Below are 55,936 nucleotides of genomic sequence, written 5' to 3'. Positions count from 1 at the left end.
GTTACTCTTCCTCCCCTGTTTTTATATTCGTTCACAAAAGTCATCCATAATTGATAGTTTTTTCTCCAGTTCGTTTCTTGTTCTGTTCCCCAATAATGCCAGTAAGACCCATGGGATATTTTACTAGGTTGGTAGAATTCCCAAAGCGATGGCATGGTATAGTCTTCGTGCCATTCTGCCCGTCTGGTTCGCATTAGGTCACGACTCGCTTCATAAATATTGAAGGTAGGATCTATAGTGAAATCAAGCTCGATCAATTCATTCATCACTTCATTCCACCTCTCGGAATAAGGAGGAGCTGCCTGTTCCCATAATTTTCCGGCTTCAGAAAATCGATCCTGCTCATTGTTGTAATTGTAGTCTAATTTGTAGTGTTGAACCGTTCTGTCGGTAAAAAGGGCTTCTGGCAGTCCATACCAATGTTCCATGCTCGTTAACCCTGCTCTTGCAGAATTCACTACATTCCATCTGGCTACGTCCATTTGAGCATGGTGCATAGCAGAACCTAAGCCTAGTTTTTTATTTTCCTCTAAAGCGGCTTGCATGATTTCTGGCGTTGCTCCAAAAAATTTAATGCCATCAGCCCCTTTTTCAGCGTTATTTTGAACCCATTTCTTAGCGGCTTCTACTGAACTTATCTTTGATTTACTGCCTTGACCAAAAGCAGTATATGCTAAAATTCTTGGAGCTGTGATTTTATTTCTAGCAGATTTTGCTTTGTGTTCCAATACCCAGTCCAGCCCATTACCAGCTGCTGGATCTCGAATGGTCGTAATCCCATGGCCCATCCACAATTTGAAAACATATTCTGCAGTAACGCCCTGAGCTTCTCCTCCAATGTGTCCGTGCATATCGATAAAACCAGGCATAAGGTACATTCCAGAGGCATCCAATTCCTTTCCGCCAGTTTTAAGCTTCGGTCTATTGCCATCCTGTATCTCTACACCAGGATATCCCACTGTTTTAATTTCCGCAATTTTATTCTCCTCCACTACGATGTCTACCGGACCTGTTGGAGGCGCTCCATTGCCGTTGATTAAGGTGACTCCCCGAATAATCAATTGTGACCAAGGCCCTTCGCCTTCTGTTCTTTCTGGAGCACTTTCAATTTGTGCCCAGGCTGTGAGCTGAATACATAAAACAAATACCGACAGTAATAGCTTTTTCATAAGTTTCGTTTTCTAAAAAAGGAAAGGTAAGAAAGTTTGCCAAAAAGGACTTAACTTTCAATAAGCCTGTTTTTTAGTTTGTAGTGTTTATTTCCTATTGAATTTATCACTGCTATATTTTTTATTTTGAGACAAGTTTTAAGATTTTTAAGTTAAGTTAAGAGGTTTAGTTAAGGCTTAAAGTTAACTTTGCTTTTGAAAAGAAGAATAAAAACGAATGGCGAAAAGAAAAAAAGAATCTGACCTTCCTAAGGTTAAACTCAATAAACAAAATTTAAAAAAATCTCTCCGTTTATTCTCTTACATCGGCCCACACAAATGGAAGTTGATTATTGGAATAATTTTCCTTGGCTTTACGGGGGTTACAGCATTGCTATTTCCTAAGTTAATGGGAGATTTAATTGAGACTGCAGATTTCACGTCAGAGGATATTAATAGAATGGGGCTTATACTTTTAGGGCTGTTTACGGCTCAGGCTATTTTCTCTTTTTTTCGTGTTGTTCTTTTTGTGAATGTGACAGAAAATATGCTTTCTGCCATACGCCAGGACACCTACGATACCTTGGTCAAAATGCCGATGCAGTTTTTTTCTTCTAGACGTGTTAGTGAACTCAATAGCCGAGTGGCTGCAGATATTTCTCAAATTCAAGATACGTTTACCACCGGTATTGCGGAATTCTTAAGGCAGATGATCATCGTTATTGGGGGTATTGCAGCCTTATTTTTCACTTCTGTAAAGCTCTCCTTATTGATGCTAGCGACCATACCTATTTTTGCAATAGTAGCTGTGATTTTCGGAAAATTCATAAAAAAATTATCCAAAGAAGCCCAAGATAAAGTAGCCGATTCCAATACTATTGTTGGAGAAAGCTTGCAAGGGATTGCCAATGTGAAAGCATTTACGAATGAGGCTTTCGAGATGTTGAGGTATAAATTTGCTGTCAACGATATCAAGAAAATTGCTATCAAAGGCGGTCTTGCTCGTGGAGCGTTCTCCTCGTTTATTATTTTTTGCATTTTTGGAGCTATCGTACTTTTGGTCTGGTATGCCGTCAAGCTTCAAAACATTGGAGAGCTCACTCAATCCGAATTAATCACTTTTATACTTTATACCATTTTTGTGGGAGCCTCTATAGGAGGTTTACCTATACAGTATGCTCAAATTCAAAAAGCTATTGGCGCTACAGAACGAGTATTTGATATCATAGATGAGGAACCAGAAGTAATTGAAGAAGACCAATCGCCTAAACTAATTAAAGGTGAATTGAGTTTTGAAAACCTTAAGTTCGCTTATCCTACACGTCAAGAAATAACAGTTTTAAAAGGCATTAGTTTTAAAGCCCAACAGGGAGAGTCCATTGCTATTGTGGGGCCTAGTGGTGCAGGAAAATCGACTATTGCTTCTCTTATTTTGAGATTTTACGAACCCCAAGAAGGCCAAATGCTATTGGATGGTATTCCAGCTTCCAACTTTACGCTGCACGATTTACGGAGTCAAATGGCGATTGTACCACAGGATATTTTACTATTCGGAGGAAGTATTAAGGAAAACATAGCTTATGGTAAGCCTGAGGCTACTAATGAAGAAATTATGGAAGCTGCCAAAAAAGCAAATGCTCATGATTTTATCATGTCTTTTCCAGAACAGTATGAAACTATTGTTGGGGAAAGAGGCGTTCAGCTTTCTGGAGGACAGCGTCAACGGGTCGCTATAGCTCGAGCAGTCCTCAAAAACCCTGTCATTTTAATTTTGGACGAAGCGACGAGTTCTTTGGATTCTGAATCTGAAAGACTGGTACAAGATGCTTTAGAAAAACTTATGGTAGGCAGAACCTCTTTCGTTATCGCCCACCGACTTTCTACTATCAAAAATGCCGATCAAATCTTGGTTCTAGAAAACGGAGAAATTATTGAAAAAGGAACACATCTGGATTTAATTGAAAAGGAAAATGGACTCTACCATAAACTGATTCAGTTGCAGATGGAATTGAACTAACAGCAACCTTAATTTCAACATAAAAATAAAAAACAAAGTAATCCAGCTTCACCGTAATTTTATACTTTAGGGGCTTAATTTTTTTTAAAGCCAGATTATGTCACCACTCAAAACGTCGTTTCCAAAGGACAAAATGAAAATAGTCCTTTTAGAAAATATCAGTCAGTCCGCTGTAGAAAGCTTTAAAAAAGAGGGTTATACACAAATAGAACAGCATACAGGCGCTTTATCTGGAGAAGAACTGGATGCCGTTTTAAAAGATGCCAAAGTGGTTTGTGTGAGATCCAAAACCCAATTGACGGAAGAGGTGATTACAAAAGCTAAAAAACTGGTGGCAATAGGTTGTTTTTGTATAGGCACAAACCAAGTAGATCTTGAAGCAGCCAACAAAGTGGGGGTGTGTGTGTTTAATGCTCCGTTTAGCAATACTCGCTCTGTAGCAGAATTGGTTATTGCATCTGCAATTATGCTTATTAGGAGAATACCAGATAAAAATAAAGCAGCTCACGCTGGAGAATGGGACAAAGATTCTACCAATGCGCATGAGATTCGAGGAAAGCGCTTAGGTGTTGTAGGCTACGGGCATATTGGGTCTCAGGTTTCTATTCTAGCTGAAGCCATGGGATTACGAGTATTTTATTATGATGTAGAAAACAAGTTGCCACTTGGCAATGCTGAAGGAATAAGCGATCTAAAGTCTCTAATAGATCATTGCGATATCATTACACTTCATGTTCCTGGGACAAAACAGACCGAAAATTTATTTGATAAGCAGGTGCTAGATTGGTTTCAAAAAGGACAATTATTGGTCAACATGAGTCGCGGCGATGTGGTTGATATTTCAGCTTTAAAAGAGGCTTTGGAGGAAAAACGCATCGGTGGAGCGGCTGTAGATGTGTTCCCAGAAGAACCTAAGAATAAAGCTGAAAAATTCACCTCTCCCTTACAAAATATCTCTAATGTGATTTTAACGCCACATATTGGTGGGTCTACGGAAGAAGCGCAATGGAATATTGGGCTAGACGTTTCATCCAAATTGATAAAGTATATAGAGAGTGGAGCAAGTCTTGGGAGCCATTCTATCCCAGAATTATCATTGCCAAAAATGGAAGATACACATAGGATTTTGCATATTCACAAAAATGTCTCCGGTGTACTTTCAGAAATAAACTCTAAAATTTCTAAACTAGACGTCAACATTTTAGGGCAGTATCTAAGCACTAATCTTGAAGTAGGTTATGTTGTGCTTGATATTTCAAAAAATGACTCTTTAGACACCTTAAAAGAGCTCAAACGCATCGACCACACCATTAAAGTAAGGATTCTTTACTAAGTGATAAATGTGATGCATTTAGAATTGAATATTTCCTTCTGAATGCCTTGGCAAATAATTAGCGGATGGATTTTATGTGGCCCAAGTTGTTTAAAATAACCTTTAGAAATACGGGCCTATTACACTAGCGTATGAATGTGAATTTCATGATTATCTTGTTTTTAACCATCCCGTAATACTTAGTCGCATGTCATTAAAAACGGGTCTTACTTCATGCTCTAAAAGTTGACTTTCAAAAATAACTACTCGCCCTAGTAGAGGGTGAATAATCACCTCGTTAGAATTCTCCGGATAAATAACAAGTTCACCTCCATTGGTTTTGTCCCACGAATCATCATTAAGGTAACAAACCATAGATAATTTTCGTCTATCATCGTTTTGAAATGTATCCAAATGCCTTTTGTAAAAGGTACCCTTAGGATAGACTGCATAATGGAACTCTTGGTGCAGAATTCCCATAAAACACGTCATATTTAAATAGGTCTTGAAGGTATTGATGGCTTCAAAAAACAGACGTTCTTCAGGATTGGCTAGTCGCTCATCGATCCATTGAATATAATCTCCCCTAATAGCCTTGCTGATGGATTCATTTACCTTATTTCCAATCGCTGCTTTTTTTAGTTCACTATGGTTATGCAGAATTTTAAGCCGATCTCTTAAGTTATCGATAAGTTGAAGCTCAAAGAAATTGTCACATACGGAATAGTTTTGCTTTAGCAAGTCTTGAATGATTTTTTCAAAAAGAGGATTTTCTTTAAAAGAAAGATCTCCAGTAAGAAGAGTTTGAGCCATTAAAAAGGAATTATATCAATTTAAATTTATAATGTCGTACAAATAAATTGAATTATTTTTTGGTTGATTGAAGTTAAAAATAATTAGCATAGCCTTAGTTACGGTAATTATTTTTGATAAAAAGCAGGCGAATAAGAAACGATTTATTGCGACATTATAGGTTTAAATTGGTATTAATCTATTGGTGTAAAATTAGCAGAAAAGGAGATCACTTGTTGTTTATATTTTTAAATCTGATTCTACTAGTAAATTTCTTAAATCCAGTATATTTGCAGTAATTTATAGACCATGGCAAAAATTAGAATCACCAAGCAATTTACTTTTGAAACCGCTCATGCTTTGTACGGATATGATGGCAAATGCAGAAACATTCACGGTCATAGTTATAAACTAGATGTAACCGTGATTGGAGAACCTATCACAGATATGGATAATGTAAAATGCGGGATGGTCATAGACTTTGGAGATTTAAAACAGATTGTAAAATCTCAAGTGGTCGATAAAATGGACCATGCTATCATTCTTAATAAAGAAACGCCACATATAGAGCTAGCACAGACTTTGAAATCTTCTGGACACGATGTTATTCTTGTAGATTATCAACCCACAAGTGAAAATATGGTGATAGATTTTGCTAAAAGTATACAGAGTAGATTGGATCCTAAAATTAAATTACACTCTTTAAAACTTAGAGAAACAGGGACGGCATTTGCGGAATGGTTTGCTAGCGACAATGCTTAGAAATCAATTTCAAATTCTGTAGTCTCTTTATTTTCTCCCTCTCCATTTTCGAGTTCATCGCTAGCCTCATCACAATCGATCAGGATACTTAAATTTTCAGGCCTTTCAAATTCAGCTTTAGAAATATCCAAAGTGTCATCATTATAGATGTCTGTCATGTACATTCCCCAAATAGGTAAGGCTAAGGTGGCGCCTTGTCCGTAAGTAATTGTTGGGAACCTTACACTTCGATCTTCACCTCCTACCCAAACTCCAGTAGCAAGATTGGGTACCATACCAATAAACCAGCCATCACTCTGATTCTGAGTCGTTCCCGTTTTACCAGCAATATCATTTTCTAGAGCATAGGGATAGCCAGTAACCGCTCTTTTATAAACTTCGGTTCCTTTGGCATAATCTGAATTGAGTCTTAACCTCTTGCCAGAACCAAACCGAGTGACACCTTCCAAAAGTTTAATAGTTACAAAAGCAGATTCTTCGCTCAAGACATCTCTACTTTCGGGTTGATGTTGATATAGAATAGTTCCATTTTTATCCTCTATACGTTGGATGGCATAAGGTTTTACGTAAACCCCTTTATTGGCAAAAGTGCTGTAGGCAGAAACCATATCATAAACACTTATATCTGCGGTGCCCAAAGCTATAGCTGCTACTGGATCTATTCTGGAAACATCTATACCTAATTTATCAATGAGGTTGATTACACTTTCAGGGCCTGTTTTATTAATAACACGAGCTGTAATGGTATTGATAGACTCTGCCAGAGCTTGTTTAAGAGTTTTCATCCCACCGTAGTCTCCGCCACTGTTGTCTGGTGTCCAATCTTCGGTAACGCCATGTCTTCCTTTTGGTATAGTAAAAGGTGTATTTGGATATTCATCACATGGTGATAAGTGCAATTGATCTATGGCAGTAGCGTAGACAAAAGGTTTAAAGGTAGACCCTACTTGACGCTTCGCTTGCTTAACGTGTTCATATTTAAAAAATTTATAGTTAACCCCTCCTACCCAAGCTTTTATTTCTCCTGTTTGTGGAGTCATAGACATCATACCCGTGTTCAAAAAGGATTTGTAATACCTTATGGAATCTTTGGGAGTCATTATAGTATCTATAGGGCCTTCCCAAGAAAATAAACGCATTTCACGTTTTCTATTAAAAGTCGCCATAATGGAGTCTTCATTAATTCCTTTTCGACGCATGGTTTTATAGCGATCAGAATTTTTGATTCCTCTATTCAGGATACTCTCTATTTCTGAAGAACTTATACTTCTGAAGGGTGCTGTTTTGTTCTGTTTATTTTGAGAGTCAAACTCTTTTTGAAGATTCTTGAGGTGCTTTTCTACGGCAGTTTCTGCATAGCCTTGCATTTTGAAATCCAGAGTCGTATAGATCTTCAGACCGTCTCTATACATACTATAAGAAGTTCCGTCTGGTTTAGGATTATCGTCTACCCAAGACCTCATAAAATCTTGAACATAAGCCCTAAAATAAGTAGCCATCCCATCATCGTGTTCTTCTGGAGAAAAGTACGTTAACAAGGGAAGTTCTTGCAAGGAGTCCTTAATTTTTGTGGTTAAAAACCCGTTTTTCTCCATCTGTTTTAGAACTTGATTTCGTCTTCTTAACGAATTATCCTTAAATTGATCTTTTACAGGATTGTATAGGCTTGGATTTTTAAGCATAGCTACTAAAGTAGCAGATTCTTCGATAGAAAGATCTATAGGCTCTTTCCCAAAATAGATTCTTGAAGCAGAACGAATACCAATGGCATTATATAAAAAATCCATTTTGTTGAGGTACATAGTGATAATTTCGTTCTTAGCATATTGCTCTTCCAGTCTTACGGCGATAACCCATTCTTTCACCTTTTGTGTAATCCTATTGAAGGTTCCACTTTTATTAGGATCTGTAAACAAAAGCTTAGAGAGTTGTTGAGTAATGGTACTCGCCCCGCCTTTGGAGCCTAGATAAATAGCAGCTCTTAAGGTTCCACGAGCATCGATACCCGAATGACTGTAGAATCTTTCGTCTTCAGTAGAGACTAAAGCGTTGATGAGGTGATCTGGAAGATCCTCATAATTGATAGGCGTTCTATTTTCCTTAAAATACTTTCCTAGGGTTTCTCCGTCTATGGAGATGACCTCTGTAGCTAAGTTGGTTTCTGGATTTTCCAGCTCTTCAAAGGTTGGCATGGTTCCCAAAGCACCCCAACTGGCTAATAAAAAGATAAAAGCAATCCCTAAAACACCAGATATAAATAAAATCCAGAAGCCTAGAATGTACTTTTTGAAACTCGGTTTTGATGATGTGTTCTCTCCCATAATTTTTTTGAAAGAATTAATTTTCTTGTTTTGGTATGGTTTCTATATGAATCCCAAAATCCATGATTCCTTTCAGGGTATCTAAGGCTTCAACCTTTCCAAATTTTCTCATGACTTGGTTAATCTTTACAGTGTAAGTTCCTTCTTCTGAAAAAGTGACGCCAGATTTATACCACAATTTACTCTCTTTAACGCTTCCAAACCCCTCACCCATTAATTCACCGTCTGGATAAGCCATCTCATATTCTAGCGTGTCTCCAATTTGCATACCATTAGGAAATTGAATATAAGCAATGAGAAACAGGTTATTAAATTCATAGTCTTGATTTACCCTCGTGTTAAAAAACAAGTGGTAAGGATTAACAGTATCTGGCGCTTCAAATGAATACTCCAAAGTATCTGTGTTCTCCCAGCCTTTAGTAAAACTCCTGTAGTCTGAAAACGCTAGCTGGTTATCACAAGCTACAAAGCTAAAAAAAAGGATAAAAAGAAGTAATAAATTACGAGTTGGCATTATTTCTTTTGGACTTCTTATGTTTACTAGATTTTCTTTTGTTGCGAGGATTCTTTTGTTTTGGTTTATCAAAACGGGTTAAACTATCTTGACCTACAGTATTCTCAAATGCTGTTTTTTCTGGAACAATTTCACTGGTAAATTCTTCTAAACTAGCTACCGGGGTTTTATCCCGTTGAGCTTTCAAAATAATCTTTATCGCATCAGTATCTAGCTCAATCCAGTTGTTGTACTCTTTTTCATAAGCGTACCAAAGTTTCCCTTTAAAAATGTCTATTTTTTGGCAAACGGCATCCCCTTTTTGAGTGGTTAATTTTTGATCTTGTCGTGGGAAGTCCTTCAGCGCTTCAAGGTAAGTATCCAATTCGTAGTTAAGACAACATTTCAATTTTCCACACTGCCCTGCAAGCTTTAGAGGATTAAGAGAGAGTTGTTGATATCTAGCGGCAGAAGTTTTTACAGTTCTAAAATCTGTTAACCAAGTCGAACAACATAGCTCACGACCACAAGAACCAATACCCCCAAGCCTAGCAGCCTCTTGTCTAAAGCCAATTTGGCGCATTTCTATTCTTGTCTTGAACTCATAAGCGAATTCCTTGATGAGTTGTCTAAAATCAACCCGTTCCTCTGCTGTATAATAAAAAACAGCTTTGGAGCCGTCTCCTTGAAATTCAATATCGCTTATTTTCATTTTAAGCTTCAATCGAATTGCAATTTGCCTGGCTTTTACCTTCATAGCATCCTCTCGCTCTCTGGCAGTTTGCCAAACATCAATATCTTTTTGAGAAGCTTTTCTATAAATTTTAGCGATTTCGTCGGACTCAGGGTCGGTTTTTTTCTTTTTCATCTGCACTCTTACAAGCTCACCTGTAAGGGTAACAATACCTATATCATGACCTGGAGAAGATTCTGTAGCTACAATATCTCCTATAGAGAGCGTTAACTTTTCAGTGTTTCTAAAAAACTCTTTCCTGCTATTTTTAAATCTTACCTCCGCGCAATCGAAAGCTTCTTGGCCTCCAGGAAGTTCTACATCCGATAACCAATCAAAAACGGTAAGTTTATTACATCCATCTGTTCCGCAAGTTCCGTTGTTTTGACAACCTTTAGGTTGGCCATCTTTTCCGGTCGAGCAACTGCTACATCCCATAAATCATATATATTGAAGCATTCCTAAGTGAGAACGCTGAAGATTAAAATTTCTTGTTTTGAAAATCAAATATACCAAATAATTACTAGAGCCCTTCTATTACCTCTTTGGAGTTATAATATTGAATTTAATAGCACCAAACTTTAGTTTTTTCGATCTTTGCTAAAAAATTATAGACTTGAAACACCCTATATACATCAATGGTTTTGGCGCAATATCTGCTTTAGGTCATGATCAGAATTCAATTAATAAAAATTATGAAAATGGATCTACTCATTTTTCAAATCTGAATCTGGATCCAACTTCAGTGATGGCAGCAAGCATTTCTTTAGATTCACTTGAAGAATTGACCAAATTATCTCAAGAAAATTCAAAATATAAAGATTTAGATAAGTCGGTGTTAATGGCAATATATACAGCTAGACAGGCAATGTCTGGTCTCGACTTCAATGCTGAATCTACAGGAATCAATATTGGTTCTTCAAGAGGAGCAACAGGCCTATTTGAAAAATACCACAAAGCATTTCTCCAAGGTGAGCCCTTGTCTCCATTGTCTTCTCCTACTACTACTTTAGGAAATATTTCGTCTTGGGTAGCTCAAGATTTGGGCGTCGATGGCCCCAATATAAGCCATTCGATTACCTGTTCTACAGCTTTGCATGCAATGCTTAATGCGAAAGCATGGTTGGAAGCAGGGATGAGTGACCTGTTTATTGTAGGTGGCGCAGAAGCTCCACTTACAGAATTTACTATTGCCCAAATGCAAGCTTTAAAATTATATTCCAGACTAAATACATCCAAGCCTTGTGAAAGTTTAAAAATGGATAAAACGCAAAACTCTCTAGTCCTTGGGGAAGGATCGGCTACTGCTGTTATGTCTCGATCTAGTGAAAATGCTATAGCCGAAATTACTGGATTTGGTTATGCTACGGAACAAATTAGACATAATATTTCTATTTCTTCTGATGCTGAATGCTTTCAGAAATCTATGAAAATGGCCCTAGTTGAGGCACAACGCATAGAGGTTGATGCTATAGTTCTCCATGCACCTGGCACTTTAAAAGGAGACCAAGCAGAATTAGCTGCTATCGAAAAAACTTTTACTAAAACGCCTTTATTAACCACCAATAAATGGAAGCTTGGCCACACGTTTGGTGCTTCAGGAATGCTCAGTATTGAAATGGCTCTACAAATGCTTAACCTCCAAAAATTCTATGAAAATCCATTTTATAAGCATCAAGACCCATCCAAGCCTGTTACTTCTGTTTTAGTAAATGCTGTTGGTTTTGGTGGGAATGCAGTGAGCATTTTGCTAGAAAAGCCTAAACAATAGAAATAAATTTGACTCAAACTTCATTCAAAATAGAATATGCTCAGAGTTTTTTCTATTTTTGAATCACTAAATATACTACCATGACAAGAAACGATTGGACCAAAGAAGAAATACTAGCAATTTACAATAAGCCTTTAATGGAGTTGCTTTATGAAGCAGCAACTGTACATAGAAAACATCATGATCCTAACAAGGTTCAGGTTTCTACTTTGCTTTCTATTAAAACTGGAGGTTGCCCAGAAGATTGCGGGTATTGTCCTCAAGCGGCTAGATACCACACCGATATTGAAGGGAATGATTTAATGAGCGTTTCGCAAGTGAAAGCACAAGCTTTAAGAGCAAAGTCCTCAGGAAGCTCTAGAGTTTGTATGGGAGCAGCTTGGAGAAATGTAAAAGATGGTGAAGAGTTTGATAAGGTTTTGGAAATGGTAAGAACCATCAATAAACTGGATATGGAAGTCTGTTGTACCTTAGGGATGGTTACAGAAAACCAAGCCAAACGTTTAGCTGAAGCAGGACTTTATGCGTACAACCATAATCTGGATTCTTCTGAAGAATATTATAAAGAGGTAATTTCTACACGGGGTTACCAAGACAGACTAGACACGATAAGTAATGTTCGTAAAAGCAAGGTTACGGTGTGTAGTGGTGGAATTATAGGAATGGGAGAATCTCTAGAAGACAGAGCTGGCATGCTAGTAGCCCTAGCAACATTAAATCCACAACCAGAATCTACGCCTATCAATGCCTTAGTCCCTGTAGAAGGAACTCCTCTAGAAGAACAACAGAAAATATCTATTTGGGAAATGCTGCGTATGGTGGCTACCACAAGAATTGTTATGCCAGAAACTCAGGTAAGGCTTTCTGCTGGACGAACAGACATGAGTAGAGAAGGACAAGCCATGTGCTTTTTTGCAGGGGCTAATTCTATTTTTGCAGGAGATAAATTATTAACCACTCCCAATCCAAATGTGGATGACGACATGGAGATGTTTAAATTATTGGGTCTAGAACCACAGAAGGCCTTCGAGAAAAAGTCTCAACCTCAATCTGTTTCTGCCGAAGAGTCTAAATACAAACCTCTAAATGAAAAGCCAAAATGGTCTCGTCCAGGGCATACCATAGAGCGTAATGTAGAAGCCAAAGCTAAAGCAAAAACTAAGGTATAAGGATTTCACTTTTTTTATAAAATGTAAAAGCATAAGCTTCATTTTGGTATCTTCCAGAATGAAGCTTATTTTTATTTATGATAGACTCCACCAAAAATCTAAGCTTAAAGCGTGTAGAAAGAGTTAAAACAATTTCGCCCAAAGACTTTGTAGAGAATTATGTCAAGCCTCAAAAGCCATTAGTTATAGAGCAACTTTCTCACGACTGGCAAGCGTATCACAAGTGGTCGCTAGCCTACCTCAAAGGCATAGCTGGAGATACAGAAGTTCCCTTATACGATAACAGACCTGCTTCTGCCAAGGATAAATTCAATCAGGCACATGCTACCATGAAACTCAAAGATTATGTAGATCTTTTGCAAAAAGGGCCGACCAACTTTAGAATTTTCCTTTTCAATTTAATAAAAGAAGTTCCAGAGCTTAAGAGTCATTTTACAATGCCCAATCTAGGCTTAAAGTTTCTGGACCGCCTTCCATTTTTGTTCTTTGGAGCCCAAAATACTTCGGTATTTATGCATTACGATATAGACTTTGCCAACATACTTCATATCCATTTTGAAGGGAAAAAGCGTTGTATTATCTATCCGCCTTCACAGACAAAATACTTGTATAAAGTTCCTAATGCTCTCATAAGTCTCAATGAAATCGATTTCAATAATCCAGATTTAGACAAATTCCCAGCGCTTACTTTAGCCCAAGGTTATGAAGCTTATTTGGAGCATGGAGAAGCTTTGTATATGCCAGAAGGCTATTGGCATAATATGACGTATCTCACCCCAGGATTTTCCATGAGTTTAAGAACCTTACCTCGAGGGGTCAAAAACATGAGTAGAGCACTTTATAATCTTACTATTATGCGTGGCGTAGAAAATCTTATGCGCAAATTTAAAGGAGATCAATGGATAAGCTATAAAAATAAGTTTGCCTATAAGCGACAAAGCAGGCGTTTGGAAAGCGAATTACATCGGAAGTAAGTCGTTAATAACATCGTAAATCAATTCTGTTTCGTAGCCTTTATAAGCTAGATGTTGATAGATTTTTTGTCGCTTTTTATAAGCATTACTTTCTTTGGTGGTGTTTAATTTATGCTGAGCAAGGTCTCGCAACGTATTGACATAATCGTCCTCATCAATTTCAGAAAGTCCAGCCTTTAGATTATACGCAGAAATAGCTCTAGATTTTAACTCTCGAGTAATTCGTATACGGCCGTATTTTTTTATTCTGAATTTGCCCCTAGCATAGCTTCTGGCAAAGCGTTCTTCATTAAGAAAATCCTCTTCAAGTAGCTTTATAATGATATGGTTTTTTGCATCTTCATACATGCCTAAGGCATCCAGTTTTTTCTCAACTTCTTGGTGGCATCTGTCTTGATACACACAATAGTTCATCATTCTTAGTAAAGCTTGGTCTACTGTAAGCGATTTTTTAGAATGAGAAGAGTTCTTAGCCATGGATTGAAGAAGAATATTGAGACTGCTAAAGTATAAAAACAAAAAACCCCATGCTCTATTTTAGAGTATGGGGTTTTAAAAATTTTTGATAATAACTAAACTTTAATAAGAGTGCCATTATGATCATAAAAATGATACTCTAAGTAATTGTAAGCATCTCGTGGTTGGATTTTAACCCACTTTTTGGAATCAAAAAACCACTTGCTTCTCGGGGAAGGGAAGCCTTTCATGAGATAGGCAGCAATAAAAGGATGCGCAGTAAGCGTAATTTTTTTGGTGCCCTTCTTTAAGATCTTTTGCAGATCTACATTAATTTTGTTTACAATTACAATAGGAGCCTCTATTTCACCATCCACATTGGGATCTTTTTCACGAGTTTTGATGTTCATTTCTGGTCGAACACGTTGTCTTGTGATTTGGATTAATCCAAATTTACTTGGGGGTAAAATTTTATGTTTGGCTCTATCATCGCTCATCTCATCTTTAAGATGTTCGTAAAGTTTTCTTCTGTTATCTGGGTTGTTCATGTCGATAAAATCTACGACTATGATTCCTCCCATGTCTCTTAATCTCAACTGACGTGCTATCTCTGTAGCGCTTATCATGTTGACTTCGAGTGCTGTATCTTCTTGATTTTTGGCCTTATTACTTCTGTTTCCACTGTTTACGTCTATAACGTGCATAGCTTCTGTATGCTCAATGACTAGATAAGCTCCTTTTTTCATAGTTACGGTTTTTCCAAAAGACGTTTTTATTTGTCTTTCAATGCCGTATTTTTCAAAAATCGGAACGTTAGAGTCGTAATTGGAAACTATAGATTCTTTATCTGGAGAAATTTTTCCGACATAATCTTTTATCTGTGTGTAAATAACATCATCGTCTATACAAATTGAGGTAAACGAATCGTTGAAAATATCTCTTAATATTGATGAAGCTTTATTAAGCTCACCCAAAACTTTCGAGGGTTGATGTGCTTTACTAAGTTTTCTGCACATATTTTCCCATCGTTTCATCAAATTTTGAAGGTCTTTGTCAATATCAGCTACTTTTTTGCCTTCGGCAACTGTTCTAATAATGACACTAAAACCTTTGGGTTTAATACTTTTAACTAGTCGTTTTAGCCTGCTTTTTTCTTCTTTACTTTCAATTTTTTGTGAAACTGAAACTCTATCCGAAAATGGAACTAAAACAATATAGCGACCTGCAAGAGAAAGCTCACTGCTCAATCTTGGGCCTTTTGTAGAGATGGGTTCTTTTACAACTTGTACGAGAATTGATTGATTGGAATGCAGCGTATCTGCTATGGATCCATTTTTATCTATTTCTTGTTCAAATGGGAAATCTCTCAATGAGAAATTTTTCATTTGGTTGGATGTTGCTTTTTTAACAAACTTCAACATGGTCTTGACGTTTGGTCCTAGGTCATGATAGTGTAAAAAACCATCTTTTTCGTAGCCAACATTTACAAATGCAGCGTTGAGTCCAGGCAAAGCTTTTCTAATCTTAGCTAGAAAAATATCTCCAACAGAAAAATCAAATCCTTCTGTTTCTTTATGAAGCTCTATGAGTCTTCCATCTTTTAATAAGGCAAAATCTACAGCGTCGGAACTAGAACGTACTATTAATTCCTTATTCACGCGTATTAGATTTTAGAGTCTGTAATTTTATTACAGACGAAATTATACATAAGTAACCACAGCCTTACTAAGGTTAGGTTACAATTTTAAGGTGCAGAAATTTAAGTTATAAATTTCGAAGTCAAAGAACATTTTTAATAAGAAAAAGTAGTCTTGAACTACTTTTTCTTGTGACGGTTAGCTCTACTTCTTTTCTTTCTTTTGTGAGTAGCTACCTTATGTCTTTTTCTTTTTTTACCGCTTGGCATAGGCTTTATTTTTATTGATTATTAAAATTTATTTTACTTCAACATTATATTTAACTCCTTCAACAAATATTTTGGCAGGTTTAAATGCTGGAATATTATGCGCAGGAATCTTAATTGTTGTGTTTTTTGAGATATTTCTACCTGTCTTTTCTGCTCTAGTCTTTACGATAAAACTTCCAAAACCCCTTAGATACACGTTATCTCCACCTTCTAAAGAATTCTTAACTTCATCCATAAAGGTTTCTACAGTAGCTTGGACCTCGCCTTTTTCCAATCCGAGTTTGTCTGAAATGTTAGCTACGATATCTGCTTTCGTCATAATTTAAAAATATTTATTCAGGATTAATCTTATATTTTTTTGAGGTTGCAAATATAAGTAATTAATCCGCAATAATTAAACACAATGGCCTAAATAGTAGGCGGATATGAATTATACTTGCATAAAAGCAAATAATGGATTTCTCTAAGCGTTTACTAGATTGGTATGAAACCGAAAAAAGGGATTTGCCTTGGCGACATACGAAAGATCCTTATGTGATATGGCTAAGTGAAATTATCTTGCAACAAACTCAGGTCAAGCAAGGCTTGCCCTACTTTCAAAAATTTATAAAACGTTTTCCTACAGTTCACAATCTCGCCAAAGCGGAAGAGGATGAGGTGATGAAATTGTGGCAAGGTTTAGGGTATTATTCCAGAGCAAGAAATCTTCATTTTACCGCAAAGTATGTTAGTGAAACCTTAAAAGGGAAATTCCCGGATAATTTTAAACAACTTAAAATCTTAAAGGGAATTGGCGATTATACCGCAGCCGCCATCGCTTCTTTTGCTTTTGATGAACCTGTAGCGGTAGTCGACGGGAATGTACAACGTGTTGTTTCAAGGTTTTTGGGAATCCACACGCCGATTAATTCACCGGAAGGCGTCAAGGAATTTAAAACCAAAGCTCAGCAACTTATGGATGTCTCTCAACCCGCAGCTTACAATCAAGCTGTTATGGAGTTTGGCGCTTTACATTGCCGACCCAAATCTCCAAAATGTATGTTTTGTGTATTTCAGCAGGATTGTGCCGCTTATCAACTAGGGAAAGTAGAGGAGCTGCCCGTAAAACTCAAGAAGACAGTCGTTAAGAAACGCTATTTTAATTATTTGATTTTTAAAGATCAAGATAACCTAACCCTTGTTCAAAAAAGAAGTGGGGCAGGAATATGGAAAGGGCTTTATCAATTTCCTCTATTAGAATCTGAAGAGCCTTTAGAAACCCCTTCTTCAGAAGACATAAAAACGCTCCTAGATACAGGTGATTTCCATATAGATCGTATTGAAAAATTAAATGATACCCCTGTAGTTCATTTGCTTTCTCATCGAAAAATTATGGCGACGTTTATTCAAGTTTCTGCTGGTGATAGCCTATCTAGGCTAAAGCTTACAAAAGGAATAGAAACCTATAATTTAAAGGAGTTACAGAAGCTTCCGGTTCCTGTTCTTATTCAAAATTTTATAGAATCTGAATTTTCTTTAGCATAATTCTTTTTCTTACATTTACATTAAATTAAAGATCATGGCAGGAACACTCAATAAAGTTATGCTCATAGGCCATACTGGCGATGAGGTGAAGATGCATTATTTTGAAGGTGGAAATTGTATTGGGCGCTTTCCTTTGGCCACAAATGAAGAGTACATCAATAAAGCTACCAACGAAAAAGTAAGCAATACAGAATGGCACAATATTGTTGTTAGAAATAAGGCTGCTGAAGTTTGTGAAAAATACCTCAAAAAAGGAGATAAAGTCTATATTGAAGGGCGTATTAAAACCAGAAAATGGCAGGACGAGAAAGGAATGGATAGATATTCTACGGAGATACAGTGTCTAGAATTTACATTTTTGACGCCTAAAGATGGAAGCAATTCTCCTTCATCTACGGAAAGTTCTACAGCTCCGCAACAGCAAACTGCTTCAAAACCTTCTTCAAAGCCTCAGGCTACGGAAGAGGAAGAAGATGATCTACCCTTTTAAACAAAAATCAATTCAATTTTGGAACCCGGTCCCTCGAGTCTCATCTTTTTTTCAGCAATAGAAATTATTGATGTAGTCAAAATCACATTTTTCTTCATACTCCTCATTGCTTCCGCCCTTATTTCTGGGTCAGAAGTGGCTTTATTTTCATTAAAGCCATCAGATTTTGATGTAAAAGAAGGTAATGTGTCTAAACAAGAACAGATTATCATCAATTTGTTGGATAAACCCAAAAAATTGTTGGCTACAATTCTTATTGCTAATAATTTTATAAACATCGCTATAGTCTTGCTGTATGCTTCTATAAGTGATACGTTTTATGGAGAATCAACTACTTTGTTTTTTGGAATTAGCCTCAAATTCATCATAGATGTAGGCTTAGTGACTTTCCTTATTTTGATGTTTGGAGAGATTTTACCAAAGGTATATGCCAATCGAAATAATGTTGAATTCGCTCATTTTATGGCTTTGCCGCTAAGTATTCTAGACCGCTTGCTTACTCCGCTTAGTCTCCCCATGCGTTCAATTACCAATACCATACAAAGCAAGTTTGGCAAGCAGAAGACCAACCTTAGTGTAGACCAGTTATCTCAAGCTTTAGAATTGACGAATGAAGAGGACACCTCTAAAGATGAAAAGAAAATCTTGCAGGGAATTGTTTCTTTCGGAAATACAGATACAAAGCAAGTCATGAAGCCAAGACTGGACATTTTTGCATTGAATGTAGAACAGCCTTTTTCTGAAGTTGTTGCTGAAATTATGGAACATGGTTACTCCAGAATTCCCGTGTATGAGGATAATGTGGATAATATTACAGGAATTCTATATATTAAAGATTTGTTGCCTCACCTTCAGCAAAAAGATTTCAAATGGCAGTCTTTGGTTAGAGAACCTTACTTTGTCCCAGAGAATAAAAAACTAGATGATTTATTAGCAGATTTCCAAGAGCAAAAAAATCACTTAGCCATTGTTGTAGATGAATATGGCGGAACCAGTGGATTGATCTCTTTGGAAGATATTATAGAGGAAATTGTTGGAGACATCAGTGATGAGTTTGATGATGAGGACGTTATTTATTCTAAAATAAACGATTCAACCTACGTTTTTGAAGGTAAAACACCACTAAAAGATCTTTATAAAATCTTGAAGTTAAGCGATCCTAAAATTGATGAATTCGAATCTAATAAGGGAGAGGCAGAAACATTGGCCGGTTTTGTACTGGAATCGGCAAAAGGCTTTCCAAAGAAAGGACAGCTTATTAAGTTCCATAACTTCGACTTTACTGTAGAAGCTTTAGATAGCAAGAGAATTGTGCAACTTAAGCTCAAAATTAACCCAGAAGAAATCGAGTAAGATGAGAAAGTCTATTTTAGTTTTACTCCTTATCTTGACCGTATCTTGTGGGGAATCACCACAACCAAAACCCTCTGGGTTTCTAGCCTTAAATTACGACACCTCTAGTTTTAAACACCTAGAAATTGATTGCCCTTTCTCTTTTGAGAAGAATTTGAAGGCAGAGGTAGATATTGAAAATCCAAACCGGCCTTGTTGGGTAAACTTAACTTATCCAGAAATGAATGCAAAAATCTACTTGACGTATTCTCCAGTCAATAACAATTTAAGAGAATTGCTCATAGACGCTCAAAAACTACCAGAAAAACACACCATAAAAGCAGATCTCATTGAAGCAAGTATTTATGAAAATGAGAAAAATAACACCTTCGGTAACTTTTATGAAGTAGAAGGTGACGCCGCCTCACAAGCTCAGTTTTATTTAACAGACAGTACGTCTCATTTTCTCACAGGAGCTATTTATTTTGAAGCTAAACCCAATTACGACTCTATTCTTCCTGCTGCAGATTATCTTAAAAAAGATATAAGGCATTTGATGGAAACCTTAAAATGGGAATAAGAAGCTTCACCGCTTTTAAGGTATTCTCTATTTTTTAAAGAATATACAAAGCTCCTTTTTTATAATTTCACTTATATTAAGTTTATAGCAAAAGTTTAAATTCAATTTTATGAAGAAGTTAATAGGACTCGTTGTATTCGGTTTAGGGGCTTTAGTCGGTTGTAAAAACGAGACAAGCCAACAGGAAAATACTGCTAAAAACGAAGAACAAGCTGTTTCTGTAGAAAGGCAAACACCTGATTTTAATATTACGCCAATCTCACATGCAACAGCCGTCTTTACATTGGACTCTACGGTTTTTTATACAGATCCTGTGGGAGGAAAAGAGGCTTTTGAGAACCAGCCAGAGCCTAGTATTATTTTGGTGACCGATATTCACGGAGACCACTTCAATCTAGAGACTTTAAAAGCGGTTTCAACTTCAGCAACAAAAATAGTTGTTCCAAAAGCAGTTGCAGATCTGATCGGGGACGAGCTTTCTAGTCAACTGCTTATTTTAAGTAATGAAGAAACTATAGACGTGAATGGGTTTACTATTGAAGGAATAGCAATGTATAATCAAGGGGATGCAAGTGAAGTTTACCATGTTAAGGGGAGAGGAAATGGATATGTGATCGAGAAACAAGGCTTTAGAGTCTATCTTTCTGGAGATACTGAAGATGTTGAAGAAATGCGCAATTTAAAAAAGATCGACATAGCTTTTATGTGTATGAATTTGCCTTATACTATGGATGTAGAGTCAGCTTCAGAAGGGGTTCTAGCTTTTGAGCCTAAAGAAGTATATCCTTACCATTATCGTGGACAAGGTGGGCTATCTAATGTTGAAAAGTTTAAGGCTTTGGTCAATGCAAAAAATCCATCTATCAAAGTAGAACTATTGGATTGGTATCCAAAAATCGACTAATAGGCGTTAGAAATTTTTGAAAAACCAGCTTTCTAAAGCTGGTTTTTTGATACAACATATTGTCAATCTTTTAACCCGAATTTATTAATTGGATTCATTTATAAAATTCACTTTTGCAAAAAAAATATAGGATTTGAATTCAAATTATTTGAAGTGGATTTTTCTTTTCTCTTTAGCCTTACTTTGGGGGAGTTCGTTTATACTTATAAAGAAAGGTTTAGACGGTTTTTCTCCACTTCAGCTCACAGCTTTAAGGGTTTTAATTACGGGGATATTTCTTGTAATTATCGGTTTCCAAAAAGTTAAGCAAATCAAGAAAAGTCAGTGGAAATGGATTATTATTTCAGGGTTTATCGGCACGATGTTTCCGACTTTATTATTTTCTTATGCTGAAACGGAGATCGATAGCACCATTGCTTCTATTTTGAATTCAACCGTTCCTTTGCTAGCTCTTATTACAGGTGTTTTATTTTTCAGCAAGCAATTTTTTAAAAAACAATTTACTGGAGTGGTAGTGGGTTTGGTAGGGTCTGTCCTTTTGATTTTGGCAGGGGCATCTTTAAACCCGAATCAAAATTACTGGTTTGCAGTCTTACCCGTGATTGCTTCTTTGATGTATGCCTTCAACGCAAATATTTTGAAGTCTTACTTAGAAGACATTTCTGCTCTTGGCATAGCAACGGGATCCTTTTTAGTATTGATTCCACCAGCGTTTGTGATTCTGATCTTTACTGGATTTTTCGATGTAGAGTTTTTAGCTCAAGAGACGGTACAGACTTCCTTAGGCTATATTGTTTTATTAGCTCTATTTGGAACAGCACTAGCCAAGATACTTTTCAATAGGTTAATTCAGCTTTCAGATCCTGTTTTTTCTACATCAGTGACTTATCTTATTCCCGTCGTTGCTTTGTTTTGGGGATTTTTGGATGGAGAGAAATTCAACTTGTATCAGTTAGCAGCGGGAGGAGTTATCTTGTTTGGAGTTTATATTTCCAATCGCAAGAAAAAGCTGAAAAAGGATAAAGCTAAACCTGTAGAAGCTTAGGTTATTTCTATTACTTAAATTTCAAAACTGGCGATCGCCCTTTCTTAAATTTTCTGTTCCCGGCGGGTCTACCAGATCTCATTCTCTTTTGCTCTTCATAGGGTAAGTGAACAATATCTTGGCAAACATCGGAACAACATCCATCCATTTTCTTGGCACATTCCTCGCACTGTATAAATAGCAGATGGCAACCATCATTAGCACAATTTACATGGATATCACATGTTTTTCCACATTGGTGGCACTTTGAAATCACATCTTCAGAAATCTTCTCACTTCGGCGATCGTCAAACACAAAGTTTTTTCCAAAAAACTTATTGTCTAGGCTTTTTTCTTTTATCTGTCTTGCATACTCTATAATCCCACCTTCTAGTTGATAGACTTTCTTGAAGCCTTTATGCTTGTAGTAAGCACTAGCTTTTTCGCAACGTATACCACCAGTACAATACATCACCAGATTTTTATCTTCTTTGTGATCTTTTAAGTCATCCTCTATAATATCGAGAGATTGCCTAAAGGTATCCACATCTGGAGTTATAGCATTTTTAAAATGGCCGATTTCGCTTTCGTAGTGATTTCTCATGTCTACCAAAACGGTATTTGGATCTTCAATTAATTCATTGAATTTTTTGGCATCTACGTGGATGCCTTTGTCAGTGACATCAAAGCTTGAGTCGTTAAGTCCATCTGCCACTATTTTAGGCCTTACCTTGATTTTAAGTTTTAGGAAGGATTTATCGTAATGTTCTATGGCAATATTAAGACGAACGTCTTTTAAGAAATCTATGCCATCTAGAAAGTGTTTAAATTGATCGAATTTCTTGGCAGGCACAGAAAGTTGAGCATTTATACCCTCCTTTGCGATATTGATTCTGCCTAAAACATCTAATGTATTCCAATTAATAAATAAATAATCTCGGAAATTCTTAGGCTTATCGAGGTGATAATACTTGTAGAAAGAAAGGGTGAGACGTTCTTCGCCAGCTTGTTCAATAAGCTCCTCTCTTTCTTTTGAACTCAGTTTATTGTACAGTTGCATGCTATACTAATGTTTTGGGTTAAAAGAAATGATTCTAAGCGCAAAAGTAATTGTTTTGGATTTACAAAAAAAGCGGTCTTAAATCTAAGTCTTGTTTCCCTTATACCAAATTGGACCTATAATGTCGCAATAAATCGTTTTACCGATACGAATTCGGCACAGGCTTTTTTCGCCTGCTTTTTATCAAAACTAATTACCGTAGCTAAGGCTATGCTAATTAGTTTTAATTTCAATCAATCAAAAAACCTGTACTGAGCTACGTCGTTGTATAATTCAATTTATTCATATGGCATTATAAATATAATTTGGTATTACTTGTTTTTGGGTCTGTATTTAAACTTATTTTCCTTCGATTTATTGTTCTGAACCTACCTGTCTGCTCGATGCATTCAGGCAGGTTCAGAACAACACTTGGCAGCTTTCCAAATCTAAATATCTTATGCATAAGAAAAGTAAATTAATCAGGAAACACAGCAACAAAGAGTTCAGACGACAGATCGGCAGTTTGTTGTTTTAAGCTTTTAACTGATATTTTCCCAATTTTATACTGAAGGTGTTTCTGAGTTCCACAAAGAATTTCCGTTTCAAATTTTATAGGTTTCAGGTCTTTGCGATCGTATGAAGACATATAGACCTTGATAAGCTTTTCGTCATTGAATTCAGCAGACTGTTGTCTAGCCTTAGAATAGCCGTAGCAGTAATCGTCAAACAGTGAAACTAAGTCGGAAAGGACTGCGCTTGCTGTAGGAATACTACCAGCACCTTTCCCCTTTAAAAGATGTTGATGAGCAAATTCAGCATCGATTTCAACAGCATTATTTTCGAAATCTATCGAAGTTAAGGCTTCGGTTTTTGGAATAAATTGAGGGGCAACGTATGCCGTTAAACCTTCTTCATCTAGGTTGGAATGGCCAATTAATTTTATACTGAAATTCTTCTCTTTCGCAAATTCAATATCCTCTGGTTTTACATGTCTTATGCCAAGATTTAAGATTTCTTCAGGGGTATTCAACACTCCAAAAGCATGGTAATTATTTATGATTAGCTTGAACTTGGAGTCCCATCCGTCGATATCCAAGGTAGGATCCGATTCTGCAAATCCATGTTTTTGAGCATCTGTGATAATATCTTTAAAAGGTTGTAGTTTCTGAAATAAGCGGGTAAGGACATAATTACTTGTACCATTGCTTATGGCTTTTAAGGATTTTAGATTGTCGTAAGCAAAAGAGGTTTCCAACGTTCTTAAAATCGGAATACTCCCACAAACCGAAGCTTCGTAAAGCAAACTTACTTTGTGTTTTTTGGACAAAGCAACGAGTTCTTCGAAATGATTTGCCAGCATTTTCTTGTTGGCGGTGACAACGTGTTTTTTGCTTTCTAAAGCTTTTTTTACAATTGTATAGGCCGCTTGGGCATCATCAATCAATTCTAAAACAACGTTGATTTCTGTGTCTTCCAAAATATCCTCTGCTCGATAGCTGAAGTTTTTAGAATCTATAGACCTTGGCTTGTTTGGACTTTTAACAACAATGGTTTTTAGATGTATTCTAGGGATTTGCTTTTTCTTAAGTACGTGGTAAATTCCTGAACCTACGCTACCAAATCCAAAGAGTCCAATAGTTATTTGTTGTGGCATTGGTTATAGTTTAAAATGTTTTTGTAATACTGATTTTATTTTTTCTACTTCAATCAAAAATCCATCATGACCGTAGATAGAGTCAATAACTTCTAGTTTTCCTTTCGAGATAGATTGAGCCAAGAACTCTTGCTCTTCCACAGGGAATAAAAGATCACTTTGGATACCTATGACCAAAGTTTCAGCTTGAATTTTTGCCAGAGCTTTTTCACAATCCCCTCTGTTTCTCCCTACATTATGGCTGTCCATAGCTTTGGATAAATACCAATAACATTTAGCATCAAAACGCTTCGAAAGTTTTTCTCCCTGGTATTTTTGGTAAGAAGAAGCTCTATACTGATCTGCCGTATGCTCTAGGTCAATTTGAGTAGATCTATAGGTGTTATAATTCCTATAACTCAACAAGGCGATAGCTCTTGCAGCCTCAAGGCCTTTTTTACCAGCATTTTCTTTGTTTTCATAAAAGGTGGAATCAGCTTCTATAGCCATACGTTGAGTTTCATTTAAGGCAATTCCCCAAGAGGAATGCCTTGCATTGGTTGCTAAAAGAACTAGATTTTTAATTTTATCTGGCTTTTGGATTGCCCATTCTATAGCCTGCATTCCGCCCATGGAACCTCCAATCAGAAATTGTATCTGTTCAATTTCTAAAGCTCCACTCAATAGCTCCAGACTTTTCGTGATGTCTCTTATGCTGAACAGAGGAAAATTTAACCCATAGACTTCTCCTGTTTCTGGATGAATACTTTTGGGGTTAATACTTCCATAGCAAGAACCGATGATGTTGGCACACACTACAAAATACTTTTCCGTATCAATTCCTTTTCCCTTTCCAATAAGACCTTTCCACCAGTCTTCTGGATTTGCATTTGCTGTTAACGCATGGCATACCCAGATAACGTTGGATTTTTCTTGGTTCAGTTTCCCTAATGTGGTATAAGACACTTCTAGTTCTTGGAGGAATTCACCGTTTTCCAATTGAAAAGGCTTATTGTGTTTAAAAATTTCAGGCATGAACTTCTTCCTTATAGGATGATTTATGGATATGGTAATGAATTGGAGTTTCATTACTCAGGTTATCGTGGATAGGGCATCTCTTCTTCACGTTTTTCAAAAGGAAGTCAATACTCTCTTGTGTTGCGTTTGTCACAAAATTTATATCTACATCCAGAGATTGGAAACCAGCTCTAGTCTTGTCGCTATAACCTAAAAATTTAGCAGCATCTATATTTCCGTTGATGTTGATTTTCATGTCATAAATCTTCACACCAAGTTCTTTGGCGACAAGGTTTATAACAACGTTGAGGCATCCTGCGTAGCCTGCTAATAAATATTCTACAGGGTTTGCAGCTAAATCTTGCCCGCCTAGTTCATGAGGTTCATCTACAAGAAAGTTGAACTGCCTTGAACGTCCTTGGTATACTGTTGCGTTGATACTAGATCCATTGATTGAAAAATTTGAAATACTCATAGTCTTAGAGGTTATAGGTTAGACAAGGCTTGGTCTAAGTCGTTAATGATATCGTCTATATGTTCTATGCCGACAGATATTCGAAGCAGTCCTGGAAAGACACCAGAGGCTTTTTGCTCTTCTTCATCGAGTTGTTGGTGTGTGGTAGATGCTGGATGAATTATTAAAGTTTTGGCATCTCCAACATTGGCAGTATGGATAATCAATTGAAGAGAATCTACTAGTTGGTCTGCTTCTTCTAAAGTGCCTTTAAGTTTGAAAGACAAAACGGCTCCAAAACCTCTTTGTAAATATTTTTTGGCATTTTCATGATAGGGAGAACTTTCTAAACCAGGATAATTGACATAATCCACTTTTGGGTGTTCATTGAGATAGTGAGCAAGTTTTAAGGCGTTATCAGAATGTCGCTCAGTTCTTAGAGATAAAGTTTCTAAACCCTGAAGCAGTAGAAAGGAATTGAAAGGACTTAAAGCTTGTCCAAAATCCCGTAAGCCTTCTACTCTCGCTTTGATGGCAAAAGCAACATTTGGCAGACCAAGCGCATTACCTTCACCAAAGACTTCCCAAAATTTAAGTCCGTGGTAGCCTTCAGAAGGTTCTGTAAACCCAGGAAATTTTCCGTTGGCCCAGTTGAAGTTACCTGCATCTACAAGTATTCCTCCAATACTATTTCCATGTCCACCAATCCACTTGGTTGCAGAACTGGTCACAATATTAGCACCGTGTTTTATAGGTTGTGCAATGGCACCTCCCGCTCCAAAGGTATTATCAACAATAAGAGGGATATGATGTTTCTGGGCGATCTTAGCTATAGCTTCAAAATCTGGAATATTGAATTCTGGATTGCCGATGGTTTCAAGATAGAGCGCTTTAGTTTTATCATCAATGAGGGCTTCAAACGAGCTAGGCTCATCACCGTTGGCAAATCGAGCATCGATGCCTAGCTTTTTGAAGGTAACGTTGAATTGATTGAAAGTTCCTCCATAAACAAAAGAAGTAGAAACAAAATTTTCACCAGTTTGTAATAGGGTGGTCAGTGCTAAAAATTGAGCAGCAATTCCTGAAGAAGTCGCTACTGCAGATACACCACCTTCCAATGCGGCAACTCGTTTTTCAAAAACGTCTGTGGTAGGATTCATAATCCTTGTGTAAATATTCCCAAACTCTTCTAGCCCAAAAAGCCTTGCAGCGTGTTTTGAATTTTGAAATTGATAAGAAGAAGTTTGATGTATAGGGACAGCTATAGAGCCTGTAGTTGGGTCTGCTTGCTGACCTGCATGAAGTTGTAAACTTTCGAATTTTAATGATGTAGACATAAGTAAACGTTTATAATTTTTAAAATAGGAATGCTCATTGGGCCTTCAGGATTGAAAGCACTGAGCTTAATAAAGAAATGAGAAAGCCTATGCGCACATAGAAACAATGCACGGCATAGGCTTGAGCATTCGCATAGAAAGCAAGCTTAAAAAATCTGATAAAATGCAATCTGAAGAACTATTCAAAATGAATAGAAAAGATAGAGTTGTTTTAAAAAAGGAGTAATTCATTTTTTCTAATTTATATGTCCCTTATGGGGCAGGAATTAGCACCTTTCAACACTTTGTTGAGGTTGCCGAGGGTCGCGGAGCCTGTCTCTCGCCTCTTCTTTATAAATCACACACCAGTAAGTGGTAAATGATGTAACAAATATAAAACAGGATTTTTATTTTACCTATTCAAAAAAAGCCTAGTATGTTAAAAATAAGTTAATAATATTATCTGGTTTTCTGAAATGAAAAAAGCCCTGAGTTACAGGGCTTTTTCAAAAATGTTGTCAAAAACAACAAGATTAGGCTAATTCGTTGTTATACATTTTTATAATAGTCAAAATATAACAACGTCAGCCCCCGTCGATTTTACAACTACACACGGTGGTAAATGAGAATGATACCCCGTGAGTATTAGTTATAGATGTTTTAATTAGAAATTTCAAATTCTATGTTTAATATTAAGATACACAATAAACGAATGGTTGCGTGAATAACAACAATATTAAAAAGAAATACTATTTTTACAAAAACGAATTCAAATAAAAAACATGGCAAAAGAGAATAGCGAGAAAGATGCAAAGTTGAAAGCCCTTCAATTGACTTTAGACAAGCTAGACAAGACTTACGGTAAGGGAACAGTGATGAAGATGAGTGACCAAGCTGTTCAAGATGTAGAAGCGATTTCTTCCGGATCTTTGGGCTTGGATTTGGCTTTAGGGGTTGGAGGTTATCCTAGGGGAAGAGTTGTAGAAATATATGGACCAGAATCATCAGGAAAAACAACTTTAACACTGCACGCCATTGCAGAAGCTCAAAAAGCTGGAGGTATAGCTGCATTTATTGATGCCGAACATGCTTTTGACAGAACCTACGCAAAGAATCTAAACATTGATATTGATAACTTAATTATCTCTCAACCAGACCACGGTGAACAAGCTTTAGAGATTACTGAAAACTTAATTCGTTCTGGAGCGATTGATATTATTGTTATTGACTCTGTTGCAGCCTTGACTCCAAAAAGCGAAATAGAAGGGGAAATGGGAGATTCCAAAATGGGTCTTCATGCAAGATTGATGTCTCAGGCATTAAGGAAAATGACTTCTACAATTAGCAAGACCAATTGTACGGTGATTTTCATTAATCAATTGAGGGAAAAAATTGGAGTGATGTTTGGGAATCCAGAAACAACTACAGGGGGAAATGCCCTTAAATTTTATGCTTCCGTAAGGTTGGATATTAGACGATCTACTCAAATTAAAAACTCCAATAGTGATGTGTTGGGGAACAAAACCCGTGTGAAGGTGGTAAAAAACAAAGTGGCACCACCTTTCAAAATGGCAGAGTTTGATATCATGTATGGAACTGGGATTTCAAAAATAGGTGAGATCATAGATATTGGTGTAGATTATGAAATTATCAAAAAAGCGGGATCTTGGTTTAGCTATGAAGACACAAAACTAGGGCAAGGTAGAGATGCCGTGAAAACATTACTTCTCGACAACCCTGAACTTATGGAGGAACTAGAAGTGAAAATTAAAGAAGCTATTAAGGTAGCCAAGGAAGACAATTAAGTCCCACTTTCGATTTAAAAGATTTATAAAAACTGAGGTTTAGGCCTCGGTTTTTTTTGTGTTATAAGTTTATTATATTTAACAACGCAACCTTTATGCAAATAGATCGTCTATTAATAAACAATTACTAATGAAATTACTGGGTAGAACTTTTATCGTATTATTTTTTAGCACTTTTCTAATGATAGGCTGTGATGTAAATGATGACGGTTTTTTTCAAAGTTCCCAAGTCTCTCCTATTTTGAGTGCTAATGTGCCAGACACTATGATTATTGGAGAATCTTATTCTCTAGAGGTTACTTACCAAAAAGACTCAGACTGCCACACCTTTTCAAATTTTGATGTTTTACCACAGGGGGATAGCTTGGTTTTCGTGAGAGCGGTTACATTATTTACGCAAGCCTCAAATTGTAGCCAAGATGCATTAGGTGAATTGAAAGAACTGGAATTTGACAATACATTTGAAACTAATTTTACTTTTAAATTTTTAAATGATGTTGACAATGAGGGTGAACCTGTCTATATAGATAAAGAAGTCGTTGTTATAGAATAAATGGAATTAGAAAAACTAATAAAGCGCTGTAAACAACATGATATCTCGTCACAAAAACTTTTGTACGAGATGTTCTCAAGTGTTCTTTTTAGTATTTCATTAAAATATTCAAGAAATTATGCAGAAGCAGAAGATAATCTTCAAGATGCCTTTATTCAAATTTTCGAAAAGATACATCAGTTTGAGCATAAGGGGTCTTTTGAGGGGTGGCTAAAGCGGATTACGATTAATATTTGCTTGCAACGCTATAGAAGTCAGAAGGTTTTTGAACTAGTTAACGAGGATGCCTTGCAGGCAGATGACGTCTATGTAGATGATGAAGACTACTCTTTATCTTTTCTTTTGAATTGTATCCAAAAATTACCAAACCGATATAGACTAGTATTTAACCTGTATGTCCTCGATGGATTTTCGCATAATGAAATTGCATTGAAACTCGATATATCGGAAGGCACTTCAAAATCCAACCTTTCTAGAGCCAAAGAGATTTTACGTAAAAAAATAAACGCCATCAAAGAAGAAGGAATGTATTCTTATAAAATTGATCATTAAGGTATGGAACCCTCAAAACATATCGACCGAATGTTTCAAGAAAGTTTTAAAGACTTTCAAGAATCTCCATCTCCAAAAGTTTGGAAGGATATTGAGAAAAAACTGGCTGAAAAAAAACGCAGAAAGAAAATTATTCCATTCTGGTGGAGAGCAGCTTCCATTGCAGCTATGCTTGTTCTGTTTTTCTCAATAGGATTATTTTATCAGAATGAAATTAATACGCAAAAATCTATATCGGCGACTAGATCGCCCGAAAATTCAAAGATGGGAGAAGCGGGTTTGTTAGAAACCCTCACAAAACAGCAATATGGTTTTAGCTCGGTCAACTATCAATTATCCAAATTTGAAAATAATCTAGAATCACTTTTCACTTTTCAGATTATTTCAGAAACTGAAGAAACGGTAAGAGAGGTTGCGCAAATCAAATCAGGTTCTACAAGGTTGGCTCAATCTCCAATTAATGTTGACAATATGTCTTTTCCATCGTTACTGTCTAATTCAATATCCACTTTTGAAGTTTCTAAAACCATCGCAAGTGAGACATTGAAGTCTGAAGTTGGAAAGAAAAAATCAATATTTGATGTTATAGAAGAGGAAAATAAAGACATTGTCCTTGAGGAAACAAAACTCCCTCATCAGTGGGAGGTTCAGCCTAATGTCGCACCAGTATTCATGAATTCATTTAATGGAGGAAATGCTATAAATGAGGAGTTACAAGGCAAAACCAGCAGTAATGCAAATGTATCATACGGAGTAAACGTGGCTTATGCGATTAACAGAAGAGTAAAGATAAGGACCGGAGTTAACCAAGTCGCCATGGGATATAATACCCAAGATGTTATTTTATCTACTACTTCTTCCTCCTTTAGGGATCAAGGGTTTAAGTCGGATAATCTAGCCTCTAAAACTTCAATTGGGAATGTATCATTGATCAATGCAAATTCTAGAACTACTCCCCAAAACCAAGCCTTCTCTAATTCCACAATATCTCCTTTCGAATTCAGTTCGACAGGAAGTTTGAGCCATGAGTTAGGGTTTTTAGAGGTTCCTTTAGAAATAGAATACGCTTTATTAGATTCAAAACTTGGGATTCATATTTTAGGAGGGGGTAGCACATTCCTGCTCAATAACAATGAAATCTTTTTTGAAGAAGGAGGAACATCCTCCAACATAGGTGAAGCAGACAATCTTAACGACTTTAGCTTTAGTGCTAATTTTGGAATAGGATTTGACTATTCCATTTCAAAAAAATTATCTCTCAATTTGGAGCCAAAATTGATGTATCAAATCAACACCTTCCAAAGCAATACAACAGATTTTCAGCCTTATTTTTTCGGGGTATATTCGGGCATAAAACTCAAGTTTTAAGTTAACCAAGCAATCTTATTTGAAAACTTTTTAGAGCAATGTTGCTTATGTAAGTAAAAAATTTAACTTTGTTTATATGAAAGTTGAAGATTATATAAAGCAATTACTTTACCGGTACGAATGCGTTATTGTTCCTGGTCTCGGAGCATTTGTAACTCAAAGGAGATCATCGGTTTACGATAGCGAAGGGCATAGATTTACGCCTCCTTCCAAACACGTTACTTTCAATAAAGCTATACAAAACCAAGATGGGCTCTTAGCAGAAACCATTGCTAAAGCCGAATCTATGGACTTTGAAAGTGCAAAGTTTAAAATTAAGCTTTTTGTGGACGATTTTTTAACGGCTTTATACCAAGACAAAACCCTTAATCTATCTAAATTAGGAGTGTTTTCCTTAGATACTGAGTTCAAAATTTCCTTTGAACCTGAGGAAACTCAAAACTATTTTGTAGACTCTTTTGGATTGGAGGCTTTCGGTTTAGTAGGCTTAGCGAAATCCGATTTAAGTATAGATGAAGCTTTAAAAGAGGTTCCTCCTGTCCACACACTAGCAGAGTCAACTTCAGAAGAAAAACACATTTCAAATAGAAGACCATATCTTAAGTATGCTGCCGTAGGCATTGTAGCTGTTGGCCTAGCGAGTTTTATAGGTTTATACCAATACAACAACCACGTGATTTCGTATAACTATACCGAATCCCAAAAGGCTGAAACTCTCTTGCAGAAAAGAATACAAAGTGCAGAATTTAATTTTACGTTTCCCAATTTGGACTTAGAAACCAATAAGGTAGAAACCATCCTACCCAAATACCATATCATAGCTGGAGCGTTTAGAATTGAAGCTAATGCTGAACGGAAGGTTAAACTTTTACAACAAAAAGGCTATACTGCTTCATTGATTGGTGAAAATGCTTATGGATTACATCAAGTGGCCTTTGCGAGTTATTCCGATAAGGAAACAGCTTTAAAGTATCTTAGAAAAATAAAATCTATAGAGAATCCTGATGCTTGGCTATTTGTTAAGCAACTTTAAGATTCGATTTACACTACAAACCTTATCTTTGCTCAAAAATAATAATGGAAGTAAAATATCCTGAAGATTCAAAAACTATACTAACTGATTTGGTTTTACCAAGTGAAACCAATCCACTCAACAATTTGTTTGGTGGAGAGTTGTTAGCTAGGATGGATCGAGCAGCAAGTATTGCAGCAAGGAGACATTCTAGACGTATAGTGGTGACAGCATCTGTCAATCACGTTGCTTTCAACAAAGCCATTCCTCTAGGGAGTGTTGTGACTGTTGAGGCTAAAGTCACTAGAAACTTCAAAACGTCTATGGAGATCTTCCTAGATGTATGGGTAGAAGATCGAGAAAGTGGTAGACGCTCTAAGGCTAACGAAGCCATATATACCTTTGTTGCTGTAGATGATACTGGAAATCCAGTTCCAGTCCCAAAGCTAGAGCCACAAACTAAACTCGAAAAAGAGAGATATGATGCCGCTCTAAGACGTAAACAACTTAGCTTAGTCCTGGCTGGTAAAATGAAACCAAAGGACGCCACCGAATTAAAAGCCTTATTTGAAAACGATAAATAAATAATATGTACCAAGCTTTACAAACTGTTCATTCATACTGGGCTTATCTAGTCCTTTTAGTACTCACCCTCGCAACCTTCAACGCTATTATCAAGACCTTAGGGAAAAAATCTTTTGGCCCTCAAGACTTTAGAATTTCGTTATTCACGTTAATTGTCTCTCACCTTCAATTGTTGATTGGTCTTATACTTTATTTTGTAAGTCCTTATTTCTCCGCTTTTTCTGAAGTAGGTATGAAAGGGGTAATGGGAGATACTGTGTTGAGATTATATCTCATTGAGCACCCAATAACTATGATTATCGCTATTGTCCTTATTACAGTAGGCTATAGTAAGCACAAAACGAAGTTAGCTTCCAATAAGAAATTTAGGACGATTGCTATTTTTTATGCCTTAGCTCTATTGCTAATGCTTTCAAGAATTCCTTGGGATGCATGGTTCTAGTAGGTTATGGACTGTCTAGTCCTAAATAACCGATACAGATTATTAAAGGATTAAATTTATAACTTAAAGCTTAACGATGCTAGCATCGTTAAGCTTTTTTGATTTGTATTGTTTTCTTTTGAGTTTTTTTTGTTTGTGCATTTCTACAGGTGTTAGCATGTGGTTTGATAAATGTGGTCTAAAATTATTGTAAGTGCCCACTGCGCTTTTGATGAGCTGTTTCTTTAAATCTATGTTCTTAATATTTCTGGCAATTCCAAACTCTTGCTTGAGTATACCATTGATTCTTTCTGCAATGGCATTCTCATAAGGATCGTATTTTTCAGTCATACTTGCTTTAATATTGTTATCCTTAAGCAGAGCTTGATAATCATTTGAACAGTATTGTGAGGCCTCTGTCTGAATGATGGATCAACGGCTTGTCTTTGGTGCTCCTATTATTCAGAGCCATTTCCAAAGCCTGTAGCGAACCATCCACAGCTAGACTGTTAGACACATTGTGCCCCATTATTTTCTTGGAGTAGGCGTCTGTGATCAATGCAAGATAGGTAGGGTTGGCTCTTGTTCCCACATAGGTAATATCACTAACCCATATTTGTTCGGGCTCTTCAATCTCAATATTACTCACTATGTTCTTATGCTTCCTGAATCTATGATGGGAATCGGTCGTTATATGATAGCTCCTTTTAGGTTTTATAAGCATATGATTAGCCTTTAGTATTCTAAAAAGCTTGTCTCTGCCTACCTTTAAGATTGATAATTCCATTTTAAGTATGTGGTATAGCTTTCTGGTGCCAAGCCTAGGCATTATATTACGAACCCCACGCACCAAGACAATGACCTGTTGTGCAATGGATTGTTTATAAGCTCTCGATTTCAGCGCTCTGTAATAGACCTGTCTATTCTGCCCGAGTAAATCACAGGTAGAAACTATCGTTTCTTTGTGTTGTCCTTTGTAGTCTTCAATAACTCGGGCGTGTAGTTTTTTCTTATCTGAATATCATATTCCTTCTCAGCCATATCGACCAGCATATCGAAGATAATGACCTTCTTATCGGCACGTTCTGCTAGATGCTCAGCTCTAGCTTTCTGCTTTTCAAGCAGCCTTACTTTTGCTTCAAGCTCAAGTATTTTTTGTTCAGGTGTTTTTGACATAGGTTCTCTAGATAAATTATCCCAATCAAATGTACCATATTTTCTGAGCCATTGTGTGATCGTAGATCTTGCCTGTATGCCATACTTATGACATGCATCTAAACGACCAAGTTGACCAGATTCAATTTCTTCGACTACTTGAAGCTTAAAAGAAAGCGAGTAATCTTTTTGAGTACGCTTCACATACTCACTCTTTACTGATGTTTGCATAACACTAGGGTTTTAGTGTATCGCTATGTTAGGACGTGACAGACTTTACATAAAAAACGTACCTTTAAATTATTAGTTAAGGCTTTTTATTGTAATGAATACTTACTTATGCTTCGAACGGTTGAATGTGAACAAAAGATTTATCATTTTTTGTTTTCTTGAAATGAACAATTCCATCAACTCTCGCATGTAGTGTATGGTCTTTTCCAGCATATACGTTATCACCAGGATTGTGAGCAGTACCTCTTTGTCTCACAATAATATTACCAGCGATAGCAGGCTGTCCTCCAAAAATCTTAACGCCTAAACGTTTTGATTGTGATTCTCTTCCGTTTTTTGAACTTCCAACACCTTTCTTATGTGCCATGATGTTTAGTTTTAGATATTATGTTATGAGCTAGTAGACCATTTTGGAAAAATAGTAGTTTTTTAAAACCACTGCATGTTTTGTGCAGTAGACAAACTTAGATTTGAATTATCAAAATATCTCGAGAAAACCTTTTGATGCAATTAAAAACTTTGTTTAACTTTAAAATTTGAATTATGGATTTAGAAAAATTAAATGTCGCTGAGCTAAATGCTCAAGAAACACAAGAAATTGAAGGAGGTGGTTGGATGGCATACGTACTTGGTTATGTTGTCGGAACTTTAGCAACTATTGGACAAGGGCTTGAAAATGCCGATTTCCAGGGACAGGGTGCAAATAAATAACTTAAAAATAAAATTATGAATTTAGAAAAATTAAATTTAGTTGAGTTAAGTCCTTATGAAGTTCAGAAAACTCAAGGTGGTGCATGGTGGATCCCAGTTGTTTCGCTTCTTGCAGCTATGATTAATGATGCTCAAAATAATCCTGATGATTTTAATGCTGGGGTAGATGCAGCGCCGAATCCTTATAACTTATAAGTATTAATTATAGCACATAACTTGATTAAAGTTATGTGCTATTTTATATCTATGACATGAAAAATATTTTGTATTATATTGTATTTTTATTACTTTTAATTGGGTTTTTAATCAATGATGCTCAAAATCATCCCAAGGATTTTAAGAGTGGAGTAGATTCAGTTGAAAATCCTTATGAAAAATTAACCAATAATAATTAGATTATAAATTTATGTAATCAATATTTTTTTAATTTATTGCTGAGTTCGACTCATAAGTGCAACACACTTATTTTTTTAGTTCTTCAATTGGGTTATCATAATTAAACTTCTAATCGGTCTGTAATTTAGTAATCTTTCAACTTCTTTAATCCTTTGATTTGCTTTTCTCTTAAGTCAATTTTCTTCGGGAAAAATCTCCTTATCACACCTATTCTATTTTCTACCGTTCCTTTGTCTTGCGAGGTATAAGGTCTTGTAAAATATGTTTTAGCCTTTAAAAGTTCCCTATTTTTTGATGCTGTGCAAATTCCTTACCGTTATCAAAGGTCAATGTCTTTACCCAAGAATAACTAAAGTTAGTAAGTCTCTGCTGCATTTTATCATAAACTTCACTGGCCTCTTTACCTTTTAGCTTCTCTATCATTGTTATAAGAGTAGCTCTATCGGTCATTACTAAAAGCGCTGATTTATGTTCACTTCCCATCATCAGATCAACCTCGATATCCCCGATTCGTTCTCGATCATCTACAACATCAGGACGCTTGTCAATACCTACACGCCCCTTGATAGCTCCTCTTTTATCTTTTATGTTACCTCTTTTTTGTCTTCTACTTCCGTGCCTAAGGTTCTTATAGAGCTTGGAGTATTTAGAGGCTATCTTCTTATTGCTTTTCTTAACATCCCATATCCATTGATAAATTGTCTCGTGACTAACGCAGGTCTCACCGTCAAGCTCTAAGCGATTGCTGATAAGTTCGGGGCTCCACTTTTCATAGCGGAGCAGCCCAGCAATCCGCTCTTTCATTTGTTCTGTCAACAACAGTTTTTTAGGCTTGAACTTATGGCGTGAGTCTGTACGTCTCTGTGCATTTATTGCCACATAATTACCTGATGTCTTGCCGCGTTTGGCGGTGTTTCTTTTAAGCTCTCTGTAAACACTTGCCGGATGAATTCCTATAATGTTGGCAATCTCATTTTTACCGATTTCTGCTTTTAATAGAGCTTGTATTTTATACCTTTGGTCTAAGGTTAATTGTTTATAATTTTTCATGCAAGACTAATATAATAATTGATACTAAAACTCTTGGGGCTAGCCCCAAGAGTTTTAAATATTAGTTTCGCACTTATTACTTGAACTTAGAATTTAGTTAAAACACTAATGTTTTGATTTTAAAATTAAACACCAATAAAATCCTTGTTTATATGACGGACTATTGGACACGAACCTTCTTTATAGAACTATATAGAATGAAAAAAACACTGAATTATCTTTATTATATTGCTTTTATCATAGTATTTTTAGTGCTTATAGATACAATATTTACAAGTGATATTGATTACGGCTCAACTTGGGAAGCTATGCAAGCAGGGTTTAAAGATGGACAAGATGCTAATCCACTATAATTAATTTAAAATTATGAAAACATTTTTGGAATCGTTACTAGAGAACACTTTTTTTAAGGTTCTGTTATATTTTATCGCAGCTTATCTTATTTATCAATTGGGTAAAAATATTGGAGAATTCGTGCTTGAACATCTTTTACATGGTTGGAATAATCCAGCTTAATCAATCAACTTTTAAATAATATGGAAAAATTATCTACTCAATAATTAGTAACTGTTTCAGCAGGAGGGCCTATTGCGGATGTCTTTGCATTACATTTTGATACAATAGGAAGTTTTTATCACGGCTTATTTAATGGACTAGTTGGGAACGAACCTTGTTTATAGAACCATATAGAATGAAAAAAACACTGAATTATCTTTATTACATTGCTTTCATCATAGTATTTTTAGTGCTTATAGATACAATACTTACAAGTGATATTGATTACGGCTCAACTTGGGAAGCCATGCAAGCAGGATTTCAAGATGGACAAGATGCTAATCCACTATAATTAATTTAAAATTATGAAAACATATGAAAATATCACAGAATTAAGTACAAACGAATTACTTAAAATAGATGGTGGTTATGAAGTACCCAGCGGAAGCGCTTCTTACGACGCTGTTTACGCAATATCTTATGCTGTAAGTTTTGAATCAGATTGTTTAAAATTATCAATGTCTATTTCAGGGTCTCTCTTTGGCAGGTCTTGGTAGTAAGGAAAAGTTTTTTAAAGCAGAAGCTATAAAAATTTGTAGCTTTTGCTTTATTTATATGTTATTTTGGATATTATGGGAAATGAAATAAATGATGTTTTGATACTTTTTACAAAGTACTTTATAAGAATACCTTTAGTGTATTTTTTGTTTGCCTTTATCTTTAAAAAATGGAAATATCCAGTATTTATAGTTTATTGCTGGATAACTTTTGTTGTTTTGATAAGTGTAAACTATTTTTTTTATTTCTTTAAAAGACTATTTTTTTTATTAAAATTTTGTTTTTAAGTATTGGGGCAATTTGCACTTACCTACTAGTTAAATCTCTAAAATTAAAATTTTAATAACTACTCTGAAATTGATTTAGTTAAAACACTAATGTTTTGATTTTAAATTAAACGCCAATAAAATCCTAGTTTATATGACGGACTATTGGACACGAACCTTGTTTATAGAACTATATAGAATGAAAAAAACACTGAATTATCTTTATTATATTGCTTTTATCATAGTATTTTTAGTGCTTATAGATACAATACTTACAAATGATCAAGAGTCCTTTTCGATTTTATCAATTTTAACTAACAAGACAATAAATATTATAATTTATTCACTTGTATTACTACTTTTTACTCATTTAATAATTAAAACCAAAAAAAATGAAAAATGAAATTGGTGAATTGCGGCCTTTGACAAGTATAGAATTAAGTTCAATAAATGGGGGTGATGATCCAACTCCAGGTTCTTACGAATTTGGATATTTCCTTGGAACAATATTGATTGGGGCTTTTACAAGACTACCTTTTATAGGTATGGCTTAGGCTTTAATTTAATTTCAAAAGCCATATAACTATCATAGTTAATGGCTTTTTTTTTAATTTTAAACAATGATAAAAAATAAAGAAAAAAAAACTGTTTTTGTATTAGAAGCAAACTTTTTAGGGATTCTGTTTATATTACCATTTATAATTTTATATTTTTTTTCTTTTTTACTTTCTAAACTACAATGATAACACGCTGCCAAACCTTGGTAAGTCTTTACTTGATTTTGTTGAAAGTTAAGGGGCATTTAGCCTTTCTCTATTAATTTTAGGCATAGCCATTATTGGAGTTGTTGTTCATGAACTCATACACGGTATTTGTTGGAGTATGTTTGCACAAAATGGATTTAATTCAATTAAGTTCGGTATTGTTTGGCAATTAATAACACCTTATTGTCACTGTAAAGAGCCATTAAAAATTAAACACTATATATTTGGAGCAATGATGCCTGGTGTCTTAATGGGTTTGCTACCCACTATTTATGCTATAATATTTGATAATATCTGGCTTTTTATTTTTGGAGTTTTTTTTACTTTTGCAGCGGCAGGAGATGCTTTGATGGTGTATATCCTTAGAAATGAAGCTATGAATACTTATGTTCAGGATCATCCTTCGGAAGTTGGTTGTTATCTTTATAAAAATGAGGCGAATGCAACAGAGTAAAGATTATTTAATGAGGGAGATTGAAAGATTAAGTGTGTTACTTATTGGCTTAATAGAGAAAATTAGTGGTTCAAAATCTGAAAATACTCAAGATGACCTTGACGAAGTTAGCCAAGCTCTGAAGGGCGAACTTGACTTAAGCATAAGTGAAATAAGTCAAATAGAAAGTTCTGAATTACTCAATCATCTGTCAAACTTACAAGAATCTCATATTCAGCAGCTTGTTGAACTTTTATATCAATTATATGTGAAAAGCGAACAATTGAACATGAATAAAAGTAAAATAGCCAAAAAGCCATTTTATTAATTGATTATTTAAATGAAAACTCAAACATTTTTTCACTGGAAAGAATGGATATGAAAAATGAATTAAAACAGAACATCCTGTGAAAAAATGGAATTTCCTTATTATTACCTTTCATGTAGTAATATTATTCATTACTATTCTAATCCTTAGATTCTAGAATAGAATTGTTAACCTAGTTTACTATATTTAACCAAACAGCAAAGAAGAAATGAATAACGTTCAAAAGACTAAAACCTTAAATATCAAATCATATATCTTTATTTTTGGCCTCGCTTTGGGAGCAGGAATAGGTGCTGCAGCATATTTCGATGATTAAACATTAATAAAAAATTAAAACATTATGAGAATTCTAAAATTACAAGATCAATCAGGATTAATAGAACTTAATTCACAAGAACTAGAAAATACCGATGGAGGCGTAATTCTTTCTGGAACAATTTTTGCCTGCTACGTTGTAGGCGGCATGATTGTCGGAGCTGGTGCAGGCTATGGTATTGCTGCAGGTGTTGATGCAATTGAAGGCTGGTTTGATTAATTATATATAATTAATTGACATTTTAACCCTGGGAGTAAGATTCTAATATTGTTTTAAATATACTTTTTAAAAAGTATATTTAAAACAATATTTATTAAGAACGAATAAAACTACCACATAATGGAAAATGAGAATATAAAATCAAAACTCAAAAAAGAAGAGAATATAAAAAGAGCCAAAATGTATATTTTTTTATTTTGGTCTAATTATAGGATCAGTGATCGGCGCTGCCTCATATTTTGTAGATTGATAGAGTGTTTTTTATCCAAACAAAGAGGTTAATAATGGATTATATTAGTTCTTATGTTTTTTTATTTGGTCTAATAGTCGGCAGCATAATTGGTGCAATAATATATTTTAAAAATAAATAAATTAATCCGCTCTTAAAGCTTTCTAAGTTAAAGATCAATTAGAAAATTGATTATCATAATCCAATTGAATTCCTAAAAATTAGATGTTTTATACTTATGGGTTGAATCTATCAACTAAAAAAAAGCCCTTTAAATATAATTTAAGGGCTTTTTATTGTAATGAATACTTACTTATGCTTCGAACGGTTGAATGTGAACAAAAGATTTATCATTTTTTGTTTTCTTGAAATGAACAATTCCATCAACTCTCGCATGTAGTGTATGGTCTTTTCCAGCATATACGTTATCACCAGGATTGTGAGCAGTACCTCTTTGTCTCACAATAATATTACCAGCGATAGCAGGCTGTCCTCCAAAAATCTTAACGCCTAAACGTTTTGATTGTGATTCTCTTCCGTTTTTTGAACTTCCAACACCTTTCTTATGTGCCATGATGTTTAATTTTTAAGTTTAATTTACTTCTTACTTAATAACTCAATGAGTTCTGCCTTTTTCAAAGCAGAATATCCTTCTAAGCCTTTTTCTTTAGCCATTTCTTTAAGTTCTGCAACGGTGTGCTTACTTAAGTCTGAACTAGCTTCTTTGTCTTCAGCTTTCTTCTCCTCTTTTTTAGGTGAAGCAGCGGCTTTCTTTTTTTCTCCAGAAACAGAAATACCTTCGATGTGAATTTCAGTAAGATACTGGCGGTGGCCATTTTTCTTACGGTATCCTTTTCTTCTTTTCTTTTTAAAGACAATAACTTTGTCTCCTTTCAAGTGCTTAACGACTTTAGCGTCTACAGAAGCACCATCTATAGCTGGGGCGCCAAGAGTAATGTTGTCTCCGTCTGAATGTAAAAGAACTTTATCGAAGGATACATTGGTACCTTCATCTTCTTTTAAACGGTGAACAAACACTTTCTGGTCTTTCGCAACTTTAAATTGCTGCCCTGCTATCTCTACAATTGCATACATAGTGTTTAGTTGTTTAATTTTACTAAAAATAGTTTGCAAATATAGCACTTTATAAATAAAGGAGCAATAAAAATACCCAAAGTCTATATTACTCTTTTAGCTTGTGTTTGAAGAGTTGCATAAAAGAAAGAGTTAAGACTATAGTGGTTGCTAAGCCTGATAAAAGCACGGTAAAAGCAAAAACACCAACACCAGTATTATAGGACTTGAAAAAATTTTCTGCAATTTTGCTTATAAAGTCAGGATCAATTTCGGTAACATACACAGCCATAAAAAGCGTAAAAATGATAGTCGCCAAAAACCCAGTAACAATCCCAGCTTGAAATCCAGTGGTGTAATTGTATTCGGATTTCTTTTCTATTCTTTTATAACGGATGGATTCGAAAATGGCAAAACCAGTAATAACTCCATTAAATAGACTAAATAAGGGGTTGATATGGAGGTTGAATAATGACAGCACCAAGAAGTAAGCAATTAATGAGGAAGTCAATGCTATACCAAATCTTACGGATAATACAAATCGATTCATGAATATATTTTAACTGCTAATATATTAAAATTACCAATGGATAAGAATTTACCAGCTAAATTAATAAAGTCTTAAGTTTTTTAAAATTTCTCTTTTAATCATAAATGTTGTAACAATTTGTTTATTTTTATACTAATTATATATAATCAAAACTATAAAAAAATGACTAAAACTATTATGTTATCTTTTTTTGTATTTTTCATCACTTTAGCCCACGCGCAAAAGGTTGAATTTACAGAATACGATTTAGACAACGGTTTAAATGTTATCTTACATCAAGATAATACTGCGCCAGTAGTAACCGTAGGAGTGATGTACCATGTAGGTGCAAAAGATGAGCAGCCTGGTCGAACAGGATTCGCTCACTTTTTTGAACATTTGCTTTTTGAGGGTACAGAAAATATTGAGAGAGGAGAATGGTTTAATGTAGTTGCCGCTAACGGAGGCAGCAACAATGCCAACACTACTCAAGATAGAACTTATTACTATGAAACCTTTCCTTCAAATGCTTTAGAGCTTGGATTATGGATGGAATCTGAGCGTATGCTTCATCCTGTAATCAATAAAATAGGTGTAGATACTCAAAATGAAGTGGTAAAAGAGGAAAAGAGATCCCGAATTGATAATGCACCTTATGGAAGAGTTGCTTACTCCACGGGAATCAACCCTTACATGTTCGACAAGCACCCTTATAAAAATTCCGTCATTGGAACCATGGAAGATCTTGATGCTGCCGAACTTGATGAATTTAAGGCGTTTTTCGACAAATATTATAATCCAAACAACGCTACTTTAGTTGTTGCTGGAGATATAGATGTTCCTAAAACAAAAAAAATGATTGCAGATTACTTTCAGTCTATTCCTTCTGGAGATGAGGTTGAGAGAGTGAATATTACAGAAGATCCTATTGAAGATAAAATAATAGCTACAGAGTACGATAGCAATATTCAGATTCCTTTAACCGCTTTGGTCTATAGAACTCCATCTATGAAAGACAGAGAGGCGTATGTGCTAAATATGATTTCATCTGTTTTAACAGACGGTAAAAGCTCTAGGATGTACAAAAGAATGGTAGATGAGGATAAAATTGCTCTCCAAGTTCTTGCTTTTGCTAGAAGCCAAGAAGATTATGGAACTTATCTAATAGGAGCTTTGCCTCTAGGTGATGTGGAATTATCTAAACTTAGGGATGTAATGGACGAAGAGATTGAGAAATTACAAACTGAATTAATTACTGAAAGAGAGTATCAAAAACTTCAGAATAAATTTGAAAATCAATTTGTCAATTCCAATTCTAGTATCCAAGGTATAGCTTCTTCTTTAGCAACTTATCAAATGCTTTATGGTAATACAAATTTGATCAACGAAGAAATTGAAATCTATAGAAGTATTACTAGAGAAGAAATTAAAGAAGTAGCAAATAAATACTTGCAAGAAAACCAAAGACTTGAATTAGATTATTTACCAGAACCAACCGAATAAAACACAAACAAATGAAAAAGATATTTGCATTACTAATAGTATGCTTAGTAAGCACGAGTATAACTGCTCAAATTGACAGATCACAAATGCCTAAGCCTGGACCTGCCCCAACAGTAAATATTGGTGAGCCAGAAACTTTCAGTTTAAGCAACGGCTTAAAAGTTCTAGTCGTGGAGAACGATAAGTTACCTCGGGTTTCCGCAAGCCTTATTATAGACAATAAGCCTTTTACTGAAAAGAAACCAGGAACTCAAGCTATGGTAGCTAGTTTGCTAGGAACAGGAACAGAGAAGACTGGTAAAGACGAGTTTAACGAAGAAATTGACTTTTTAGGAGCCAACATCAGCTTTGGTTCAGAAAGTGCATCGGCAAGTTCATTATCCAAATTTTTTCCACGAGTAATGGAATTAATGGCGGAGGGTGCATTAATGCCAAAATTCACTGAAGAAGAATTCGAAAGTGAAAAAAATAAACTTATGGAAGGATTAAAATCCAGCCAAAAAGATGTGGGAACTATTGCGAATAGGTTGAGTAGTACTTTATCCTATGGTTCTAATCATCCTTATGGACAATATGTTTCTGTAGAGTCTGTGGAGGGAATTGTTCTTGAAGATGTTAAGAATGTTTACAAGAATTACTTTGTTCCAGAAAATGCCTACTTAGTTATCGTTGGAGATATTACTAAAAAAGAGGCAAAGAAAATCGTAAAGAAAACCTTTGGTGATTGGAAAAAAGCAACACCACCAAGTACTTCTATTCCTGCAGTAAAACCAGCACAGTATACTCAGATTGACTTTGTAGATATGCCCAATGCTGTACAAAGTGAAATTATTGTTCAAAATACAGTAGATCTTAAAACAGCAGACCCAGATTATTTCCCTGTATTGGTTATGAATCAAATTTTAGGAGGAAGTTTTGGAAGTTACCTCAATATGAATTTAAGAGAAGACAAAGGCTATACTTATGGCGCCAGATCAAACGTGGGTGCTAGTCGTTATGCTTCAAGATTTGTAGCCTCTGTAGGGGTAAGAAATGCTGTAACAGATTCTGCAGTTGTAGAAATCTTTAAAGAAGTGGACAGAATCAGAAATGAAGAAGTCGATGCAGGCAAGCTTGAGGATACAAAGAAAAAATTTGCAGGATCTTTCGTTATGAGATTAGAGCAGCCCTCTACTGTAGCTAGTTATGCTCTAAATATCGAAATAGAAAATTTGAGTAAAGATTTTTACGAGACATACTTAGAAAAGATTAATGCAGTGACTCAAGAAGATATCAAAAGAGTGGCTAACAAGTATTTGAAAACCGATCAAATGCAAGTCGTTATCGCTGGAAAAGGATCTGAAGTGGTCGAAAATCTCGAAAAAATAGAATACAAGGGTAAAACCATTCCTGTTCTTTACTTCAATAAAGAAACTAAAAAAGTTGAAAAACCTGAATTTAAAAAAGAATTGCCTGAAGGCGTAACTGTAACTTCAGTTTACGATAGCTATATAAAAGCTATAGGAGGCAATGATGTTGTTTCTAAAGTGGATAACATGATGATGAAAGGTAATGCCTCTGTACAAGGAATGAGTCTTTCTTTTACTAGAAAGCTGACCAAAGATGGAAAAATGTTAGAGCTTGTTCAAATGAATGGGAATACATTGTCTAAACAAGTTTTTGATGGTGAGAAAGGCTTTACTGCTGCTCAAGGTCAAAAAATGGACTATACAGAGCAACAAGTAAAAGATGCTAAAATCATGTCTGGCTTATTTACAGAACAAAAGGTTTCAGACTCTGCAGAGCTAACTGGCATAGAATCTATAAACGGTGAAGATGCTTATGTGATCAAATTAACGGATAACGTAAGAGAGTTTTACAGCGTAGATACTGGGCTAAAACTAGCTACAGAAACTACAGCAGAACAGATGGGTCAAAAAATGACGTCTAAACTTATGTATGGTGATTATACAGATAAGAACGGAGTTATGGTTCCTATGATGTTAAGTCAAGACTTAGGACCACAAACTATTGATATTAAAATAGAAGAGGTGAAATTTAATGATGGAGTTACAGCTTCTGATTTCGAATAACATATTGTCTTTTAAAATTAAAATCCCGCCAAACAGCGGGATTTTTTAGTTAAGGTCGTAAAAGCTGAACAGCTTTAACAATAAGGCTTTCTACAGAGGTTTTACTAGAAACATAAACACGTTTGGAATATTTTTTAGCCTGAGTTGCAGTGGTATTACCAATACAAATTAGGTTTGAGTCTAATGAGGCATTTAGCTTAAATAAGCTATCTACACCAGAAGGGCTAAAACACAAGACAGCATCAAAGGATCTATTGAACTGCTTAGGAATTAAGTGTGTCTTATACACGAAAACCTCCTTGAGATCAATATCAGATTCTCGGAGCATTTCCGAAAGTTCTGGTATGCGCTGTTGACTTCCAAAAAAAGTGAAAGAATGATTGCGGTAATTTTGGAGGATTGTCTCGGCAAGGTCTTTAGCGTTGTTGGCTTTGGCTTCAACTAGAAAGCCATCATCTTTAAGGCTTAAGGCTGTTTTGTCTCCTACACAATAGCATTTTCCGATAGAAAAACGTTTTATCAATTCTGCCGCTTTTTGGCTAGTGATTATGGCATGAGGATAATGCTCTTTATACCTCTCTTGGGGAAGTTCCAAGACTTCTATTTGGATAGCGTTATACTCTGTAAGGCTTAGGCCGGCATTTATTAATAAATTCTTCTGCGGGGGAGTTAATATTTTAGTAGAAAGAACAGAGGGCATATTATAAAATTTTACGAAGGCTTTTCATAAGTTTTCCACCGCCTTGTTTTAGAACATGCTCTGCACAACGTTCGCCAAAACCCTCAACATGGTCTATGGAAATTGTTTCATGAATAGTAAAGGTCTGTTTGCCGTCTAAGCTATACAGTCCAGCTCGTAAATTAATTTCATTCCCTTTTATAGTGGCTAGAGCACCAATAGGAGCGGAACAACCACCCTCCAGTGTTTTTAAAAACTCACGTTCTACCTTTACAGCTAGAGCCGTATCTGTATGATTAAGTTTTTCTAAAGCTTTTCTACATACCGTATTATGTTCCATGGTAACTACAAGCATAGCTCCTTGAGCAGGGGCAGGAATCATCCAATCTAATTCTATGTGATTGTCTGGCTTTAAGTTAATACGTTCCAAACCTGCAGCTGCAAATATGGCCCCATTCCAATCATGATCTTCAAGCTTTTGAAGGCGAGTATTCACATTACCTCGTAAATTTTCTACTTTATGTTGAGGGTATTTATTCAGCCATTGGGCTTTTCTTCTTAAGCTACCGGTAGCAATGGTTCCATTATTTTCCAAAAACGATAAGCCTTTGTGAAGAAGAATATCACTTGTGTTGGCTCTTGGTAAAACAGCGCCCTCTACAACTCCTTTCGGCAATGCTGTTGGCACATCTTTCATCGAATGGACTGCAATGTCTATATCTCCTTTTATAATCGCTACATCAAGTGTTTTTGTGAAGATTCCAGTAATGCCCATTTCGTAAAGCGGTTGATCAAGATTGAGATCTCCTGTAGATTTTACGGGCTTAAGAATAGTGGAATACCCTTGACTTTCTAACAGTGTTTTAACTTTATGGGCTTGCCACATGGCTAACTCACTATCGCGAGTACCTATAGATATAGTGTTTGACATGGTGGGATAGAGTTATTTTAATATGAAAGGGAAAAAGAGTTAGTCGGAATCCATCTCCAATTCAAATACTTTTTTAAGTAAAGCGATACTGTCTTCTGTGGAACCGTTAGCATTTCTGAGATGACTTGCGAAACTTCGTGTAATCTTGTGTATAACGCGATCGCTGATAATTTCAGCCTGCTCTTTATCGAATTTTATATTCTTTTTGCTTTGGTAATCGAGTTCTTCTTCCTTAAAGTTCTTGAATTTTTCTTTCAGTGCTTTGATGGTAGGTGCAAACTTTCGAGTGTCCAGCCATTCATCAAACTCAAATCTCACTTCTTTTATAATCGCTTCAGCTTCAGGAATAAATTGTTTTCTTTTAGAAAGGGTTTCATCCGTAAGTTTAGACAGGTAATCCAAGTGGAGTAATTTTACATTGTCCATACCTTGGACGTCTTCAGCAACATTTTTAGGAATAGAAAGATCTAGCACAAGAAGTTCCTTTTTGGGGTAAATCAATTCCTTTGTAATTGTTGGGGTTTGAGCACCTGTGGCAACGATAAGAATGTCTGTGGATCTTATTTCTGACTGTAATTCTGAAAAATCCTTAACAATAAGGTTGAATTTACCTGCGATTTCTTCAGCTTTATCTTTTGTTCTATTAATAAGAGTAATATTCTTGTTGCTAGTATGTTTAACTAGGTTTTCACAAGTATTTCTACCGATTTTACCAGTTCCAAACAGCAATATCTTTTTGTCTGAAACACGACCAATATTGTCTAAAATATACTGCACCGAAGCAAAGGATACAGAAGTTGCTCCTGAAGATATTTTAGTTTCATTTTTGATTCTTCGACTTGCTTGTATGACCGAATTTACAAGGCGCTCCATAAAATGATTGATCATGCCTTGTTTTTTTGATAAAATAAAAGCAGATTTCATCTGACTTATAATTTCAAAATCACCAAGAATTTGGCTATCTAAACCACTTCCAACTTTAAACATATGGTCTATCGCCAATTCGTTTTTGAGCACATAGCCATTTTCAGAAAATGTTTCTTGGTCTCCAAGGCTAAATTCACAAAGCAAATCAATTAAGGTTTCTTCTTGATTTGCAAAGGCGTAGATTTCAGTTCTGTTACAGGTCGATGAGGTGACAACAGAATCGAGACCAAGAGATTTAGCTTTATGTAATAAAGCCTTTCTTTGGTCTATATTAAGATTAAATTTTCCTCTAGTCTTAGCGTCCGCTTTCTGATAGCTAATGCCGATGACATAGAAACTTATATGTGTAGAAACGTTGTATTTTAGCATTCTTTATTCCAAAATTATGGACTACAAAATTATAGCATAAGTCAAGTTAAAAGTAACGCTCAAAGTTCCTTTTTTGTCGTTTAACGTATTTTTATTTAAAAACTGATAATTATCAGCTTTATTCAGTAATTTTGTAATGATTATGATGAATTAGAAGGGTTTTAATTAGAACGATTCTAAATAAAAGACAGAGCATTATGGCATTAGCATCAGAAAAAAATAACGCTAGAGGTTCAGAACAGTTTATAGAGATTGAAGAGGGAATATCTATCTTATCTATCAAAAATGAATCTGAGGTTGAAGAATGTATCACTCATTATATTGGTGCAGATTTTATTCAATTTCACTTTTGCGTAAAAGGGGAAATAAAATTTAATTTCAATGAAGGTAATTATGCTCTGAATATAAAGGAAGACAGTTCCTTGCTGTTATATAATCCAGAGCGAGATCTTCCTATAAACTTAACAGCCTTTCCAGAATCTTGGTCGGTATCTATTTTAATTTCCATCCAGAAACTCCACACGTTATTCTCTGCTGAAGCCAATTATATCGACTTTCTGACCGAAGACAATCGCGATAAGAAGTATTATAAAGAAGTGAATGTTTCTCCTGCCATGGCTGTAATTTTGACCCAGATTTTAAATTTTAATTTACATCCCTCAGTAAGAAAGATTTACTTAAAGGGAAAAGCCTATGAACTTATAGGTCTTTATTTTAATAGACCTGCGGAAGCAGATATAGAACAATGTCCATTTCTAGATGATGAAGACAATGTGAAAAAAATAAAACTAGCCAAAAAAATTATTCTTCAGAGAATGGTGGAACCTCCAACGCTTCAAGAACTTGCTGATGAGGTTGGCTTAAGTTTGAAAAAACTTAAAGAGGGCTTTAAAGAAATATACGGTGACACTGTTTTTTCCTTCTTGTTCGATTATAAAATGGACTACGCCAGGAAGTTACTTGAAAAAGGGCAGCATAACGTTAATGAAGTTGGACTAAATATTGGTTACAGTACGGCAAGTCACTTTATAGCGGCTTTCAAAAAGAAGTTTGGAACTACACCAAAGAAGTACATACAAGGTTAACTTTTATCTAAGGATGACTCGTTTGTTGATAATTTGAAACCCAGTTAATATATCACGACAATATCGATACCCTTCCAGATCAATAAAATAAGTTTCCACAACAGTCCCTATAAGATCTTTTAAACTTCCTTTCAAAAGGAAAAATATGGTTGGGGAGGTATATAGTGGAATTTCAGTTTCAACTTTTGTATTGATGAATATATTGTAAGATTCGAAGTTGTGCTTTTTCGTGTTTCTTGGTTGGATTTGAATATGCTTAAGCTTTTTACCCTCAACCATCGTATCCTTTACTTTGTTTACACGAAATTTCATTCTAGCTTCTGAGACTGATACAGCGTCAATAGGAACTCCTTTCATGAATCCCATTAGCACAACATTTGCTTCTAGAAAAGCGGATTTTTTAAACTGATTGAAAGCGATGTAACTACCATATTTTGTAAAGTCCACGTATAAAGTATCGCTTTCAGTATTGTAAAAATTCATATATGTAGTGTTGTCAGCATTGTTGCTATAAAAGACTTTATCCTTAATGATGGTTCCAATAGGATGTTGACATTCTAGATGTTCAAACTGATGTATTCTATTAAAAAATAATTTATCTTGACTGTATAAAGTATCAACAGCCAATAGAAGTAGGATTACAACGAGTATTTTAAAAAGCTTCATAAGTTTTATTTAACTGAAATATATTTTGAATCTTGTTTATAAAATCTCCAAGGGAGATTAGCATCCTCTTCTGCATAATCAATCCCAATTCTTGTGGTCTCGACAATAGATTCTATTTTAATCCCAGGGTTATCTATCCAGATGTCTTGGCCAAGGACGCTTTTAGTATTATGAGATTTTGTAATCCCCAAAGCTTTTGTTACATTACCAGGGCCAGAGGTTAAGCTTTTTTCAAGCTTTTGTTTATTCCTGCGCTCTAGCATTTTTTGGAGGCCTTGAGTAGGTTCAATCGCTCTAATCAAAATGGCATCGGCATTGCCATTGGTGTTGGTTACAATATTGAACAGGTGATGTATGCCATAACATAAATAAACATAAGCAATGCCCCCTGACTCGTACATCACTTGAGTCCGCTTGGTAAATCTACCCAAGTGTGCATGGCATGCTTTATCACCTTTCCCGGCATAAGCTTCGGTCTCTGTGATGATACCAGCAGTCAATACTCCATCACTAAAGGTGTTTAGCCTTTTTCCAATTAAGTCTTTAGCGAGGGCGACCACATCAGGATTTTCAAAATAAGTTTTTGAAAGAGCTTGACTCATTATGTTGTATTTTATTTCAAAATACTTAAATTTAAGGTCAAACTAAATTTTTCTATGAAAACTTTAATTTTATGTTTAATAATCTCAACCTGTATGGCACAAGAACAACTGATTTACGATTTTAATTCTAGTGAAAATCTAGAAAATTGGACCATTGTGAATGATGGAGTCATGGGTGGATTATCTTCAAGTACAATGAGTTTAAATGAGGAAGGCCATGGTGTTTTCACAGGTAAAATCTCCTTAAAAAACAACGGAGGCTTTGCCTCTGTAAGGCATTTCACCAATATGAGTAATGTAGGAAGTTACAAATACATCATTTTAAAAGTAAGAGGAAACCCTTCAACTTATCAATTCAGATTAAAGAAAGAAAGGGGGGATTACTACTCCTATGTCAACAGTTTTGAAGTGACTCCCACTTGGAAAACAGTGAAACTAGAAATTTCAGCATTTTATCCAACTTATAGAGGAAGAAGCTTAGATTTGCCCAACTTTAACGCTGAGTCCATTGAAGAAGTCACATTTTTAATAGGGAATAAAGCTGTAGAAGAATTTAAATTAGAAATCGATAAGATCTTCTTATCCAATTGATGATATATGAAAGAATCCGACAAGAAATTTGTTGAAAACTGGGAACGAATAAAAAGTCAAGGAAAAGCAAAATATATTACCAAGCACGGAGTTGGTTTTGGGATTATTGTATTTGCTTTAAATACAGTATTAAGTTATTGGGGAAATTGGGGGCAAATGTCAAATGCAGACTTTTTTGTCCAACTCTTTATCTCCATTGTTGTTGGCGGAGGAATTTACGGAGCATTTTCTTGGTTTTTAAATGATTTTATCTACCGCAAAAAACTAAAAGAAGGATAGAGTCTAATCTGGAATCATAGCTTTTAAGTCACTTAAAGTATTGGCATCCTCAATCTTTTTATCCTGTCTCCAGCGAAGTATTCTAGGGAATCTTGTTGCCATACCGCTTTTGTGGCGTTTGGATTCTGCAATGCCTTCAAAAGCGATTTCGAATACATGCTTATATTCTACACTTCTTACGGGACCAAACCGCTCAATGGTGTTTTTCTTTATCCATGCATCTACTTTTTTAAACTCTTTATCTGTAAGTCCAGAATAGGCTTTTGCAAAGGTGACCAATTCTGATTTATCGTCGTTCCATAACGCAAAAGTATAGTCTGTAAATAAATTGCTACGCCGTCCATGGCCTCTCATGGCATAAGTTAGCACTGCATCAATACTAAACGGATCTGACTTCCATTTCCACCAGTCTCCTTTTTTTCTACCCACACCATATCCAGAATCTGCACGTTTTATCATGAGTCCTTCAGATTTAATATCTCTAGCTTTTTCTCGCTCTTTTGCCATATCCTCCCAAGATGTAAAACGCATAGTTTCAGACAGGTGAAAGGGAATAATGTTTTTTGAATGTTTTCTAAAGAGATCATCAAGGATTTCATGTCTTTCTTCAAAAGGTGTAGAACGAATATCCTTCCCCTCGTGTTCCAAGATATCATAAGCTTTTAAGATAACAGGGAGTTTTTTTAGGAGTGCTTTGCTTACATTTTTACGCCCTATTCTAGTTTGTAAGTCTTTAAAATCACCAATACTATCGTTGGGATATGGCAAAATTTCCCCGTCCAGTACTGTCCCATCTGGGAGTACTTCTGTAAATACCTCAAACTCTGGATATTTATCGGTGACTAATTCTTCACCACGGCTCCACACAAAGAGCTGTCCTTTCCTTACAATGAGTTGAGCTCGTATACCATCCCATTTATGTTCCGCTATCCAATCTTTAGGCTGCCCTAGTTCAGAAGCATCCTCTGCGATGGCATAGGCTAAGTAAAAAGGATAAGGTTTAGAGAGGTAATCGGCTTCGTTTTCTTCGAGAATTAATTCAGAATAGGATATTTTATTTGGATCCCAGTTTCCCATGAGTTTAAAGGCCAAAATATCTTCATCTATACCCGTTGATTTGGATAATGCCCGGGTCATTAATTTCTGACTTACGCCAATCCTAAATCCTCCAGTGATTAATTTTGTAAACACAAATCGTTCATAATAATCGAGTTGACTCCAGTTTTTGATGAGGTATTCTTTTTTTTCTTCTTCTGATTTTGGTTTTAGTTGAAGGATTTCTTGTAAGAACTGAGTGAGGCTCTTTTCTGTAGTTCTAGTTTTATTAGGAACCACAAGCGCTATGGTTTCTGCCAAATCTCCAACAATATGATAGGATTCTTCAAAAAGCCATAGTGGGATTTCTGCTAATTCTGAAGCATAACCTCTAATTAATGTACTGTTCACTGGTCTTGGCGGTCTTCTATGGGAAAGAATAGCAATGGTCCAAACTTTGTCTGTGTTGGAAGCGTTTTTGAAATACTGGGCTAAAGCTTCAACCTTTTGGTTGGTTTTGTTGGTGCTATCGATGGTTTTTACCAAGTGAGCAAAATCCTTCATGATGGCCTATTCTTTTAGCTTTTCTTTAGAAGAAAGATTCAGGACTCTGGTGATATAGGGATCGTTTTCGTGGGCGATTTTTTCAGCAAGATCAACGTCGAATAGCTGTTTTGCCATCGTAGCTTTGAGGTATTTTTCTAAAATAAGGCTTGTACTTCCAAAATTGTAATTCATATTATAGTCACCGAGGTATCTCGTGAATTTATCTACAACTTCTTCTGTAATTAATATCCTTGCTAAAAAATCGTCTTTGGACAAGGAGTTATAAAATTTTCTTTTTTCATCCAATAGGTCAAATATAAATCTATCCATAACGCCCCCTTCATACATAAATTGAATGTCTTGTATGGCTTGAGACGCATCTCTAGGCACAAAAACGTCGGGTATAATGCCACCTCCTCCGTAAACGATTTTACCTTCTGGAGTTTTATATTTTAAGGAATCATCTACATTGATGCTGTCTTTGCTCAAGAGTTCCCCATTGGAGTAGCGCTTCATATAATTGGAATAATACGCCTCGCTATTTCCATTTTCGTAAGGCCGTTGGATAGACCGACCCGTTGGGGTGTAGTACCTCGCCACCGTTAACCTTACAGCACTACCATCGCCTAGATTCATTTCTCTTTGAACAAGACCTTTTCCAAAAGATCGACGTCCTATAATTGTCCCTCTATCATTATCTTGTATAGCTCCAGCGACTATTTCACTTGCAGAAGCAGATTTTTCGTCGATGAGCACATAAAGTTTCTTATCCTCATAGTCGCCGCGGGAAGTAGAATAAGTCTCGTTAATGTCTCCATTTTTATTTTTGGTAAATAACAGAAGTTTTCCGTCTGCAATAAATTCATCTAAAATGGTAGTAGCCTGTTTTAAAAATCCACCTCCGTTATTTCTCAAGTCGAGCACAACACTCTTAAGTTGTGGTGTGGCAAACTCTTTCATTTTTAGTTTGAACTCTTCATAAGTGGATTCAGCAAATCGGCTTATCTTTATATAGCCTAGGGTGTCATTGACCATGTAGCCGGTGTCGACACTTATTAAAGGAACCACATCTCTGTTAATTTCAAAATCCAATAGGTCATTTTCTCCAAAGCGTTTCACTTTCAGATTCACTTTTGAATTAGCTGGCCCTTTCAAGATTTTAGTGAGCGAATCATTCGTCATACTGTTCCCAAAAAGTGGTATAGCATCTGCATACAGAATTCGATCTCCAGCTTCTAGGCCGGCTTGTTCTCCTGGACCTTTGGATAAGGTACGAATCACGGCAATAGTGTCTTTAATATTGTAAAAGCTTATACCAATACCTACAAAATCCCCACGCATATTATCCTGTACAAAGTCATATTCTTGGTTGGAGATATAGACAGAATGTGGATCTAGATTATCCAAAATTGAATTTACGGTGACATCTACAATACTATCTGTATTTACATCATCTACATATTCTTTGTCTATATAGTTGATGAGCCTATTGAGTTTTTGCCGTTTGGAAGAGGAATTGGCTAACGAACTATCTTGAAAATCTAAAAGATTACCCAATAAAATGCCAGTTGCGAAGACAACCGCAAGTAGTAATGGCAATACAATTTTCATCCATCTTTTCATTCTTCCAAATTTTCAATATGTTGGAGATCAACTCCAGCTTTTTCTAAAAAATCCAACCCAGCATCATCTTTATAGCGATGTTGGTAAACCACGCGGATAATTCCTGCTTGGTGAATTAACTTACTACATTCCTTACAAGGGGATAAAGTAATGTAAAGCGTAGCATTTTTTGAAGACTGTGTGGAGGCCGCAACTTTTAAGATCGCATTAGCCTCTGCATGGAGCACATACCATTTAGTTAAGCCTTCTTTATCTTCACAGGCATTGTTAAAACCGCTGGGAGTTCCATTAAACCCATCCGAAATAATCATTCTATCTTTTACGATAATAGCTCCAACTTGCTTGCGCTGGCAGTGCGATAACTTACCCCACTCTCTCGCCATTCTCAGGTAGGCTTTGTCAAATTTCAATTGCTTTTCTATGGTCATCTTCAAAATAAATTCGAATATAAAACTAATGCGCTTTTACAAGCGTTAAGAACCTGCCTAAATTTACTTAAACTCTAGTAAACTTAATTCTGTTTACATTTAAAATATCCAATTTTCAACAAGAATGGGGATAGTCATTCCCAGCACTAAGGAGGAGATTACTAAAATCCAATCTCTTTTTGAAAATCTAAAAATATTTTGCACAATAAAGCCTAGGAGTAGAACTATAAAAACAACTATTATTTGTGCTAGCTCAATCCCTAAAGCAAACTCCACCAGCATAAGCAGAAGGTTGTCGCTTCCTTGGGCGAGCATATTGAAATAGGTAGAAAAGCCAAATCCATGCACTAGTCCAAAGAAAAAAGTTATAAAATACAGTA

General features: G+C 35.6%; 62 protein-coding genes, 1 pseudogene and 1 riboswitch (2 of these 64 cut by a window edge). Of the genes and pseudogenes, 33 read left to right on the top strand and 30 right to left on the bottom strand.

All coding sequences use genetic code 11. The annotated features are described in order from the left end of the window. Positions 1-1,169, bottom strand: partial view of an amidohydrolase family protein gene (locus tag PGOND44_RS01100; protein ID WP_003434983.1) — the 5' portion only. It extends 412 nt beyond the left edge of the window; the window shows 1,169 of its 1,581 coding nt (coding positions 1-1,169); its start codon is at positions 1,167-1,169; its stop codon lies beyond the left edge, outside the window. 217 nt (positions 1,170-1,386) lie between these two features. Between PGOND44_RS01100 and PGOND44_RS01095 the strand changes: the two genes are divergently transcribed. Beyond that, entirely contained in the window at positions 1,387-3,165 is a 1,779-nt protein-coding gene (locus PGOND44_RS01095) for an ABC transporter ATP-binding protein (RefSeq protein ID WP_003434981.1), read from the top strand. Positions 3,166-3,262: 97 nt separating this feature from the next. After that, entirely contained in the window at positions 3,263-4,498 is a 1,236-nt protein-coding gene (gene serA, locus PGOND44_RS01090) for a phosphoglycerate dehydrogenase (RefSeq protein ID WP_040555640.1), read from the top strand. 150 nt (positions 4,499-4,648) lie between these two features. Here serA and PGOND44_RS01085 read toward each other — a convergent pair whose 3' ends face one another. After that, entirely contained in the window at positions 4,649-5,290 is a 642-nt protein-coding gene (locus PGOND44_RS01085; RefSeq protein ID WP_003434975.1) for a 2OG-Fe(II) oxygenase, read from the bottom strand. 288 nt (positions 5,291-5,578) lie between these two features. On the opposite strand from PGOND44_RS01085, the gene queD reads away from it, so the two are divergent. Next, positions 5,579-6,031: a 6-carboxytetrahydropterin synthase QueD gene (queD, locus tag PGOND44_RS01080; protein WP_003434973.1), complete on the top strand. Its 453-nt coding sequence runs from the start codon at positions 5,579-5,581 to the stop codon at positions 6,029-6,031. Here queD and PGOND44_RS01075 read toward each other — a convergent pair. From PGOND44_RS01075 to PGOND44_RS01065, 3 genes are read right to left on the bottom strand one after another with little or no spacing between them, the layout of a single operon-like run. Next, a complete protein-coding gene (locus PGOND44_RS01075; RefSeq protein WP_003434971.1) occupies positions 6,028-8,352 on the bottom strand; it encodes a penicillin-binding protein 1A in 2,325 nt (774 codons plus the stop codon). The two genes, queD and PGOND44_RS01075, sit on opposite strands and share 4 nt — an antisense overlap. Before the next feature lie 16 nt (positions 8,353-8,368). Next, positions 8,369-8,866 carry a gliding motility lipoprotein GldH gene (locus PGOND44_RS01070; protein WP_003434970.1) on the bottom strand — a complete coding sequence of 166 codons (498 nt, stop codon included), beginning with the start codon at positions 8,864-8,866 and terminating at the stop codon, positions 8,369-8,371. Then, positions 8,853-10,016 carry a PSP1 domain-containing protein gene (locus PGOND44_RS01065; protein WP_003434969.1) on the bottom strand — a complete coding sequence of 388 codons (1,164 nt, stop codon included), beginning with the start codon at positions 10,014-10,016 and terminating at the stop codon, positions 8,853-8,855. Before PGOND44_RS01065 ends, PGOND44_RS01070 begins: the two co-directional genes overlap by 14 nt. 178 nt (positions 10,017-10,194) lie before the next feature. Between PGOND44_RS01065 and PGOND44_RS01060 the strand changes: the two genes are divergently transcribed. The 3 genes from PGOND44_RS01060 (at position 10,195) to PGOND44_RS01050 (ending at position 13,492) form a co-directional block, all read left to right on the top strand. Beyond that, positions 10,195-11,349 carry a beta-ketoacyl synthase N-terminal-like domain-containing protein gene (locus PGOND44_RS01060; protein WP_003434968.1) on the top strand — a complete coding sequence of 385 codons (1,155 nt, stop codon included), beginning with the start codon at positions 10,195-10,197 and terminating at the stop codon, positions 11,347-11,349. An 80-nt stretch (positions 11,350-11,429) separates the two neighbouring features. Continuing rightward, the gene (gene bioB, locus PGOND44_RS01055) at positions 11,430-12,518 is read left to right on the top strand and encodes a biotin synthase BioB (protein WP_003434967.1); all 1,089 of its coding nucleotides are present in this window, start codon (positions 11,430-11,432) and stop codon (positions 12,516-12,518) included. 77 nt (positions 12,519-12,595) lie between these two features. Continuing rightward, positions 12,596-13,492, top strand: coding sequence for a cupin-like domain-containing protein (locus tag PGOND44_RS01050; protein ID WP_003434966.1), 897 nt, complete (start codon positions 12,596-12,598; stop codon positions 13,490-13,492). Here PGOND44_RS01050 and PGOND44_RS01045 read toward each other — a convergent pair. The 3 genes from PGOND44_RS01045 to PGOND44_RS01035 form a co-directional block, all read right to left on the bottom strand. Next, positions 13,478-13,969 carry a regulatory protein RecX gene (locus tag PGOND44_RS01045; RefSeq protein WP_003434965.1) on the bottom strand — a complete coding sequence of 164 codons (492 nt, stop codon included), beginning with the start codon at positions 13,967-13,969 and terminating at the stop codon, positions 13,478-13,480. The genes PGOND44_RS01050 and PGOND44_RS01045 overlap by 15 nt on opposite strands. Before the next feature lie 95 nt (positions 13,970-14,064). After that, positions 14,065-15,606, bottom strand: a complete 1,542-nt coding sequence (locus tag PGOND44_RS01040) for an Rne/Rng family ribonuclease (protein ID WP_003434964.1) — start codon at positions 15,604-15,606, stop codon at positions 14,065-14,067. A gap of 276 nt (positions 15,607-15,882) precedes the next feature. Beyond that, positions 15,883-16,173, bottom strand: a complete 291-nt coding sequence (locus PGOND44_RS01035) for an HU family DNA-binding protein (RefSeq protein WP_003434961.1) — start codon at positions 16,171-16,173, stop codon at positions 15,883-15,885. Positions 16,174-16,307: 134 nt separating this feature from the next. Here PGOND44_RS01035 and mutY point away from each other — a divergent pair, with 134 nt between their 5' ends. The 6 genes from mutY (at position 16,308) to PGOND44_RS01005 (ending at position 21,729) form a co-directional block, all read left to right on the top strand. Then, positions 16,308-17,378: an A/G-specific adenine glycosylase gene (gene mutY / locus PGOND44_RS01030; RefSeq protein ID WP_003434959.1), complete on the top strand. Its 1,071-nt coding sequence runs from the start codon at positions 16,308-16,310 to the stop codon at positions 17,376-17,378. A gap of 34 nt (positions 17,379-17,412) precedes the next feature. Next, the gene (locus PGOND44_RS01025; RefSeq protein ID WP_003434957.1) at positions 17,413-17,868 is read left to right on the top strand and encodes a single-stranded DNA-binding protein; all 456 of its coding nucleotides are present in this window, start codon (positions 17,413-17,415) and stop codon (positions 17,866-17,868) included. 18 nt (positions 17,869-17,886) lie between these two features. Then, complete coding sequence (locus tag PGOND44_RS01020; protein ID WP_003434954.1) at positions 17,887-19,221, top strand: gliding motility-associated protein GldE; 1,335 nt, start codon at positions 17,887-17,889, stop codon at positions 19,219-19,221. Between the two features lies 1 nt (position 19,222). Next, a complete protein-coding gene (gene gldD, locus PGOND44_RS01015) occupies positions 19,223-19,780 on the top strand; it encodes a gliding motility lipoprotein GldD (protein ID WP_003434951.1) in 558 nt (185 codons plus the stop codon). Between the two features lie 109 nt (positions 19,781-19,889). Next, entirely contained in the window at positions 19,890-20,684 is a 795-nt protein-coding gene (locus tag PGOND44_RS01010; RefSeq protein ID WP_003434948.1) for an MBL fold metallo-hydrolase, read from the top strand. A gap of 133 nt (positions 20,685-20,817) precedes the next feature. Beyond that, positions 20,818-21,729: a DMT family transporter gene (locus PGOND44_RS01005; RefSeq protein WP_003434946.1), complete on the top strand. Its 912-nt coding sequence runs from the start codon at positions 20,818-20,820 to the stop codon at positions 21,727-21,729. Between the two features lie 10 nt (positions 21,730-21,739). Here PGOND44_RS01005 and trhO read toward each other — a convergent pair whose 3' ends face one another. The 5 genes from trhO to PGOND44_RS00975 form a co-directional block, all read right to left on the bottom strand. Next, positions 21,740-22,768 (bottom strand): oxygen-dependent tRNA uridine(34) hydroxylase TrhO, encoded by a 1,029-nt coding sequence (trhO, locus tag PGOND44_RS01000; protein ID WP_003434943.1) that lies wholly within the window; start codon positions 22,766-22,768, stop codon positions 21,740-21,742. Positions 22,769-23,225: 457 nt separating this feature from the next. Next, positions 23,226-24,404, bottom strand: coding sequence for a homoserine dehydrogenase (locus PGOND44_RS00990; RefSeq protein WP_003434942.1), 1,179 nt, complete (start codon positions 24,402-24,404; stop codon positions 23,226-23,228). Positions 24,405-24,407: 3 nt separating this feature from the next. Continuing rightward, complete coding sequence (gene metX / locus PGOND44_RS00985; RefSeq protein ID WP_003434939.1) at positions 24,408-25,418, bottom strand: homoserine O-acetyltransferase MetX; 1,011 nt, start codon at positions 25,416-25,418, stop codon at positions 24,408-24,410. Then, on the bottom strand, positions 25,411-25,875 hold the full coding sequence (locus tag PGOND44_RS00980) for an OsmC family protein (protein ID WP_003434937.1): 465 nt from the start codon (positions 25,873-25,875) through the stop codon (positions 25,411-25,413). The genes metX and PGOND44_RS00980 overlap by 8 nt, the downstream gene beginning before the upstream one ends. A gap of 11 nt (positions 25,876-25,886) precedes the next feature. Further along, a complete protein-coding gene (locus tag PGOND44_RS00975) occupies positions 25,887-27,191 on the bottom strand; it encodes an O-acetylhomoserine aminocarboxypropyltransferase/cysteine synthase family protein (RefSeq protein ID WP_003434935.1) in 1,305 nt (434 codons plus the stop codon). A gap of 238 nt (positions 27,192-27,429) precedes the next feature. Continuing rightward, a riboswitch (SAM riboswitch) is annotated at positions 27,430-27,530 on the bottom strand. 422 nt (positions 27,531-27,952) lie between these two features. On the opposite strand from PGOND44_RS00975, the gene recA reads away from it, so the two are divergent. The 7 genes from recA to PGOND44_RS00940 all read left to right on the top strand — a co-directional run bounded on the left by recA (position 27,953) and on the right by PGOND44_RS00940 (position 33,487). After that, positions 27,953-28,975, top strand: coding sequence for a recombinase RecA (recA, locus tag PGOND44_RS00970; protein ID WP_003434932.1), 1,023 nt, complete (start codon positions 27,953-27,955; stop codon positions 28,973-28,975). Positions 28,976-29,105: 130 nt separating this feature from the next. Further along, positions 29,106-29,528 (top strand): hypothetical protein, encoded by a 423-nt coding sequence (locus PGOND44_RS00965; protein ID WP_003434929.1) that lies wholly within the window; start codon positions 29,106-29,108, stop codon positions 29,526-29,528. Further along, a complete protein-coding gene (locus PGOND44_RS00960) occupies positions 29,529-30,080 on the top strand; it encodes an RNA polymerase sigma factor (protein WP_003434927.1) in 552 nt (183 codons plus the stop codon). A 3-nt stretch (positions 30,081-30,083) separates the two neighbouring features. Continuing rightward, positions 30,084-31,448: an outer membrane beta-barrel protein gene (locus PGOND44_RS00955; protein WP_040555638.1), complete on the top strand. Its 1,365-nt coding sequence runs from the start codon at positions 30,084-30,086 to the stop codon at positions 31,446-31,448. Positions 31,449-31,524: 76 nt separating this feature from the next. Continuing rightward, positions 31,525-32,481 (top strand): HU domain-containing protein, encoded by a 957-nt coding sequence (locus PGOND44_RS00950; RefSeq protein WP_003434921.1) that lies wholly within the window; start codon positions 31,525-31,527, stop codon positions 32,479-32,481. A 44-nt stretch (positions 32,482-32,525) separates the two neighbouring features. Further along, positions 32,526-33,044, top strand: coding sequence for an acyl-CoA thioesterase (locus PGOND44_RS00945; protein WP_003434919.1), 519 nt, complete (start codon positions 32,526-32,528; stop codon positions 33,042-33,044). A gap of 5 nt (positions 33,045-33,049) precedes the next feature. Then, complete coding sequence (locus PGOND44_RS00940) at positions 33,050-33,487, top strand: hypothetical protein (RefSeq protein WP_003434917.1); 438 nt, start codon at positions 33,050-33,052, stop codon at positions 33,485-33,487. A gap of 63 nt (positions 33,488-33,550) precedes the next feature. Here the strand turns inward: PGOND44_RS00940 and PGOND44_RS15745 are convergent, their stop codons facing one another. From PGOND44_RS15745 to rpmA (PGOND44_RS00925), 4 genes are all read right to left on the bottom strand, one after another. Then, positions 33,551-33,829: an integrase core domain-containing protein gene (locus tag PGOND44_RS15745; protein ID WP_262500703.1), complete on the bottom strand. Its 279-nt coding sequence runs from the start codon at positions 33,827-33,829 to the stop codon at positions 33,551-33,553. A 28-nt stretch (positions 33,830-33,857) separates the two neighbouring features. After that, complete coding sequence (locus PGOND44_RS15740; protein ID WP_201764722.1) at positions 33,858-34,253, bottom strand: DDE-type integrase/transposase/recombinase; 396 nt, start codon at positions 34,251-34,253, stop codon at positions 33,858-33,860. A 164-nt stretch (positions 34,254-34,417) separates the two neighbouring features. Beyond that, complete coding sequence (locus tag PGOND44_RS15735; protein WP_003434914.1) at positions 34,418-34,852, bottom strand: helix-turn-helix domain-containing protein; 435 nt, start codon at positions 34,850-34,852, stop codon at positions 34,418-34,420. Between the two features lie 106 nt (positions 34,853-34,958). After that, a complete protein-coding gene (gene rpmA, locus PGOND44_RS00925) occupies positions 34,959-35,219 on the bottom strand; it encodes a 50S ribosomal protein L27 (RefSeq protein WP_003434886.1) in 261 nt (86 codons plus the stop codon). A gap of 176 nt (positions 35,220-35,395) precedes the next feature. Between rpmA (PGOND44_RS00925) and PGOND44_RS15490 the strand changes: the two genes are divergently transcribed. Together PGOND44_RS15490 and PGOND44_RS00920 are read left to right on the top strand one after the other, a co-directional pair. Next, positions 35,396-35,563 (top strand): bacteriocin, encoded by a 168-nt coding sequence (locus PGOND44_RS15490; protein WP_155943775.1) that lies wholly within the window; start codon positions 35,396-35,398, stop codon positions 35,561-35,563. A 15-nt stretch (positions 35,564-35,578) separates the two neighbouring features. Then, positions 35,579-35,758, top strand: a complete 180-nt coding sequence (locus tag PGOND44_RS00920; protein WP_003434909.1) for a hypothetical protein — start codon at positions 35,579-35,581, stop codon at positions 35,756-35,758. A 233-nt stretch (positions 35,759-35,991) separates the two neighbouring features. On the opposite strand, the pseudogene PGOND44_RS00915 reads toward PGOND44_RS00920, so the two are convergent. After that, positions 35,992-37,009: pseudogene (locus tag PGOND44_RS00915) on the bottom strand (IS30 family transposase). Positions 37,010-37,161: 152 nt separating this feature from the next. Here PGOND44_RS00915 and PGOND44_RS00910 point away from each other — a divergent pair. From PGOND44_RS00910 to PGOND44_RS00875, 7 genes are all read left to right on the top strand, one after another. Further along, positions 37,162-37,362 carry a hypothetical protein gene (locus PGOND44_RS00910; RefSeq protein WP_040555637.1) on the top strand — a complete coding sequence of 67 codons (201 nt, stop codon included), beginning with the start codon at positions 37,162-37,164 and terminating at the stop codon, positions 37,360-37,362. Between the two features lie 338 nt (positions 37,363-37,700). Then, complete coding sequence (locus PGOND44_RS15485; protein WP_155943774.1) at positions 37,701-37,856, top strand: hypothetical protein; 156 nt, start codon at positions 37,701-37,703, stop codon at positions 37,854-37,856. A gap of 13 nt (positions 37,857-37,869) precedes the next feature. Continuing rightward, positions 37,870-38,061: a hypothetical protein gene (locus PGOND44_RS00905; protein WP_003434902.1), complete on the top strand. Its 192-nt coding sequence runs from the start codon at positions 37,870-37,872 to the stop codon at positions 38,059-38,061. A gap of 659 nt (positions 38,062-38,720) precedes the next feature. Beyond that, positions 38,721-38,882 carry a hypothetical protein gene (locus PGOND44_RS15480; RefSeq protein WP_155943773.1) on the top strand — a complete coding sequence of 54 codons (162 nt, stop codon included), beginning with the start codon at positions 38,721-38,723 and terminating at the stop codon, positions 38,880-38,882. Positions 38,883-39,147: 265 nt separating this feature from the next. After that, complete coding sequence (locus PGOND44_RS00885; protein WP_081606501.1) at positions 39,148-39,546, top strand: DUF3267 domain-containing protein; 399 nt, start codon at positions 39,148-39,150, stop codon at positions 39,544-39,546. Then, on the top strand, positions 39,533-39,853 hold the full coding sequence (locus PGOND44_RS00880; RefSeq protein WP_003434888.1) for a hypothetical protein: 321 nt from the start codon (positions 39,533-39,535) through the stop codon (positions 39,851-39,853). The genes PGOND44_RS00885 and PGOND44_RS00880 overlap by 14 nt, the downstream gene beginning before the upstream one ends. A 340-nt stretch (positions 39,854-40,193) precedes the next feature. Further along, the gene (locus PGOND44_RS00875) at positions 40,194-40,388 is read left to right on the top strand and encodes a class IIb bacteriocin, lactobin A/cerein 7B family (RefSeq protein WP_003434887.1); all 195 of its coding nucleotides are present in this window, start codon (positions 40,194-40,196) and stop codon (positions 40,386-40,388) included. A 542-nt stretch (positions 40,389-40,930) separates the two neighbouring features. On the opposite strand, the gene rpmA (PGOND44_RS00870) is transcribed toward PGOND44_RS00875, so the two are convergent. From rpmA (PGOND44_RS00870) to PGOND44_RS00860, 3 genes are all read right to left on the bottom strand, one after another. Beyond that, positions 40,931-41,191: a 50S ribosomal protein L27 gene (gene rpmA / locus PGOND44_RS00870; RefSeq protein ID WP_003434886.1), complete on the bottom strand. Its 261-nt coding sequence runs from the start codon at positions 41,189-41,191 to the stop codon at positions 40,931-40,933. A gap of 23 nt (positions 41,192-41,214) precedes the next feature. Further along, a complete protein-coding gene (gene rplU / locus PGOND44_RS00865; protein ID WP_003434881.1) occupies positions 41,215-41,712 on the bottom strand; it encodes a 50S ribosomal protein L21 in 498 nt (165 codons plus the stop codon). An 88-nt stretch (positions 41,713-41,800) separates the two neighbouring features. Next, entirely contained in the window at positions 41,801-42,241 is a 441-nt protein-coding gene (locus PGOND44_RS00860; RefSeq protein ID WP_003434879.1) for a DUF4199 domain-containing protein, read from the bottom strand. A gap of 162 nt (positions 42,242-42,403) precedes the next feature. Between PGOND44_RS00860 and PGOND44_RS00855 the strand changes: the two genes are divergently transcribed. Together PGOND44_RS00855 and PGOND44_RS00850 are read left to right on the top strand one after the other, a co-directional pair. Then, complete coding sequence (locus tag PGOND44_RS00855) at positions 42,404-43,723, top strand: M16 family metallopeptidase (protein WP_003434877.1); 1,320 nt, start codon at positions 42,404-42,406, stop codon at positions 43,721-43,723. Positions 43,724-43,734: 11 nt separating this feature from the next. Then, a complete protein-coding gene (locus PGOND44_RS00850) occupies positions 43,735-45,795 on the top strand; it encodes an insulinase family protein (protein ID WP_003434874.1) in 2,061 nt (686 codons plus the stop codon). Between the two features lie 49 nt (positions 45,796-45,844). On the opposite strand, the gene PGOND44_RS00845 is transcribed toward PGOND44_RS00850, so the two are convergent. From PGOND44_RS00845 to hemA, 3 genes are read right to left on the bottom strand one after another with little or no spacing between them, the layout of a single operon-like run. After that, positions 45,845-46,495, bottom strand: a complete 651-nt coding sequence (locus PGOND44_RS00845) for a uroporphyrinogen-III synthase (RefSeq protein WP_003434872.1) — start codon at positions 46,493-46,495, stop codon at positions 45,845-45,847. 1 nt (position 46,496) lies between these two features. Continuing rightward, the gene (gene hemC, locus PGOND44_RS00840; protein ID WP_003434870.1) at positions 46,497-47,405 is read right to left on the bottom strand and encodes a hydroxymethylbilane synthase; all 909 of its coding nucleotides are present in this window, start codon (positions 47,403-47,405) and stop codon (positions 46,497-46,499) included. A 39-nt stretch (positions 47,406-47,444) separates the two neighbouring features. Next, complete coding sequence (gene hemA / locus PGOND44_RS00835) at positions 47,445-48,701, bottom strand: glutamyl-tRNA reductase (RefSeq protein ID WP_003434868.1); 1,257 nt, start codon at positions 48,699-48,701, stop codon at positions 47,445-47,447. Between the two features lie 197 nt (positions 48,702-48,898). Between hemA and PGOND44_RS00830 the strand changes: the two genes are divergently transcribed. Next, positions 48,899-49,786, top strand: a complete 888-nt coding sequence (locus PGOND44_RS00830; RefSeq protein ID WP_003434865.1) for an AraC family transcriptional regulator — start codon at positions 48,899-48,901, stop codon at positions 49,784-49,786. 3 nt (positions 49,787-49,789) lie between these two features. On the opposite strand, the gene PGOND44_RS00825 is transcribed toward PGOND44_RS00830, so the two are convergent. Next, positions 49,790-50,452, bottom strand: a complete 663-nt coding sequence (locus tag PGOND44_RS00825; RefSeq protein WP_003434862.1) for a hypothetical protein — start codon at positions 50,450-50,452, stop codon at positions 49,790-49,792. A 5-nt stretch (positions 50,453-50,457) separates the two neighbouring features. Then, positions 50,458-51,054 (bottom strand): DNA-3-methyladenine glycosylase, encoded by a 597-nt coding sequence (locus tag PGOND44_RS00820; protein ID WP_003434859.1) that lies wholly within the window; start codon positions 51,052-51,054, stop codon positions 50,458-50,460. A gap of 93 nt (positions 51,055-51,147) precedes the next feature. On the opposite strand from PGOND44_RS00820, the gene PGOND44_RS00815 reads away from it, so the two are divergent. Together PGOND44_RS00815 and PGOND44_RS00810 are read left to right on the top strand one after the other, a co-directional pair. Then, a complete protein-coding gene (locus tag PGOND44_RS00815; RefSeq protein WP_003434857.1) occupies positions 51,148-51,645 on the top strand; it encodes a CIA30 family protein in 498 nt (165 codons plus the stop codon). Between the two features lie 6 nt (positions 51,646-51,651). After that, positions 51,652-51,924, top strand: a complete 273-nt coding sequence (locus PGOND44_RS00810; RefSeq protein ID WP_003434854.1) for a hypothetical protein — start codon at positions 51,652-51,654, stop codon at positions 51,922-51,924. 3 nt (positions 51,925-51,927) lie between these two features. Here the strand turns inward: PGOND44_RS00810 and PGOND44_RS00805 are convergent, their stop codons facing one another. The 4 genes from PGOND44_RS00805 to PGOND44_RS00790 form a co-directional block, all read right to left on the bottom strand. Then, positions 51,928-53,523 carry an ATP-dependent DNA ligase gene (locus PGOND44_RS00805; protein ID WP_003434852.1) on the bottom strand — a complete coding sequence of 532 codons (1,596 nt, stop codon included), beginning with the start codon at positions 53,521-53,523 and terminating at the stop codon, positions 51,928-51,930. A 6-nt stretch (positions 53,524-53,529) separates the two neighbouring features. Then, positions 53,530-55,128 carry a S41 family peptidase gene (locus PGOND44_RS00800; protein WP_003434849.1) on the bottom strand — a complete coding sequence of 533 codons (1,599 nt, stop codon included), beginning with the start codon at positions 55,126-55,128 and terminating at the stop codon, positions 53,530-53,532. Then, positions 55,125-55,556, bottom strand: a complete 432-nt coding sequence (locus PGOND44_RS00795; RefSeq protein ID WP_003434846.1) for a deoxycytidylate deaminase — start codon at positions 55,554-55,556, stop codon at positions 55,125-55,127. Before PGOND44_RS00795 ends, PGOND44_RS00800 begins: the two co-directional genes overlap by 4 nt. 99 nt (positions 55,557-55,655) lie before the next feature. Then, a protein-coding gene (locus tag PGOND44_RS00790) for a HupE/UreJ family protein (RefSeq protein WP_003434843.1) crosses the window boundary here: on the bottom strand, positions 55,656-55,936 show its end. Its footprint extends 298 nt past the window's final position; the window shows 281 of its 579 coding nt (coding positions 299-579); the start codon falls outside the window, past its right edge; its stop codon occupies positions 55,656-55,658.

Source organism: Psychroflexus gondwanensis ACAM 44 (assembly GCF_000355905.1).
Lineage (GTDB): Bacteria > Bacteroidota > Bacteroidia > Flavobacteriales > Flavobacteriaceae > Psychroflexus > Psychroflexus gondwanensis.
This window is presented reverse-complemented; position numbering and strand designations above follow the sequence as displayed.

What these genes read in the sequence shown, in the direction of transcription:
- bioB (WP_003434967.1), top strand. Translation starts at nt 11,430, where the DNA reads ATGACAAGAAACGATTGGACCAAAGAAGAAATACTAGCAATTTACAAT.
- rplU (WP_003434881.1), bottom strand. Translation starts at nt 41,712, where the DNA reads ATGTATGCAATTGTAGAGATAGCAGGGCAGCAATTTAAAGTTGCGAAA.
- PGOND44_RS00965 (WP_003434929.1), top strand. Translation starts at nt 29,106, where the DNA reads ATGAAATTACTGGGTAGAACTTTTATCGTATTATTTTTTAGCACTTTT.
- PGOND44_RS01025 (WP_003434957.1), top strand. Translation starts at nt 17,413, where the DNA reads ATGGCAGGAACACTCAATAAAGTTATGCTCATAGGCCATACTGGCGAT.
- serA (WP_040555640.1), top strand. Translation starts at nt 3,263, where the DNA reads ATGTCACCACTCAAAACGTCGTTTCCAAAGGACAAAATGAAAATAGTC.
- hemC (WP_003434870.1), bottom strand. Translation starts at nt 47,405, where the DNA reads ATGTCAAACACTATATCTATAGGTACTCGCGATAGTGAGTTAGCCATG.
- PGOND44_RS00955 (WP_040555638.1), top strand. Translation starts at nt 30,084, where the DNA reads ATGGAACCCTCAAAACATATCGACCGAATGTTTCAAGAAAGTTTTAAA.
- metX (WP_003434939.1), bottom strand. Translation starts at nt 25,418, where the DNA reads ATGCCTGAAATTTTTAAACACAATAAGCCTTTTCAATTGGAAAACGGT.
- PGOND44_RS01075 (WP_003434971.1), bottom strand. Translation starts at nt 8,352, where the DNA reads ATGGGAGAGAACACATCATCAAAACCGAGTTTCAAAAAGTACATTCTA.
- PGOND44_RS00945 (WP_003434919.1), top strand. Translation starts at nt 32,526, where the DNA reads ATGGAAGTAAAATATCCTGAAGATTCAAAAACTATACTAACTGATTTG.
- PGOND44_RS01035 (WP_003434961.1), bottom strand. Translation starts at nt 16,173, where the DNA reads ATGACGAAAGCAGATATCGTAGCTAACATTTCAGACAAACTCGGATTG.
- queD (WP_003434973.1), top strand. Translation starts at nt 5,579, where the DNA reads ATGGCAAAAATTAGAATCACCAAGCAATTTACTTTTGAAACCGCTCAT.
- PGOND44_RS01010 (WP_003434948.1), top strand. Translation starts at nt 19,890, where the DNA reads ATGAAGAAGTTAATAGGACTCGTTGTATTCGGTTTAGGGGCTTTAGTC.
- PGOND44_RS00950 (WP_003434921.1), top strand. Translation starts at nt 31,525, where the DNA reads ATGAAAGTTGAAGATTATATAAAGCAATTACTTTACCGGTACGAATGC.
- PGOND44_RS00825 (WP_003434862.1), bottom strand. Translation starts at nt 50,452, where the DNA reads ATGAAGCTTTTTAAAATACTCGTTGTAATCCTACTTCTATTGGCTGTT.
- hemA (WP_003434868.1), bottom strand. Translation starts at nt 48,701, where the DNA reads ATGCTAAAATACAACGTTTCTACACATATAAGTTTCTATGTCATCGGC.
- PGOND44_RS00940 (WP_003434917.1), top strand. Translation starts at nt 33,050, where the DNA reads ATGTACCAAGCTTTACAAACTGTTCATTCATACTGGGCTTATCTAGTC.
- recA (WP_003434932.1), top strand. Translation starts at nt 27,953, where the DNA reads ATGGCAAAAGAGAATAGCGAGAAAGATGCAAAGTTGAAAGCCCTTCAA.
- PGOND44_RS00845 (WP_003434872.1), bottom strand. Translation starts at nt 46,495, where the DNA reads ATGCCCTCTGTTCTTTCTACTAAAATATTAACTCCCCCGCAGAAGAAT.
- PGOND44_RS00820 (WP_003434859.1), bottom strand. Translation starts at nt 51,054, where the DNA reads ATGAGTCAAGCTCTTTCAAAAACTTATTTTGAAAATCCTGATGTGGTC.
- PGOND44_RS00975 (WP_003434935.1), bottom strand. Translation starts at nt 27,191, where the DNA reads ATGTCTACATCATTAAAATTCGAAAGTTTACAACTTCATGCAGGTCAG.
- PGOND44_RS00960 (WP_003434927.1), top strand. Translation starts at nt 29,529, where the DNA reads ATGGAATTAGAAAAACTAATAAAGCGCTGTAAACAACATGATATCTCG.
- rpmA (WP_003434886.1), bottom strand. Translation starts at nt 35,219, where the DNA reads ATGGCACATAAGAAAGGTGTTGGAAGTTCAAAAAACGGAAGAGAATCA.
- PGOND44_RS00800 (WP_003434849.1), bottom strand. Translation starts at nt 55,128, where the DNA reads ATGAAAAGATGGATGAAAATTGTATTGCCATTACTACTTGCGGTTGTC.
- gldD (WP_003434951.1), top strand. Translation starts at nt 19,223, where the DNA reads ATGAGAAAGTCTATTTTAGTTTTACTCCTTATCTTGACCGTATCTTGT.
- PGOND44_RS00805 (WP_003434852.1), bottom strand. Translation starts at nt 53,523, where the DNA reads ATGAAGGATTTTGCTCACTTGGTAAAAACCATCGATAGCACCAACAAA.
- PGOND44_RS00855 (WP_003434877.1), top strand. Translation starts at nt 42,404, where the DNA reads ATGACTAAAACTATTATGTTATCTTTTTTTGTATTTTTCATCACTTTA.
- PGOND44_RS01085 (WP_003434975.1), bottom strand. Translation starts at nt 5,290, where the DNA reads ATGGCTCAAACTCTTCTTACTGGAGATCTTTCTTTTAAAGAAAATCCT.
- PGOND44_RS01065 (WP_003434969.1), bottom strand. Translation starts at nt 10,016, where the DNA reads ATGGGATGTAGCAGTTGCTCGACCGGAAAAGATGGCCAACCTAAAGGT.
- PGOND44_RS15490 (WP_155943775.1), top strand. Translation starts at nt 35,396, where the DNA reads ATGGATTTAGAAAAATTAAATGTCGCTGAGCTAAATGCTCAAGAAACA.
- PGOND44_RS00810 (WP_003434854.1), top strand. Translation starts at nt 51,652, where the DNA reads ATGAAAGAATCCGACAAGAAATTTGTTGAAAACTGGGAACGAATAAAA.
- PGOND44_RS01070 (WP_003434970.1), bottom strand. Translation starts at nt 8,866, where the DNA reads ATGCCAACTCGTAATTTATTACTTCTTTTTATCCTTTTTTTTAGCTTT.
- PGOND44_RS01045 (WP_003434965.1), bottom strand. Translation starts at nt 13,969, where the DNA reads ATGGCTAAGAACTCTTCTCATTCTAAAAAATCGCTTACAGTAGACCAA.
- PGOND44_RS00815 (WP_003434857.1), top strand. Translation starts at nt 51,148, where the DNA reads ATGGCACAAGAACAACTGATTTACGATTTTAATTCTAGTGAAAATCTA.
- PGOND44_RS00795 (WP_003434846.1), bottom strand. Translation starts at nt 55,556, where the DNA reads ATGACCATAGAAAAGCAATTGAAATTTGACAAAGCCTACCTGAGAATG.
- PGOND44_RS00980 (WP_003434937.1), bottom strand. Translation starts at nt 25,875, where the DNA reads ATGAGTATTTCAAATTTTTCAATCAATGGATCTAGTATCAACGCAACA.
- mutY (WP_003434959.1), top strand. Translation starts at nt 16,308, where the DNA reads ATGGATTTCTCTAAGCGTTTACTAGATTGGTATGAAACCGAAAAAAGG.
- PGOND44_RS01050 (WP_003434966.1), top strand. Translation starts at nt 12,596, where the DNA reads ATGATAGACTCCACCAAAAATCTAAGCTTAAAGCGTGTAGAAAGAGTT.
- PGOND44_RS00875 (WP_003434887.1), top strand. Translation starts at nt 40,194, where the DNA reads ATGAGAATTCTAAAATTACAAGATCAATCAGGATTAATAGAACTTAAT.
- PGOND44_RS15480 (WP_155943773.1), top strand. Translation starts at nt 38,721, where the DNA reads ATGAAAAATGAAATTGGTGAATTGCGGCCTTTGACAAGTATAGAATTA.
- PGOND44_RS00880 (WP_003434888.1), top strand. Translation starts at nt 39,533, where the DNA reads ATGCAACAGAGTAAAGATTATTTAATGAGGGAGATTGAAAGATTAAGT.
- PGOND44_RS00905 (WP_003434902.1), top strand. Translation starts at nt 37,870, where the DNA reads ATGAAAACATATGAAAATATCACAGAATTAAGTACAAACGAATTACTT.
- PGOND44_RS15485 (WP_155943774.1), top strand. Translation starts at nt 37,701, where the DNA reads ATGAAAAAAACACTGAATTATCTTTATTACATTGCTTTCATCATAGTA.
- rpmA (WP_003434886.1), bottom strand. Translation starts at nt 41,191, where the DNA reads ATGGCACATAAGAAAGGTGTTGGAAGTTCAAAAAACGGAAGAGAATCA.
- PGOND44_RS00920 (WP_003434909.1), top strand. Translation starts at nt 35,579, where the DNA reads ATGAATTTAGAAAAATTAAATTTAGTTGAGTTAAGTCCTTATGAAGTT.
- PGOND44_RS01095 (WP_003434981.1), top strand. Translation starts at nt 1,387, where the DNA reads ATGGCGAAAAGAAAAAAAGAATCTGACCTTCCTAAGGTTAAACTCAAT.
- PGOND44_RS15735 (WP_003434914.1), bottom strand. Translation starts at nt 34,852, where the DNA reads ATGCAAACATCAGTAAAGAGTGAGTATGTGAAGCGTACTCAAAAAGAT.
- PGOND44_RS00830 (WP_003434865.1), top strand. Translation starts at nt 48,899, where the DNA reads ATGGCATTAGCATCAGAAAAAAATAACGCTAGAGGTTCAGAACAGTTT.
- PGOND44_RS00860 (WP_003434879.1), bottom strand. Translation starts at nt 42,241, where the DNA reads ATGAATCGATTTGTATTATCCGTAAGATTTGGTATAGCATTGACTTCC.
- PGOND44_RS00990 (WP_003434942.1), bottom strand. Translation starts at nt 24,404, where the DNA reads ATGCCACAACAAATAACTATTGGACTCTTTGGATTTGGTAGCGTAGGT.
- PGOND44_RS00850 (WP_003434874.1), top strand. Translation starts at nt 43,735, where the DNA reads ATGAAAAAGATATTTGCATTACTAATAGTATGCTTAGTAAGCACGAGT.
- PGOND44_RS00910 (WP_040555637.1), top strand. Translation starts at nt 37,162, where the DNA reads ATGACGGACTATTGGACACGAACCTTCTTTATAGAACTATATAGAATG.
- trhO (WP_003434943.1), bottom strand. Translation starts at nt 22,768, where the DNA reads ATGCAACTGTACAATAAACTGAGTTCAAAAGAAAGAGAGGAGCTTATT.
- PGOND44_RS15740 (WP_201764722.1), bottom strand. Translation starts at nt 34,253, where the DNA reads ATGGAATTATCAATCTTAAAGGTAGGCAGAGACAAGCTTTTTAGAATA.